The 40,444-nt window shown below is 67.0% G+C and carries 38 protein-coding genes and 2 pseudogenes; 17 read left to right on the forward strand and 23 right to left on the reverse strand.

Annotation, left to right across the window (positions count from 1 at the left end; translation table 11 throughout):
- The 11 genes and pseudogenes from AB0280_RS20715 to AB0280_RS20765 all read right to left on the reverse strand — a co-directional run.
- Nucleotides 1–732: pseudogene (locus AB0280_RS20715) on the reverse strand (HNH endonuclease signature motif containing protein); the annotation flags it as partial.
- A gap of 217 nt (nt 733–949) precedes the next feature.
- Nucleotides 950–1,375: a YtxH domain-containing protein gene (locus AB0280_RS20720; protein WP_159633914.1), complete on the reverse strand. Its 426-nt coding sequence runs from the start codon at nt 1,373–1,375 to the stop codon at nt 950–952.
- A 126-nt stretch (nt 1,376–1,501) separates the two neighbouring features.
- Nucleotides 1,502–1,768 carry a GlsB/YeaQ/YmgE family stress response membrane protein gene (locus AB0280_RS20725; RefSeq protein WP_043451908.1) on the reverse strand — a complete coding sequence of 89 codons (267 nt, stop codon included), beginning with the start codon at nt 1,766–1,768 and terminating at the stop codon, nt 1,502–1,504.
- Between the two features lie 132 nt (nt 1,769–1,900).
- The gene (locus AB0280_RS20730; RefSeq protein ID WP_275182253.1) at nt 1,901–2,734 is read right to left on the reverse strand and encodes an aldo/keto reductase; all 834 of its coding nucleotides are present in this window, start codon (nt 2,732–2,734) and stop codon (nt 1,901–1,903) included.
- A gap of 80 nt (nt 2,735–2,814) precedes the next feature.
- Nucleotides 2,815–4,371 carry a long-chain-fatty-acid--CoA ligase gene (locus tag AB0280_RS20735; protein WP_307487571.1) on the reverse strand — a complete coding sequence of 519 codons (1,557 nt, stop codon included), beginning with the start codon at nt 4,369–4,371 and terminating at the stop codon, nt 2,815–2,817.
- A 24-nt stretch (nt 4,372–4,395) separates the two neighbouring features.
- Entirely contained in the window at nt 4,396–5,592 is a 1,197-nt protein-coding gene (locus tag AB0280_RS20740) for an acetyl-CoA C-acetyltransferase (RefSeq protein WP_307487572.1), read from the reverse strand.
- A gap of 49 nt (nt 5,593–5,641) precedes the next feature.
- Nucleotides 5,642–6,898 carry an acyl-CoA dehydrogenase family protein gene (locus AB0280_RS20745; RefSeq protein WP_307487573.1) on the reverse strand — a complete coding sequence of 419 codons (1,257 nt, stop codon included), beginning with the start codon at nt 6,896–6,898 and terminating at the stop codon, nt 5,642–5,644.
- Between the two features lie 135 nt (nt 6,899–7,033).
- Nucleotides 7,034–7,771 (reverse strand): TetR/AcrR family transcriptional regulator, encoded by a 738-nt coding sequence (locus AB0280_RS20750; RefSeq protein WP_307487574.1) that lies wholly within the window; start codon nt 7,769–7,771, stop codon nt 7,034–7,036.
- Between the two features lie 76 nt (nt 7,772–7,847).
- The gene (locus AB0280_RS20755) at nt 7,848–8,870 is read right to left on the reverse strand and encodes an NAD-dependent epimerase/dehydratase family protein (RefSeq protein ID WP_307487575.1); all 1,023 of its coding nucleotides are present in this window, start codon (nt 8,868–8,870) and stop codon (nt 7,848–7,850) included.
- Nucleotides 8,864–9,835: an aldo/keto reductase gene (locus tag AB0280_RS20760; RefSeq protein WP_307487576.1), complete on the reverse strand. Its 972-nt coding sequence runs from the start codon at nt 9,833–9,835 to the stop codon at nt 8,864–8,866. Before AB0280_RS20760 ends, AB0280_RS20755 begins: the two co-directional genes overlap by 7 nt.
- 54 nt (nt 9,836–9,889) lie before the next feature.
- Nucleotides 9,890–10,711, reverse strand: a complete 822-nt coding sequence (locus AB0280_RS20765) for an aldo/keto reductase (protein WP_307487577.1) — start codon at nt 10,709–10,711, stop codon at nt 9,890–9,892.
- A 214-nt stretch (nt 10,712–10,925) separates the two neighbouring features.
- Between AB0280_RS20765 and AB0280_RS20770 the strand changes: the two genes are divergently transcribed.
- Both AB0280_RS20770 and AB0280_RS20775 read left to right on the forward strand, forming a co-directional pair.
- Nucleotides 10,926–11,825, forward strand: coding sequence for a helix-turn-helix domain-containing protein (locus AB0280_RS20770; RefSeq protein ID WP_224024495.1), 900 nt, complete (start codon nt 10,926–10,928; stop codon nt 11,823–11,825).
- A gap of 152 nt (nt 11,826–11,977) precedes the next feature.
- The gene (locus AB0280_RS20775; protein ID WP_159633882.1) at nt 11,978–12,184 is read left to right on the forward strand and encodes a hypothetical protein; all 207 of its coding nucleotides are present in this window, start codon (nt 11,978–11,980) and stop codon (nt 12,182–12,184) included.
- 76 nt (nt 12,185–12,260) lie between these two features.
- Here AB0280_RS20775 and AB0280_RS20780 read toward each other — a convergent pair whose 3' ends face one another.
- Together AB0280_RS20780 and AB0280_RS20785 are read right to left on the reverse strand one after the other, a co-directional pair.
- Nucleotides 12,261–12,473 carry a dodecin gene (locus AB0280_RS20780; protein WP_159633879.1) on the reverse strand — a complete coding sequence of 71 codons (213 nt, stop codon included), beginning with the start codon at nt 12,471–12,473 and terminating at the stop codon, nt 12,261–12,263.
- A gap of 113 nt (nt 12,474–12,586) precedes the next feature.
- Nucleotides 12,587–13,291, reverse strand: a complete 705-nt coding sequence (locus AB0280_RS20785) for a FadR/GntR family transcriptional regulator (RefSeq protein WP_159633876.1) — start codon at nt 13,289–13,291, stop codon at nt 12,587–12,589.
- Nucleotides 13,292–13,464: 173 nt separating this feature from the next.
- On the opposite strand from AB0280_RS20785, the gene AB0280_RS20790 reads away from it, so the two are divergent.
- From AB0280_RS20790 to AB0280_RS20820, 7 genes are all read left to right on the forward strand, one after another.
- Nucleotides 13,465–14,961, forward strand: coding sequence for a four-carbon acid sugar kinase family protein (locus AB0280_RS20790; RefSeq protein ID WP_307487580.1), 1,497 nt, complete (start codon nt 13,465–13,467; stop codon nt 14,959–14,961).
- A gap of 81 nt (nt 14,962–15,042) precedes the next feature.
- On the forward strand, nt 15,043–15,942 hold the full coding sequence (locus AB0280_RS20795) for an NAD(P)-dependent oxidoreductase (protein ID WP_224024499.1): 900 nt from the start codon (nt 15,043–15,045) through the stop codon (nt 15,940–15,942).
- 168 nt (nt 15,943–16,110) lie between these two features.
- Complete coding sequence (locus AB0280_RS20800; protein ID WP_275182265.1) at nt 16,111–17,577, forward strand: GntP family transporter; 1,467 nt, start codon at nt 16,111–16,113, stop codon at nt 17,575–17,577.
- The gene (locus tag AB0280_RS20805) at nt 17,577–18,452 is read left to right on the forward strand and encodes a class II fructose-bisphosphate aldolase (protein WP_159633864.1); all 876 of its coding nucleotides are present in this window, start codon (nt 17,577–17,579) and stop codon (nt 18,450–18,452) included. The genes AB0280_RS20800 and AB0280_RS20805 overlap by 1 nt, the downstream gene beginning before the upstream one ends.
- 124 nt (nt 18,453–18,576) lie before the next feature.
- Nucleotides 18,577–18,981, forward strand: a complete 405-nt coding sequence (locus AB0280_RS20810) for a DUF1304 domain-containing protein (protein WP_366368611.1) — start codon at nt 18,577–18,579, stop codon at nt 18,979–18,981.
- A gap of 86 nt (nt 18,982–19,067) precedes the next feature.
- The gene (locus AB0280_RS20815; protein ID WP_366368613.1) at nt 19,068–20,387 is read left to right on the forward strand and encodes an acyltransferase family protein; all 1,320 of its coding nucleotides are present in this window, start codon (nt 19,068–19,070) and stop codon (nt 20,385–20,387) included.
- A 15-nt stretch (nt 20,388–20,402) separates the two neighbouring features.
- Nucleotides 20,403–20,732 carry a GNAT family N-acetyltransferase gene (locus AB0280_RS20820; protein WP_159633855.1) on the forward strand — a complete coding sequence of 110 codons (330 nt, stop codon included), beginning with the start codon at nt 20,403–20,405 and terminating at the stop codon, nt 20,730–20,732.
- A 33-nt stretch (nt 20,733–20,765) separates the two neighbouring features.
- Here AB0280_RS20820 and AB0280_RS20825 read toward each other — a convergent pair whose 3' ends face one another.
- Nucleotides 20,766–21,089: a hypothetical protein gene (locus AB0280_RS20825; RefSeq protein WP_307487590.1), complete on the reverse strand. Its 324-nt coding sequence runs from the start codon at nt 21,087–21,089 to the stop codon at nt 20,766–20,768.
- A 192-nt stretch (nt 21,090–21,281) separates the two neighbouring features.
- Here AB0280_RS20825 and AB0280_RS20830 point away from each other — a divergent pair, with 192 nt between their 5' ends.
- Entirely contained in the window at nt 21,282–22,055 is a 774-nt protein-coding gene (locus AB0280_RS20830; RefSeq protein ID WP_159633849.1) for an SDR family NAD(P)-dependent oxidoreductase, read from the forward strand.
- Here AB0280_RS20830 and AB0280_RS20835 read toward each other — a convergent pair.
- On the reverse strand, nt 22,023–23,159 hold the full coding sequence (locus AB0280_RS20835) for an FUSC family protein (RefSeq protein ID WP_366368616.1): 1,137 nt from the start codon (nt 23,157–23,159) through the stop codon (nt 22,023–22,025). The genes AB0280_RS20830 and AB0280_RS20835 overlap by 33 nt on opposite strands.
- Nucleotides 23,160–23,364: 205 nt before the next feature.
- Nucleotides 23,365–24,954 (reverse strand): MFS transporter, encoded by a 1,590-nt coding sequence (locus tag AB0280_RS20840; RefSeq protein ID WP_366368618.1) that lies wholly within the window; start codon nt 24,952–24,954, stop codon nt 23,365–23,367.
- 431 nt (nt 24,955–25,385) lie between these two features.
- Between AB0280_RS20840 and AB0280_RS20845 the strand changes: the two genes are divergently transcribed.
- A complete protein-coding gene (locus tag AB0280_RS20845; RefSeq protein WP_275182271.1) occupies nt 25,386–25,643 on the forward strand; it encodes a hypothetical protein in 258 nt (85 codons plus the stop codon).
- Nucleotides 25,644–25,806: 163 nt separating this feature from the next.
- Here the strand turns inward: AB0280_RS20845 and AB0280_RS20850 are convergent, their stop codons facing one another.
- The gene (locus AB0280_RS20850; protein ID WP_366368620.1) at nt 25,807–28,311 is read right to left on the reverse strand and encodes an ATP-dependent DNA ligase; all 2,505 of its coding nucleotides are present in this window, start codon (nt 28,309–28,311) and stop codon (nt 25,807–25,809) included.
- Between the two features lie 40 nt (nt 28,312–28,351).
- Between AB0280_RS20850 and AB0280_RS20855 the strand changes: the two genes are divergently transcribed.
- The 3 genes from AB0280_RS20855 to AB0280_RS20865 all read left to right on the forward strand — a co-directional run bounded on the left by AB0280_RS20855 (nt 28,352) and on the right by AB0280_RS20865 (nt 30,975).
- A complete protein-coding gene (locus AB0280_RS20855) occupies nt 28,352–29,524 on the forward strand; it encodes a Ku protein (protein WP_366368622.1) in 1,173 nt (390 codons plus the stop codon).
- Nucleotides 29,525–29,698: 174 nt separating this feature from the next.
- Complete coding sequence (locus tag AB0280_RS20860; RefSeq protein ID WP_366368623.1) at nt 29,699–30,547, forward strand: class I SAM-dependent methyltransferase; 849 nt, start codon at nt 29,699–29,701, stop codon at nt 30,545–30,547.
- Nucleotides 30,544–30,975, forward strand: a complete 432-nt coding sequence (locus AB0280_RS20865; protein WP_224024525.1) for an SRPBCC domain-containing protein — start codon at nt 30,544–30,546, stop codon at nt 30,973–30,975. The genes AB0280_RS20860 and AB0280_RS20865 overlap by 4 nt, the downstream gene beginning before the upstream one ends.
- 119 nt (nt 30,976–31,094) lie before the next feature.
- Here AB0280_RS20865 and AB0280_RS20870 read toward each other — a convergent pair whose 3' ends face one another.
- From AB0280_RS20870 to AB0280_RS20890, 5 genes are all read right to left on the reverse strand, one after another.
- The gene (locus AB0280_RS20870; protein WP_015935750.1) at nt 31,095–31,373 is read right to left on the reverse strand and encodes an HPr family phosphocarrier protein; all 279 of its coding nucleotides are present in this window, start codon (nt 31,371–31,373) and stop codon (nt 31,095–31,097) included.
- Nucleotides 31,374–31,438: 65 nt separating this feature from the next.
- Nucleotides 31,439–33,541, reverse strand: a complete 2,103-nt coding sequence (locus AB0280_RS20875; protein ID WP_307487606.1) for a PTS fructose transporter subunit IIABC — start codon at nt 33,539–33,541, stop codon at nt 31,439–31,441.
- Between the two features lie 2 nt (nt 33,542–33,543).
- Nucleotides 33,544–34,524, reverse strand: coding sequence for a 1-phosphofructokinase family hexose kinase (locus AB0280_RS20880; RefSeq protein WP_275182276.1), 981 nt, complete (start codon nt 34,522–34,524; stop codon nt 33,544–33,546).
- The gene (locus tag AB0280_RS20885) at nt 34,521–35,327 is read right to left on the reverse strand and encodes a DeoR/GlpR family DNA-binding transcription regulator (RefSeq protein WP_224024530.1); all 807 of its coding nucleotides are present in this window, start codon (nt 35,325–35,327) and stop codon (nt 34,521–34,523) included. Before AB0280_RS20885 ends, AB0280_RS20880 begins: the two co-directional genes overlap by 4 nt.
- A 265-nt stretch (nt 35,328–35,592) precedes the next feature.
- Nucleotides 35,593–35,850 (reverse strand): DUF6458 family protein, encoded by a 258-nt coding sequence (locus tag AB0280_RS20890; protein WP_159633816.1) that lies wholly within the window; start codon nt 35,848–35,850, stop codon nt 35,593–35,595.
- A 173-nt stretch (nt 35,851–36,023) separates the two neighbouring features.
- Here AB0280_RS20890 and AB0280_RS20895 point away from each other — a divergent pair, with 173 nt between their 5' ends.
- The 3 genes from AB0280_RS20895 to AB0280_RS20905 all read left to right on the forward strand — a co-directional run bounded on the left by AB0280_RS20895 (nt 36,024) and on the right by AB0280_RS20905 (nt 40,064).
- The gene (locus AB0280_RS20895) at nt 36,024–36,641 is read left to right on the forward strand and encodes an alpha/beta hydrolase (RefSeq protein ID WP_224024532.1); all 618 of its coding nucleotides are present in this window, start codon (nt 36,024–36,026) and stop codon (nt 36,639–36,641) included.
- A gap of 202 nt (nt 36,642–36,843) precedes the next feature.
- Nucleotides 36,844–37,581, forward strand: coding sequence for an HAD family hydrolase (locus AB0280_RS20900; protein WP_366368627.1), 738 nt, complete (start codon nt 36,844–36,846; stop codon nt 37,579–37,581).
- Between the two features lie 137 nt (nt 37,582–37,718).
- Nucleotides 37,719–40,064, forward strand: coding sequence for a glycoside hydrolase family 65 protein (locus AB0280_RS20905; RefSeq protein ID WP_366368629.1), 2,346 nt, complete (start codon nt 37,719–37,721; stop codon nt 40,062–40,064).
- A 128-nt stretch (nt 40,065–40,192) separates the two neighbouring features.
- On the opposite strand, the pseudogene AB0280_RS20910 reads toward AB0280_RS20905, so the two are convergent.
- Nucleotides 40,193–40,444 (reverse strand): annotated as a pseudogene (locus tag AB0280_RS20910) (lipoyl synthase); the annotation flags it as partial.

The following is a 40,444-nucleotide window of genomic DNA, read 5'->3' on the forward strand; positions in this document are numbered from 1 at the left end:
GTGCTGGAGCCGGTCGAGGGTTGCCGTGATGATGGCCGCAGCATGCGAGGACACGGCAGGTCCGTGCCCGGCCGGGGACGTGATCCCGGTGTCGGAGTCGGTGTCGGTGGCCCCTGTGGTGGTGGGGGTGATTGCGGCGGCGAGGTGGGGCCGGGCTGGTGGGAGTGGTTCGCCGGTGAGGCTGGTGGCTGGGAGGACCTGGTGGGCGAGGGTGAGGCGGCGGCGGGCTTCGCGGATGGGGATGTGCAGGCGCAGGCGGAGGAACTCTGCGGTGTTCCGGCACCCGTCGTCGGCCGGTGACGTCACGACCGGGTGGCCGGGACCGGCGGGCGGATTGGGCCAGTTGGCGTCGGTCTCAACCACGGCGGCGGACCGGGCGGCACGGGCCGTGGCTGCGGCGTCGGTGATGGCCTGGGCGCGGGTGCGGTCCACCGCCCCGGCGCCCAGGAGCTGCAGGTACTCCACGCTCCGGGCGAGCTCCTCCGCGCGGGCGGCGAACTCGGCGGCTTCGAGATAGGAGGCAGACTCCAGCACATCCGGGGCGGCCAGGGAAACGGCCGCGAGCCGGGCCGCCAACCCAGCCAGGAGGTCCTGGTGGCCAGGACCTGTGGCGCGGTGCTGTGAAGCCTCCCCTGGGACCGCATGAAGGTGGGCCGGGTGCGGCAGCCAGCTGCCGGCGTCGTACGCTTTCCGGCCGTACGCCTCACCAAGATGCTCCCCGATGGCCTCCATAACCCCACTTTGCCAGCCACCCCTGACAACGAAGAGACCCAAAGACCCCTATGTGGAATACGCGCGAACCGTAGTGGATCCACCCTTAAACACTGCCGGCCGCCGCGTCCCCCAAGGATCGCGACGGCCGGCAAGGCGATTCAGTTGTAGCACAACGGCTGGTCATTCCCATGTCATGCGGGGGGACCCGCGTCATGAATGACCGGTGAAGCGTCAACTAGGACTTCGTGCCGTTCCCATCGGACGTACCAAGGTTGGTGGTCTCCGGGTGGGTGCTGTGGGCTGGGATGTGGTCCCCGCCCAGGGCGCCGGCGTCGCCGGTCCCGGACGTGCCGGTGGAAGTACCAGGGGCAGCAGCAGCAGAGGGTCCTGAGGCCTGGCCGCCACCGGAGGCGCCGTCACGGTGCATGGCAGAGCCGATCACAGTGCCTGCCCTGCGTGCGGCTTCCCCAAGCTGGTCTGCCACTTCAGGCGCCTTTTCCTTGATGGTTTCCGTCGCCACGGACACTTTGTCCTGGACCGGCTTGCTGTCCCAGATGCCGGCCGCGCGGGCCTTCAGCTTGTCGTAAGCAGCGCGGCCTGACCGCGAACCGAGGACGTATCCCACGGCAACGCCTACACCCAAAAGAAGCTTGTTTTTCACGATGATCTCCTGCTCTGCGAGAAGGTTGTCAGTCCCGGCCGGGGCAGCGGGCGCCGGTTGCCGGGGAAAACGAAAGCCGGCCCGGGGATGATGTCCCCAGGCCGGCTTCCTGGCTTGCCCGTGCAGTTATCCGCGGGCGCTGCGCTTGGTGACCATGCCGTAAATGGCAAGGACGATCAGCGAGCCGACGATCGCCAGCAGCCACGTCTGGATCGAGAAGAACTCCTGCAGTCCACTGCCGAAGATCATCCCGCCCAGCCAGCCACCGAGCAGTGCGCCAACGACGCCCAGGATCAGAGTGATGACCCAGCCGCCACCCTGCCTGCCCGGGAGGATCGCCTTAGCGATCGCACCAGCAATAAGTCCGAGAATCAGAAATGCAATAAATCCCATTTGAAGCTCTCTTCCTAAGTAAAGGAGGCCTCCAGGTTCCGGAGGCACTTCATCCTTCTGGCTCAATAGTAATCATGCTTACTATCTTTTTGCCAACCCCGTTTTTGGAAAAAAGTGCAGTTGAGGCTGGTTTCAGTGTCCCGTTTGGTCCGAGTCGTTGCCCGCTCCGGGACCCTCGTCAAGGATCGATAATTCCGCTAGATCCTGCGGATCCAGGGCGAAATCGAACACGTCCAGGTTCTCTGCCATCCGCACCGGCGAAGCGGTCTTCGGAATCGTTACCAATCCGTTTTGTATGTGCCACCGAAGGACGAGTTGGCCAGGGGTTTTCCCATGCTTTTCCGCCAGTTGGGAAAGGATGGGAGCGCCCAATAAACCCGCCCCCGAGCCGCCCAACGGACTATAAGACTCAGTAACAATGCCATGCCGGCTATGGAATTCCCGCTCGGCGGACCGCGTGATGGCCGGACTGAGCTGGATTTGGTTTACCGCAGGCACCACGTCAGTCTCCGCCATCAGCCGCTCGAGGTGCGCCGGCTTGAAATTGGACACTCCGATGGACCGGACTTTTCCCTCGGCCTGCAGCCGTTCAAAGGTCTGCCAGGTGGAGATGTACTGATCCCTGCCGGGCAGAGGCCAGTGGATCAGCAGCAGGTCCACGTAATCCAGCCCAAGACGCGCCAGCGACCCCTCCAGGCCTGCTACGGCGCGGTCGTGGCCCTGGAATTCCCCGTCCAGCTTGGTGGTGATAAAGAGCTCGCTGCGGTCCACGCCGCTGGCCCTGATGCCGTTGCCCACACCGCGTTCGTTGCCGTACTTCACGGCGGTGTCGATATGCCGGTACCCGGCTTCCACGGCCTGTACGACGGCGGCGGCCGCCTGTTCGTCGTCCAGCGGCCAGGTGCCAAGCCCCAGCTGCGGAATCCTGTTGCCGTCATTGAGGTCGATGAGCGGTGCAAGTGTCATGCGATCAGTCTGCCCCCTCCTGGCCGTCCCGGCTCCCGGTGCCCGCGATTCGGGACGGCCCGGAGGATACTGCCGGCGGCCTAGGCCGGTTCCTCCGCCAGTTTCCGCTTCAGGATCTTTCCACTGGGTCCCAGCGGGAGCTCGGACAGTATCCTGACCACGCGCGGATACTTGTAGGCCGCGAGCTGGGCGCTGGCGAAGTCCATCAGCTCGGTCTCGGTGACACTGGCCCCCGCGTCCAGCACGATGGCGGCCGCGATTTCCTGGCCGTGGACATCGTGCGGGATGCCGTAAACGGCGGCGCTGACAACTGCAGGGTGTGTCAGCAGGACTTCCTCCACCTCCCGCGGATACACGTTGTAGCCGTTGCGGATGATCATGTCCTTCTTGCGGTCCACGATGGTGAGGTAGCCGTCGTCGTCCTTGGTGCCAAGGTCCCCGCTGCGGAACCAGCCGTCCACCACGGCCTCGGCGGTGGCCTCAGGCCGGTTGAGGTAGCCCTTCATCAGCAGGTGGCCGCGGATCACCAGCTCGCCGAGTTCCCCGTTGGGCAGCAATTCGATCCGCTCCGTCACCTCAGGGCGGGCGATTTCGATAGCAACTCCCCAGATCGGGATACCGATGGTGCCGGGCCGTGGCTGCATGCCCACGTGGTTGAAGGCCGCAACGGGGGATGTCTCGGTAAGGCCGTAGCCCTCATGGATCTCCACGCCGAAGACGTCACGGAACCGGTCCATCACTGCCAGTGGAAGCGAGGCTCCACCGGAGATGCCGTAGCGCAGGGCCGCCGGCCGGTCCGGCACGGTCTTGGCGGCCTCCAGGAGTGCCACGTACATGGTGGGGACGCCCAGGAAGATGTTCACGTCGTGCTTCGCCAGCAGCCTCAAGGCGTCCGGGCCGGTGAACCGGGGCATGAGGACGATGGTGGCCCCGGCGCGAAGGCCCGTGTTCAGCACCACCGTCTGGCCGAAGGTGTGGAAGAGCGGCAGGCCGCCGAACAGGACGTCGCCGGGCCGGAAGTCCATCACGCTGGTCAGCAGGACGCTGGTTTGTTCCACCAGGGCGAAGTGGCTGCCCAGTGCGCCTTTGGGCTTGCCGGTGGTGCCTGAGGTGTACAGGATGGTGGCCGTGTCCGATGGGCGGCAGGGTTCGTACGTCCGGATCAGCTCCGCGGCGGCCGCCTCCGCTTCCAGCCGGGGAAGCCCGCCGTCGTCGGGAGCCATGACCGTCAGCACATCGACCCCGCTGGCTGAAGCACCGGCGGCGCCCTCCGTGAGCAGGGGAGCGGCGCAGATGAGCAGCCTGGCGCCGCTGTCCTGCAGGACGTACTCGATCTCGCGGGCCTTGAGCAGGGCGTGGACCGGGACAACGATGGCGCCCAGCGACAGGATGGCGTAGTACACCCGCGCGAAGTCCGGCACGTTGGGGATCAGGACGGCGACGGCGTCTCCCGGGCCGATTCCCCGCGCCCGCAGTGCACCGGCATAGGCGCGGGTTTGGCTCCACAGGTCGGCGTAGCTGACCTGGTCCTCGCCCACAACGAGGGCGATGCTGTCAGGATTCCTCTTGGCTGATTCTGCCAGGACGGCAGCGACGGAGATGGTGGCGAAGCCGTCAGCGGAGTTGGTGTTGGTCATGGCCTGCTTCTTTGTTGGGATGGGTCACGCTGTGAGGATCAGGGCGTCGCCCTGGCCGCCGCCCCCGCAGAGGGCCACGACCCCGGTGCCTCCGCCGCGGCGTTTCAAGGCCAGCGCCTGGTGCAGCACCAGGCGTGCACCTGAGGCGCCCACGGGGTGGCCCAGTGCGATGGCGCCGCCTTCGGCGTTGACAGTTTCGGTGTCGATGCCGAGATCGTTGGCGGACTGGATGAGGACCGAGGCGAAGGCCTCGTTGATTTCCACCAGGTCCAGCTCCTGCACCGTGAGTCCCTGGTCCTTGAGCGCCCGCTCGATGGCGCGGGCGGGCTGGGAATGCAGGGATCCGTCGGGGCCTGCGGTCTGGCCGTGGGCGCCGATCTCGGCGATCCATTCCAGGCCTGCTGCTTCCGCGGCTGCCTTGCTGGCAATGACCAGCGCCGCTGCGCCGTCGGAAAGGGGCGACGACGACCCTGCCGTGATGGTGGCGGTCTCCGCCTTGGAGAACGCGGGGCGGAGCTGCGCCAGGGATTCGGCGGTGGTGTCCGGACGGATGCCTTCGTCGTGTTCGAGGGTCACGGCAGGTCCCTTGCGCTGCGGTATCCCGATCGGTGCGATTTCCTCCGCCATGATCCCGGCTGCGCGGGCGGCTTCGGCACGCTGGTGGGAGCGGGCCGCGACGGCGTCCTGCTCTTCGCGCGTGATGCCGCGTTCGGCGTTGCCGGCGTCGGTGGCCTCACCCATGAGCTTCTTGCTCACCGGGTCCTGCAGCCCGTCATGGTTCAGGGAGTCCAGCATGGGGGCATCTCCGATGACGACGCCGGCCCGCAGCCCGGGGACCAGGTGCGGCGCGTTGGTCATCGATTCCTGGCCGGCGGCCACAATGAAGTCGGCTTCCCCCGTGCGGATCATCCGGGCAGCGTCGATCACGGCCGTCAGGCCGGACAGGCAGAGCTTGTTGATGGTGATGGTGGGAACGTCCCAGCCGATTCCGGCGGCCAGGCTGGCCTGGCGTGCGGGGCCCTGGCCCGCGCCGGCCTGGATGACCTGGCCGACAATGACGGCGCCGATCTGCTCCGGTGCCACGCCGGTGCGTTCCAGCGCGGCGCGGATGGCGTGGGCGCCCAGTTCGCTGGAGGAAAAGGGCGTGAGTCCGCCGCGGAACCTGCCAAACGGGGTGCGGGCGCCGCCCAGGATGACGGGGATGTTGGCGTTCTGGTTCAAGAACAGTCCTTTCAGGGGATGATGGGCAGCCAAAGCCGAACGGCAGGGCTTAGGCGAAGGCGGAGGTGCCGGTGATGCCGCGTCCGATGATGAGCGCCTGCATGGTTTCGGTGCCTTCGTAGGTGTGGATGGCTTCGATGTCGGCAAGGTGCCTGGCGACGCGGTTTTCCAGCAGGATGCCGTTGCCGCCCAGCAGGTCACGGGCGTTGGAGGCGATGCCGCGTGCGGTCCGGGTGCAGGTGTACTTCACGAGCGATGCCTGCTCGGGCGTGAGGGTTCCGGCTTCATCGAGCCGCGTCATCTGCACCACCATCAGCTGCATGGTGGCCAGTTCACTGAGCATTCGGGCCAGCCGCTCCTGGACGATCTGGGACGCGGCCAGCGGCCGGCCGAACTGCTTGCGCTGCCTGGCGTACTGGACGGCCGTTTCGTAGCAGGCGGTGGCATGGCCGACGGCGGACCAGGCCACGCCCAGCCGGGTCGCCAGCAGCACCCGGGCCGTGTCCTTGAAGCTGCGCGCACCCGGCAGGACGTTCTCTTCGGGGACGAAGACGTCCTCCAGGCGGATGTGGGCCTGCCAGATGGCGCGGAGGGCAAGCTTGCCTTCGATTTTGGTGGCGGTGTAGCCGGGGGAGTCCTGCGGAACCAGGTAGCCGTGGACCTGGCCGTCGTCGCCCCGGGCCCAGACAATGCTGACGCCGCCCACGGAGCCGTTGCCGATCCACTTCTTCTCGCCGTTGAGCAGGAACCCGCCGTCCGTGCGGGTTGCCGTGGTTTCCAGGGCCACCGAGTCGGAGCCATGGGTAGGCTCGGTGAGGGCGAACGCCGCGTATTCCGTGCCCCTGGCAATCGCCGGCAGCCAGCGTTCCTTCTGCGCCGCGGATCCGCATTCAGCCACGGAGCGCAGGGCCAGGCCGCCCTGGACGGCAATCATCGTGGCCACGGATCCATCGCCCCGGCTGATTTCCATGTTCACCAGGCCGGCGGCCATGCTGCTCATGGGTGCGAAGCCCTCCACGGTGATGCCGTCGCGGAGCAGGTCCAGTTCGCCCAGGCGCTGGAGGAGGTGCAGCGGGTACTCGCCGCGTTCCCAGTAGCCGTCAATGACGGGCAGGACCTCGTCCTGGACAAAGCTGCGGGCGCGCTCCCAGTAGGCGCGGTCCTCGTCTCCGACGCCGGCCAGGATGGACGCCGGGTCCGTCCCGAGGGCCTCGGTCAGGACATATTCCGGCTCCACTGTTCCGGCGGGGAAGCCGGCGGGAGCCACGGTGCGGGTGGGCGCGAGGGCGGGCGACGTCGTCGTCATTGAATGCATCCTTTGAATCAGCGGCGGCGGGAGGGCCGGGGCCTTGTGGCCTGGACCACACCAACCAAGGATGCAATGAAACGCAGTTCCACGTCAAGAAACTGGGTACCAGGGCTGGAGGTGGCGCCGCTGGGGCTAGGGGAGCGCGTCCCGGACCGCCTGGGCGATCGCATCCTTGTCGGCAGGGCCGGGAAAAACGGTGACGACGACGGTTGGGGAGGGTTGGGCGGGCGCGGCGGCGTCCGCCGGGCTGCCCAGGAGTGCAGGCCGGAAGGTTTCCGCCAAGGCCTGGAGTTCGGCGGCCAGGGCGGTGGCCCTTTCCCGGTCGCCTGCAGTGGTGTCCCCGGCGCCAGGCGCGGCCCGCAGCCACTCCCGCAGGAAGGCGTTGTGCACGGCCACCACCGCTGCAGCGAAGGCGACGGCTTTGTATTCGCGCCGGTCGTTCCGGGGCAGCTTGTCATTCAGGTAGTGCAGGAAGGCCCGCTCGTACCGGTGCGAGGTTACCAGTTCCCGGTCGCGGAGGGCCGGCACTGCCTGCAACAGCCCGTACCGGGCGCGTGAGGTCTGGGGGTTCCGCAGGTGGTGGTCGAAAACCAGCAGCGCCGCGTCCGCCACCGCGGCCAGCGGCCCGAGCCTGGATCCGGCGAGCCGTTCATTGACCTGGTGCAGGATCTGCTCGTGGTCGGCGAAGACAACGTCCTCCTTGGACCCGAACCTGCGGAAGAATGTGCTGCGGCTCATGCCTGAGGCTTCTGCGAGTTCCTCAACGGATGTTGCGTCGAAACCCTGCTTCGCCAGGAGGCCAATGGCTGCCGCGACAGGCCCACCGGCAGGATGCCCCTCGACGGGGAGGTGGGAAGGGGGCGAAGTCATGCGCCGAAATCTAGCACAGCTGCCCTCCGGCAGGCTGGCCTGCCGCCGGCTGCGGAAGGCCAGCCTGTGGCCGGTTTCAGGCGCCCAGCCGTGCCCAGCCGGTCAGCTTGTCCGAAAGCTGCATGTAGGCCCCGTTGACCTGCTGCAGCTCCGGGTGGCTGTCATACCAGGCCACGATTTCCCGTGCTCCGTCCGCGAACGGGATGGTGGCGGTGTAGTCCGGGACCAAGGCCTTGATCTTGGTGTTGTCGAAGACCACGGAATGGGACCGGTCCCCCAGGAGGTTGGAACCCAGTTCCTGGTCGTGCGCGGCGATGGTTTCGGAGGCCACATGCACCAGTTCCGGTTTCCGGACGCCCGCGGCGCGGGCGAAGAGTCCGTAGATCTGGTTCCAGGGCAGGTACTCGTCGGAGGTGATGGTGTAGCTTTCGCCCACCGCCTGCGGCCGGCCAAGCAGGCCGACGAACGCCTTGGCAAAGTCCTTGCTGTGCGTCAACGTCCACAGCGAGGTGCCGTCACCGTGGACCATGACCGGGAGGCCGCTGCGCATGCGGTGGATGTCCGTCCAGCCGCCCACCATCGCAATCTTGGTGCGGTCATAGGTGTGCGAGGGCCGGACCACCGTCAACGGGAAGTCGTCCTCCCGGTAGGCCCTGAACAGCAGCTCCTCGCACGCGATCTTGTCCCGGGAGTACTGCCAGAACGGATTCTTCAACGGCGTGGACTCTCGGATGGGCAGCCTGGTGGGCGGCTTCTGGTACGCGGAGGCCGAGCTGATGAAGACGTACTGACCCGTCCGCTCCCGGAACAACTCCATGCTGGTTTGGGCCTGGTCCGGAGTGTAGGAAATGAAGTCCGCCACGGCGTCGAACTCCCTTCCGCCCAGCACCTCCCTGACGGAGGCCGCATCGCGGACGTCGGCGTGCAGCACTTCGGTGCCGTCGGGGACAGGCCTGCCGGACTGCCCCCGGTTCAGGATGGTCAGCCGGTGGCCCAGCGCGGCGGCACGTTCTGCCGCCGCCGCGCTGATGACCCCGGTCCCGCCGATGAAAAGGATGCTCCTCGGCGCCACCGTATCTGCGGCGATTGTGCCTACCACGCGTAGTCTTCCGGTGCCGGGCGGTGTCCCGGGAAAATGTCGTCCAGCCTCTTGAGTGCGTCCCCATCCAGGGAGACATCCAGGGCGCGGATTGCGGCGTCCAGCTGTTCCTGGGTCCGGGGGCCCACGATCGGTGCGGTCACGGCAGGCTGGTGGAGGAGCCACGCCAGGGCCACGTCGCCGGGTTCGTGGCCCAGTTCGTCGGCGAAGTCCTCGTACTGGCGGATCTGGTCCTCGTGCTTCTTCAGCGTTTCCGCTGCCCGCCCCTCCGTGCGGCGGACTCCCTGGCGTTCCTTCTTCAGCACGCCGCCCAGCAGCCCGCCCTGCAGCGGCGACCAGGGAATGAGGCCCAGCCCGTACTGCTGTGCTGCCGGGATGACTTCCAGTTCCACCTGCCGCATGAACAGGTTGTAGATGGACTGCTCGCTGACCAGGCCCGTGTAGTTCCGGCGGCGTGCTGCCTCCTGCGCCTGGGCGATGTGCCAGCCGGCGAAGTTGCTGCTGCCCGAGTACAGGATCTTGCCCTGCTGTACGGCCACTTCGATGGCCTGCCAGATCTCGTCCCACGGAGTGTCGCGGTCGATGTGGTGGAACTGGTACACATCGATGTAGTCCGTCTGCAGGCGCTTGAGGCTGGCGTCCAGCGCACGGCGGATGTTCAGGGCCGAGAGCTTGGACTCGTTGGGCCGGTCCGTCATGGTGCCGTAGAGCTTGGTGGCCAGGACGGTGTGCTCCCGGCGCTCGCCGCCCTTGGCGAACCAGCGCCCGATGATTTCCTCGGTCCAGCCGCGGTGGTCGGCGCCGCCGTATACGTTGGCGGTGTCGAAGAAGTTGATGCCGGCTTCGTGCGCGGAATCCATGATGCTGTGGGCGTCCGCCTCCTCCGTCTGCGGCCCAAAGTTCATGGTGCCGAGGCAGAGGCGGGAGACTTTCAGGCCGGAGCGGCCCAGATGGGTGTACTGCATGGAAGATCCTTTCAACGGTAGGCCTGCCAAACCGGTGGGTGGGCCGGCTGGAACCTACATCTGGGTGAAGGAGGCGACGGCGGGATCGGAGCCAATGCGCGCGCCGGACTCCAGTGCGGTGATGGCGGACAGTTCGTCTTCGGACAGCTTGAGGGACGAAGCCGCGAAGTTTTCCCGGATGCGGCCCGGATTCGCGGATTTGGGAATGACGATGTTGCCGTTGGCGAGGTGCCAGGCGAGCACTACCTGGGCGGTAGTGGCGTCGTGGGCGTCGGCGATTGCGGTGACGGCGTTGCCGTTAAGGTCACCGCCCTGCCCCAGTGGGCTGTACGCCTCCACGGCGATGCCCAGGCTGCGGCACTTGGCCGCAAGGTCCGCCTGCTGGTAGCTGGGGTGAAGCTCGATCTGGTTGACGGCGGGCACTGTTTCCGCGGATTCCAGCAGGGCGTCCAGATGGTCGGAGAGGAAGTTGGAGACGCCGATGGCGCGGATCTCCTTGTTTTCGTACAGCCGCTCCATCTCCTTCCATGCCTGGACGAAGAGGCCCTGCGAAGGAACCGGCCAGTGGATGAGGTAGAGGTCGATGAAGTCCAGGCCCAGGGCCTTGCGGCTGTTCTGGAACGCCTCCTGCGCCCGGCCCTGCTCGCCATTGCGGAGCTTGGTGGTCACGAAAATTTCCCCGCGGGGGATCCCTGTGGCTGCGAGGGCCGCCCCTACCCCTGCCTCGTTGCGGTACGCCGCAGCGGTGTCGATGTGGCGGTAGCCCGCTTCCAGCGCGTCCTCCACGGTTCGCTGTGTGTCCTCCGGCGGGACCTGGAAAACGCCGAAGCCAAGCTGCGGAATGGTGACGCCGTTGTTGAGTGTCAGCTCTGACATGGGTGTACTCCTTGGACGTATGGTGCTGGGAACGATGCCGGTTGCTCGACGAGTGGGGAAACACAGTGAGAAATCGGTTTCCACCGGCTCACTCCTGAGCCTATGCACTTTCCGCCATCAAGTCAGCAGCCAAGGCTGATCCTGTTTTTCCTAGGACCGCCAGTCCTACCTTCGTTGTAGAGCAGGCCACGCCAACGCAGGCACAATGGTCTGCATGGGTCAAAGCGCCGAGTTCGGAAAATTCCTCAAAGCCATGCGGTCCCGGCTGAGCCCGGAAGTCGCAGGGACGGGCCCCAGTACGGGCGCCCGCAGGGTTCCGGGCCTGCGGCGTGAGGAAGTGGCGCGCCTGGCCGGGGTCAGCACCGACTACTACGTGCGGCTGGAACAGGGCCGCAATATCCACCCGTCACGCACGGTCCTGGACGCCGTTGCCAGGGCCCTGCGGCTGGACAGCAGCGAGCACGCGCACATGCTGGACCTGCTCGAGAACTGCGCGGGCGCTCCCCGCGAACCGGGTGCCAATGCAGCCCAGGGCGTCCGGCCGGCGCTGCGCCAACTCCTGGACGCGGTGGGGGAGGTGCCCGCGCTGGTGCTGGGCCGCCGCAACGACGTGCTGGCCGGCAACAGGATGGCGTTCCTCTTGTTCGCCGATTTCCCCGCGCTGCCGCCCGCGGAGCGGAACCTCACACGCTGGACCATCCTTGACCCGGCTGCGCGGGAACTGTTCAGGGACTGGAAAACCGTGGCGGCAGAAGCCGCGGGCTCCCTCCGCCTGGACGTGGGCCGGCACCCCAACGACCCCCAGGCGAACCACCTGGTGGGGGAGCTGGCGGTCCACAGCGAACACTTCCGCCAGTGGTGGGCGGGGCACCGGGTTGCCACCCGCGCTGCAGGCACCGTCCGGCTGCACCATCCAGCGGTGGGGGACCTGGAACTGAACTTTGAAAACCTGGTCCTGCCGGAGGACCCCGACCAGACGCTCCGGGTGTACTCCGCCCGGCCGGGATCGCCGTCGTCGGACGCCCTGGCACTGCTGGGAAGCCTCGGGGCAGCCCCGGATGCCGGCCTGGAACGGGACCCTGCCGCGATGGCCGAAAGCGGCGACGCGGGCTGACCGGCCATGCGCGCGCCCACGCCACTGTACATTCGTCCAGCGAAGTGGGGTGATTCTGGCCAGCCGCCCATTGGTGGCGGGCCGGCCCTTTCCTAGGGTGGGAGTACCAGCTTTCCCTGCCCAGTTCTTATCACCCCAGGATGGTCTCAACGATGAAACGCATCGCCCTGCTGAAGGAGCGCCAGGCCTCTGCCGGCGCCGCCTCCACCGCCACCGGTTCCCACTGCCCGGCTTCCGGCCTCTGGAGCCCCGACATCGATCCCCACACGGTCCTGTCCTTCTTCGAGGGCCACGTGTTCCCGGCATTCGACGGCGTGCCCACCGTCTGGCGGCGGCGCAGCCCCGGCACGGCAAACTAGGTCCTGCCTTAAGCGCAACTGACCCGCAGCTAACACCGTCAGGAACGTGTTGGCTGCGGGTCAGCTGTGTTTGGCGTTAGTGATCTTCCAGTCGGAAGCCAATCTTGATGGTGACCTGCCAGTCTGCGACCTTTCCGTCCTCCAGGTGGCCGCGGACCTCCTTGACCTCAAACCAGTCGAGGTTCCGCAGGGTCTGGGATGCCTTGGCAATGCCGTTGCGGACAGCGTCGTCCACGCCCTCGGTGGAGGTGCCGACAATTTCAGAAATGCTGTACGTGTGGTTGGACAACTTCGCTCCTCGTGATCGTCGATGCTCCCGGTTGCGGGCCGTTCCTGAAGCCTAGTAGGACTGCGGGAGCGTTGAACAGGGGCCCGGGGTAATCAGGACCGCGGCACGGGAGGCTACTTGGCGTCCAGCACCAGCTGCTTCAAGTCATCGAGCGTCTGCTGCATGTGCGCGTCCATGGCCTGGCGCGACCGGTCAGGATCACGGGACTCCAGGGCCTCGGCAATGTTCTGGTGATGGCCGATTGCGTGCTCCTGGATCGCAGGGACGGCGGAGGTCTCGGTCCTGCGCTTTTCCAGCACGCGGTGCAGCGGCTCAAACAGGACCGACACGAACACATTCCCGGATGCCCGCAGGATGACGTCGTGGAACGCAAGGTCTGCTTCCACGAAAGCGGCAACATCGTTGATGCTGTGGGCGGCCTTCATCGCGGAAATGTAGTTGAAAAGGGACGTGATGTCTTCCTCGACGATCCGTCCTGCGGCAAGTTCACAGGCGCCCGTTTCGAGCATCCTGCGCAGCTCGATGAGCTGGATGGAGGCATCGGCGTCGTTCTTGCCCTCGGATGCGGCGCGCAGCACGGCTTCGAGGGAGGCCCAGCGGCTCAAGGGATTAACGAAGGTGCCCCGGCCGCGCTCCACGCTGAGGATGCGCTGGGCCTGCAGCGTCTTCATCGCCTCGCGGACCGTCATGCGGCTGACCTCGTGGCGGGCGCTCAGTTCGTGTTCGCCGGGAACGGTGGAGCCGGGCGGAAACTCGCCTTCGATGATGCGGTCCAGCAGCTCATCGGCCACCACGCCCACCAGTGACTTCCTTGCCATGTTGCCCCCGATCGCTCTCTCCGGCCGACGCCTGGCGGATATGTCAGACAAGTGTACTTGCGCGTCCGTATGCTGTGTGCCACACTAATTTTCAAATGCAAGATGTCAGACATCTTACAGTTACCTTTACATCTGGATCCGCGAGCCCGGATCGCTACACAACGGAGTGCACTGTGACGCATGAAGCAGACGTTCTGGCCGCCTATCCGGCAGACCTCGAAATTCCCGCCGGGCTGGTTGCCGGCGCGCTGGCCGCTTCCAACGCGGCGGTTCCCCGCGTCCTGGTAGTGCTCGACGACGACCCCACCGGCACGCAGTCTGTGGCAGACCTGCCCGTGCTCACCCGCTGGGAAGTGGAAGACTTCACCTGGGCTTTCGGCCAGGGCAAGCCCGCTGTGTACGTCCTCACCAACACCCGCAGCCTTGACCCGGCCGAGGCGGCAGCCCGCAACGAGGAAGTGGTCCGCAACGCCCTGGCGGCAGCAGGATCGCAGGACTCCGCCGGTTCCAGTCTTCGCCTGGGCTTCGTTAGCCGCAGCGATTCCACCCTCCGCGGCCACTTCCCCTTGGAACCGGACGTCATCGCAGCCACGGTTGCCGATGTCAGCGGCGAGAAGACCGATGGCGTTGTCCTGGTCCCTGCCTTCCCCGACGCCGGCAGGCTCACCATCGGCGGTGTCCACTACATGCGCGGCACCGGCGACGCCAAGGGAACCCTGGTCCCCGTCTCCGAGACCGAGTTCGCCAAGGACGCCTCCTTCGGCTTCAGCACCTCCGTCATGGCGGACTACGTCGCGGAAAAGTCGCAGGGCAGGTTCCCGGCAGACTCCGTGATTGTCCTGGACCTGAACATCATCCGTGCCGGCTCCGCCGCCCAGGACCCGGCCATCTCGGCCAAGGCCATCGCCGACGCCATCGAACCGGCCTCCGATTCCACGCCCATCGTCGCGGATATCGTCACCGAGAACGACTTCCGCGCGCTGGCTTTGGGCCTGGAAGAAGCCGAGCGCCGCGGCAAGAAGCTGCTGTACCGCGTCGGGCCGCCGTTCGTCCGCGGCCGCATCGGCCAGGACATCCGCAGCGCGCTGACCTCGGAGGAGGCCTACGCGGGCAACACGCCGTCGGAGGCCGGCGGCCTGATCGTGGTGGGCTCGCACGTGGGCGTCACCACGCGCCAGCTCAACGTCCTCACCGCGGAACACAGCTCCGCCCGGATCATCGAGATCGACGTCGAGAAACTCCTCGGCGAGGAAAATGAAGCCAAGGCGCACCTGGACCAGACCGTGGACGCAGTCGTCGAAGCCCTCCACACCGGCGACGTCATTGTGCACACCAGCCGGCTCCTCATCAAGACCGACGACCCCGCCGAAAGCCTGCGGATCGCACGGACCGTTTCCGCCGCCGTCGTGGATGTGGTCAACCGGACCCTGAAGACCTTCCCGCCGCGCTTCGTCATTGCCAAGGGCGGCATCACGTCCTCGGACGTGGCAGCCCACGGGCTGGAAATCCGCCATGCCATTGTCCGCGGCCCCATGCTCCCGGGCATCGTTTCCCTCTGGGAACCCGTGGACGGTCCCGCCAAGGGCATCCCGTACATCGTTTTCGCCGGCAACGTGGGCGATGACGACTCGCTGGCCCAGGTCACCCGCAAGCTCAGCAACACTTTCTAATCCCCACCGGCTCCCAACCCTCGCAGGCTCGGGCCGGGGCCCTCGCCGGCGTGGGCCCAGTAAATTTCAAGGAGAAACACCATGACCAGCAACTACACCGTCACCGTCCTGGGCCTCGGCGCCATGGGCCTGCCCATGGCCACCCGCCTGGCCTCGCAGCTGACCGTCCACGGCTTCGACATCGCCGAACCCCGCCTGGAACTCGCCCGGGAAGCCGGGATCGCCACCTTCAGCACGGCCCGCGAAGCCGCCAAGGGTGCCGACGCCGTCCTCCTGGCCGTCCGCAACGGTGAACAGCTCAACGACGTCCTCTTCGGCGAAAACGGCGTGGCCTCCGTGCTCGAGCCGGGCGCCGTCGTCATCCTCGGCTCCACCGTGGGCACCGATGCCATCCCCGCCACGGTCGCCAAGCTGGCTGAATACGGCGTGGACCTGGTGGACGCGCCGCTGTCCGGCGGCCCCAAGCGCGCCGGCGAAGGCGACCTGCTGATCGTCGTCGGCGCTTCCCCTGAAGCCCGCGAAAAGGCCGCCCCCGCCCTGGACCTGCTCGCCTCCACCCTCACCGTGGTGGGCGACAACCCCGGTGACGGCCAGGCCCTGAAAACGGTCAACCAGCTCCTGTGCGGCGTCCACATCGCCGCCGCCGCCGAGGCCCTGGCCCTGGCCGACGCCCTGGGGCTGGACCAGGCCAAGACCCTCGCTGCCCTGGAAGCAGGCGCGGCAGGTTCCTTCATGCTCTCCAACCGCGGCCCCCGCATCCTGGAGGCCTACAACGAGGAAGGTGCCGAGGTGCTGTCCCGCCTGGACATCTTCGTCAAGGACATGGGCATCGTGGGCAAGGCAACCCGCGCCGCCGGCCTGGCAGCCCCCGTTGCCGCCGCCGCCGAACAGCTCTACCTCCTGGGCCAGGCCCAGGGCCTCGCCGCCGCCGATGACTCCGCCGTCATCAAGGTGGTCGCTCCCGCCAAGCGCACCAAGTAAGCCACTCCTCCTGCCCTTGCGCACAAGACGTACGACGACGGCGGTCCCCCCTCCGCCGTCGTCGTACCTCCCAGCGTTGCCGGCGCAGTCCCGCAACGTTTATCCCCACCCCACCATTCCCTGATGCCGCCCTGCCCGGGACCGGCACGTCAAAGGAGACATCCCCCCGTGAACCACCTGATGAGCCCGCTGATACAGCGGGCGGCCGATGCCCCGGCCATCAAGCCCGCCGTTGAGCTGGGCACCCCGGTACTGCTCACCATCGCAGCGGTGGGCATCGCCATCCTGCTGGTGATGATCATCCGCTTCAAGATCCAGGCCTTCGTGGCCCTGCTCACCGTCAGTATCCTGGTGGCCGTGGCGGCCACCATCCCGCTGCAGGACATCTTCACCGTGGTCTCCAGCGGCGTGGGCAGCACCATGGGCAAGGTTGCCATCCTGATCGCGCTCGGCGCCGTGCTGGGCCGCATGATCGAGGTGTCCGGCGGCGTCCAGTCGCTCGCGGATCATTTCACCCGCAAGCTCGGAGCCAAGCGCGTTGCCGTGGCGCTGACCGCCGTCGGCTTCCTCGTGGCCATCCCCGTCTTCTTCGAGGTGGGCATCATCGTGCTGGTGCCCATCGTGTACGCCTTCGCCAAGATCGCCAAGGTCCACCCCGTGAAGTTCGGCCTCCCCATGGCCGGCATCATGCTCGCCATCCACGTCGCGGTACCGCCGCACCCCGGAATCGTGGCCGGCGCCGGCGTGCTCGGTGCCGACATCGGGCTCATCGCCCTGATCTCGCTGCTGATCTGCGTGCCCCTGGGCTTCCTGTCCTACTGGGTTGCGTCCATCATGAACCGCAAGGACTACGAGCTGCTGCCGGCCGTGAAGGCCCAGGTGGAGGAGTTCGGCTCCAAATCATTGGTCAAGGTGGGCCACGACGGTCCCGGAGCCGCCGCCATCGCACCCCCGCGCCCGGGCCTGATCATCTTCCTGATCGCAGCGCCCATCGTGCAGATCCTGCTCGGTACCGTTGGCACCCTGGTGCTTCCCAAGTCCGATCCGCTGTACGGCCTCGCTGCCTTCATCGGCAACCCCTTCCTGGCCCTGCTGGTGGCCGTGGCGCTGTCCTTCTTCCTGCTGGCTGTCCGCCGCGGCTGGTCCTTCAAGGAAACCGGCGAGATCTTCGAAGGCTCCCTGCCGCCCATCGCCTCCATCCTGATGGTGGTGGCCGCCGGAGGCGTGTTCGGCAACGTACTCCAGGTCTCCGGCATTGGATCGGCGCTGTCCAAGACCCTGGACACCCTCGGCGTCCCGCTGCTGCTGCTCGGCTTCATCATCTCGCTGGCCCTGCGCGCCGCCCAGGGTTCGGCCACCGTGGCCATCGTGACCACCACCGGCCTGCTGTCCGCAGCAGTCAGCGGCGGCGGCTACAGCCCGGCACAGATCGCCGTGATCGTCATTGCCATCGGCTTCGGCGCCCTGGGCCTGTCGCACGTAACCGACGCCGGCTTCTGGGTGGTGGTGCGCTACTACGGCCTCACCGTCTCCGACGGCCTGAAGACCTGGACCGTCCTGACCACCATCCTGGGCGTGGCCGGCTTCCTGCTGACCTTCGTCGCCTGGATCCTGGTGGGAGGGCTGGGCGCCTGATGCAAACCCGTCTGGACCACCTGGTCACCTCCGCCCTGCAGCAGGGTTCTGCAGTGCCGGCCTTCACCTGCTACGACTTCACCACCGCGCTGGCCGTGGTGGGCGCCGCCGAGGAATCCGGCAGGGGCGTGATCCTGCTGGTGGCACCCAAGACCGCCGCCACCGCGAACGGCCTCCGGCTGATCTCCGCGCTGCGTGGCCTGGCTGACGCCGCCGCCGTCCCCGTCGCTGTGCAGCTTGACCACGCCTCCGACCTCCAGGTGATGGCCGACGCCGTCACGGCAGGGGCGGATTCCGTCCTCGCCGACGGTTCGTCCCTTCCGTACGAAGACAACATTGCGCTGGTCCAGGCTGCCCGTGCCCTGCTGGGCTCCGACGTGGTGCTTGAGGCGGAACTCGGCGGCCTGGCAGGAGACGAGGACCGTGCCTTCGGCGTGGATCCACTGGATGCCGCGGGGGCCGGCCAGTCCGTCGCCGAGGTGGCAGGCCTGACCGACTCAGCGCAGGTGGAGGACTTCGTGTCCCGCACCGGGGCGGAACTGCTGGCCGTCGCAGTGGGCAACGTCCACGGCAAGTACAAGGGCGAGCCGCGGCTGCGCTGGGACGTGCTGCAGGACATTGCGGCGCGGATCCATATTCCGCTGGTGCTGCACGGTGCGTCCGGCATTCCCGCTGAAGAGCTGGTCAAGGCCGCGGCCATGAACGTTGGCAAGGTCAACTTCAACACCGAACTGCGGACCGGCGTCCTGGCCACCCTCCAGGACCAGCTTCCCGCACACCGTGCCGACGGTGAGAACCTGCAGGGCCTGCTGGCTTTGTGGAACACGTCGGCGAAGGGCTTCGCTGCCACCACGCTGGCGACGCTGGCACGGTAGAGGGAACGGAATCTTCCACGAACGGGAGGCCAGGATCAAGCAGCCGGTCCTGGCCTCCTCCTTTTCGCTTTCATCCCGCCTGCCAGGCGGGAGGAAGGTTTCGCCGGGAGGCTAGGATCAAGCAATGATCCTGGCCTCCCTTCTCTTTGCCTTCCTTGCCGCCGCACTGCACGTCTTCATCTTCACCATGGAGTCGCTTACCTGGACCCGGCCCGCCACCTGGAAGCGCTTTGGGGTTGCCTCCCAACAGGACGCTGAGACCACCAAATCCCTTGCGTACAACCAGGGCTTCTACAACCTGTTCCTGGCCGTCGGGGCGTTCGTTGGAGTGGGGCTCGTGGTGTTTGGCGGGGCGGGATCGGTGCAGGACGTGGCAGGCTGGACCTTGATCTTCAGCTGCTGCGGTTCCATGCTGCTGGCGGCCGCCGTCCTGGCGTTCACCGGACGCAAGTACCTCCGCGCCGCGGCAACCCAGGGCACCACGCCGCTGCTCGCCGTCGTGCTCGGACTGCTTGCCGTGCTGCAATAGGGGCAGAAGGGGCGTAAGTCCTTAAACCCGCGCAGGCAACGGGGGCACAATAGTGCCGTGGGCAGCGTCGAGCCGTTGTAGGTCCCATGCGCAGCACCGTGGGGCGGGGGACAGGAACCGGGGCGGACACGGCGGACCGTGATCCGGTCATCGACCTTGTCCGGTTCATCTGCCTGGCGCTGGTGGTGGTGGGGCACTCCATGATGGTCAGCCCGGTCCTGCACCCGGACGGAACCGTGACCACCGAGAACACCCTGGCCCAGCAGGACTGGTTCGAGCCCATCATCTGGATCTTCATGGTCATGCCCCTGTTCTTCGTCACCGGCGGCGTGACCGGACTGCAGTCCTGGCGCCGGCTCAAGGCAAGCGGAGGCACCGCGGCCCAGTTCATCCGCGCCCGGCTCCTGCGCCTCCTCCGCCCGGCCACCCCTTTGCTGGCAACGATGGTGGTGGGTTTGTCCGTGGCGGCGGCGCTCGGCGTGGACCGGCAGGTGGTCCAGCTCATGGCAGCCGGGGCGGGCATGCCCCTGTGGTTCCTGGCCGCCTACCTCGCGGCGCAGCTGAACATCCCGGCCCTGGCGGCACTGCATGCGCGGGCGCCCTGGCTTGGCTTCTGCCTGCTCACCGGGCTCGTGGTTGCTGTGGACTGCCTGCGGGGCGTCCTGCCGGACCTCGCCAACGCCAACCTGGTGTTCGTGTGGTGCGCGGTCCAGCAACTGGGTTTCCTGGCCGCCGACGGCCACTTTTCCCGCCTGTCCCGTTCCGAGCTGCTGGGCATTGCCGTGGCCGGACACCTGCTGCTGGGACTCGTGACCGGGCTGGGGCTGTACCGCGGAAATATGCTGGTGAACCTCAACCCGCCCAACCTGACCCTGGTGATCCTGGCCGTCCCGCAGCTGGCCACCATGGAACTGGCGCGTCCGGTCCTGGCGCCGCTGGCCGGGGTGGGCTGGGTCGGCCGGCTGCTGGTGCTGGTTGGCGGCAGATCCCTCACGGTGTACCTGTGGCACCTGCCGCTGCTGGTGGGCATGTCCGGGCTGCTGCTCCTGGCGCCGATCCCCAAGCCCGGCGCCGGCACCGCTGCATGGTGGTGGTCGCGGCCCCTGGTGGTCCTGGCGCTGCTCATTCTGCTCCTGCCGGTGGCCGCCGCGTTTGGCCATCTGGAGGAACGGACGACGACGGCCGTCACCCTGCGCTGCCGGCCCGCCACGGCGGGGGCCGCCGTCGTCGTGGTCTTCATCCCCGTGGCGGACGCCGCGCTCAGCGGACTGTCACTGGGACTGCTGGCCGCCGGCACGGTGTGTTTCTCGGTGGCGATCGTTTTGCTGGGCGGTTTTCCGCTGCGGCGCCGGCAACCATACCGGCGCCGCCATGGCCGAAGGACCATTGCCAGCGGACTGAAGTAGTGCCAGTGTCGAACCATGACCGAGAACACCACGTCCGCTGAGGACAAGTTCACCGCAAATGTCTCGCTGCGGCGCAATGACGCACAGCACCGGTACGAACTCCTGGTGGACGGCAGGCTGGCTGTCCAGGCCTTTTTCCACGATCTTCCCGGGCACATCGATTTCACCCACACCGAGACCGGCGAGGATTTCGAGGGACAAGGCCTGGGCAAGGTCCTTGCACACTTTGCCCTGGATGACGTGGTGGCCACCGGCAAGCGGATCATTCCGCACTGCCCGTTCATTTCCAGCTACCTGCGAAAGCACGAAGGCTACGAACAATTCGTCGATTGGCCGGAGCGCTGATCCCGGGCCGCCGGCATTAGTGCCGGCGGCGGGTCAGCTGGCCAGCGCCTGGTCGGTGATCCCCATGGCGGTGCCCGGATCATCGATAGTGAAGCCGCAGGCGCAGCGGTAAGTGACGATGCTGTCCGGGACGGACCCGGGACGCAGTGAAACTACGGTGTCCCCGTCAACATATACGGGCTGCCGGACCGGAAGCTCGTCATGGTCGACGCGCTGCATTGGCGTGCGGCAGTGCATGCGCGAATTCAGGGTCATCAGCAACCCTGCGTCCACGGGTACGGTTGTGGACAAGAGCTGCCCAGCTGCCTCGGTGCGCGCCCCAAGCGCCGTCAGCTGGTGTTCCATTGCGGTGGTCATTATGTTCTTCCTTGGGCTTCTTCACGGAACCGCCGGCATTGGCAGCCCCGCCGCGAACTGCTTGCGGAGGTTCATCTATCACCGTAAGCAAAGCATGCTTACTATTTGTTGCACAAGTTACGGCTGGGAATCGGCCCCGCAGCCAGCAGCCACAACAGCCCACACAGCCGTCTCTCTGGCTAGGCTGGCAGCATGACGCCAACCACCACCCGAACCACAGCACTCGTTACTGGCGCCAGCGCCGGCCTGGGCCATGAATTTGCCGAGCAGCTCGCTGCCCAGGGGCATGATCTGGTCCTGGTGGCGCGCAACGCGTCCCGGCTTGCAGAAACAGCGGAAGACTTCCGGCGGCGGTACGGCGTCACGGCGGAGGTGCTTCCCGCCGACCTGACGCAGGACGACGACGTCGCGGCCGTCGTCGAACGCCTTGAAGACGCCACGCGGCCGGTGGGGATCCTGGTGAACAACGCCGGGATCGGCCTGCTGCACAACTTTGAGGACAACCACGCAGCGGAGGAGAGGCGCCACCTGAAGCTGCACGCGGAAACGTCCATGGTGCTCACCCATGCGGCACTCAGGGGGATGCTGGAGCGCGGGGAGGGCCGGATCATCAATGTGGCCAGCGTGGCTGCGTTCCTGCCGCGCGGCACTTACTCGGCGGCGAAGGCGTGGCTGGTGAGCTTCAGCCGGTGGGCAAACCTGGCCTATCGCAAGCGGGGCATCAAGGTCACAGCCGTCTGCCCGGGCTTCACCCACACGGAGTTCCACGACCGGATGGGGATGGACAAGTCGGTGGCCCCGTCCTGGACGTGGCTGCGCGCGGAGCGGGTGGTCAGGGAAGGCCTGGCGGACAACGAACGCGGCAAGGCGGTGTCCATCCCCTCCAAGAGGTACAAAGTGGTTGCCGCCGTGGCCAAGGTGGCGCCGGCGCGGCTAATGGCCGGGCCGGCGCGGAAACCGAAGTAGGCCGGGGCGCCTGGCCGGCAGCCCGGGAAGGGCCTTCCGCGGCCGGGCACCGGACCTGCGGACGGCCAGCACCACCAGGATCCCCAGCAGCGCGCCCACCAACGTCTCCACGGCCCGCTCAAGGATCAGGACCCGGGGTTCGGTGGGGGAGGCCAGCTGGGTTATCAGCAGGATGACCGGGGTGAACCAGACCATGGCCAGGCCATAGTGCCTGGTCATGAACAGTTCCGTGGCGAACTGGAAGAGGATCACCAGCAGCGCCAGCACCACCGCCCGGTGTACCGGCTCCTGAAGCGCCGGGTACAGCGCCGCCAGGGTCCAGGGTCCCGGGATGATGACGACGGCGGTGACCGCCAGTCCCAGGAACGTCCCGACAATGCGGTGGACGCCCCGCCGGACGCTGCTGGGCAGGTCTGCTCCGGCCAGGGGTACGGCGGCCGCGGCCATGGCCCAGTGCGGGTGGCCGCTGCCGCTGATGACGCCCACGGTCCCGGCGGCACCCACCGCCAGGACGTACCGGGCGGCGTGGACTGACAACTCCCGGCGCCCCGCCGCCGAACGGCGCGGGACGCTCCGGGTGGCCCCTGGCTCCCACGACCGCCGCCGAACCCAGCCGCTGAAGCCAATCAGGATGGAGAACACCGAGGATGCCACCGCGATGAGCATGGCGGTGTACCAGGGGACTGCGGTGGGAACGGAAGCGCAGGCGCCCAGGGCGAGGATTCCAAAAAAGGGCCCGTTGGGTTTCAGCCGGACCCTGTCCGCGTACACCGACCCCACTCCGGCCAGGGTCGCTTCCACTGCCACGAGCCACCAGGAGTGGATGTGGTTGATGGAGAGCGTTACTCCCACCACCACGCCGGTGAGCAGCACAAGGGCGCCCTGGCCCTGGTGGCGGAGCCGGAGCTGGTGCGGTTCCGAGCGGCCGTACATGCCGGTGAGCGCGCCGAACACGGCGTAGATGATGAGGTCGGTACGGCCGGCGGCCAGCAGGAGCAGCGACGGTACCGCCACGCTGAGGGCCACGCGGAGCGCGGCAAGGTGGTCGCCGTTGGCAGGTTCCAACCGGTGGAGCGCGCGTACCTGCTCCACAACGCGCTTCATGTCCCGACCTGTCCTGTTTCTATGGATCTACTGCAGCCCGAGGGCCCTTGCGACCGTATCACCGCGCCCCATGCAGAGCCACATGCCGGCAGTCACGGGAGGACATCGGGCAGGCGCGCAAAGGCCCGCCCAGCGTGCTTCCCCCAAGGAAGCACGCGGGACGGGCCTGTGAGCGTGGGCTACAAGAGTGCCCGGGAGGCTGGGCCTATGCCCCGGCCGGAACCCCGCGGTGTGCGTGGGGGTCGGTGCCGTCCTGGGTGTCGAACGGCAGTTCGTCCAGGTTGATCAGCGGGTTCTCGTCCTGGGTCGCCACCAGTTCCTTGGCCTCTGCCTGGGTGTCAACGCTGGGCATCGATCCCGGGAGCGGCCGGTTGGCGGATTCCTTCAGGAAGTAGATGGCCACGGCGCCCACCAGGGAGGTGGCCATCAGGTAGTACGCCGGCATCATGTCGTTGCCGGTGGCCCCGATCAGCGCGGCCACGATGAACGGGGTGGTTCCGCCGAAGATGGCTACGGCGAAGTTGTAGGCAATGCCCATCGCTCCGTACCGGCTGGAGGTGGGGAACTGGGCCGGCAGTGCCGATGCCAAGTTGGCCACGTAGAAGGTCACAGGGAAGGCGATCAGCGCCAGGCCGGCGAGGGTGGACCAGATCTGCCCAATGCCAATCAGCATGAACGCCGGGATGGCCAGGGCGATAGTACTGACAGCGCCGATCCAGAGCACAGGACGGCGGCCAATCCGGTCGGAGAGCTTGCCGGTCAGCGGGATGCAGAGGCTCATGACCACCAGGACGGGAATCGTCAGCAGCGTGCCGTGCACCTCGTCGTAGCCCTTGGACTCGGTCAGGTACGTGGGCATGTAGGACGTCAGCGCGTAGCCGGCAGTGTTGGCAGCGGCCACAACAACCATGGCCACAATGATGGGGCGCCAGTAGGCCTTGACGATACCGACGGGTCCCTTGGCCGTGGCGGTGTCCCCGGCGGAGGCGTTCTTGGCGTTTTCTTCCTGGGCGTCAAGGGTGGCCTGGAACTGCGGCGATTCCTCGATCTTGCTCCGGAAGTACACGGCGATCAGGCCCAGCGGCCCGGCAACCAGGAACGGGATGCGCCAGCCCCAGTCCTCCATGGTGCCCTGGCCCAGGGTCAGCTGCAGGACAGAGACCAAGGCAGCGCCGATGGCGAAGCCGAGGTAGCTGCCCAGGTCCAGGAAGCTGGCGAAGAAGCCGCGGCGCTTGTCAGCGGCGTACTCGCTGACGAACGTGGTGGCGCCGGCGTACTCGCCGCCGGTGGAGAAGCCCTGGATGACCTTGAGAAGCACCAGGAGCGCTGCAGCCCAGAGGCCGATCTGGGCGTATCCGGGCAGGAGGCCGACGGCGAACGTGCTGGCCGCCATGATCATCAGCGTGGTGGCCAGGATCTTCTGGCGGCCCATCTTGTCGCCCAGCCAGCCGAAGATCACGCCGCCCAGAGGACGGGCGATGAAGGTGGCGGCAAAGGTTCCCAGCAGGAACAGCGTTTGGGTGGTGGGATCGGATTCAGGGAGGAACACCGGGCCCATGGTGGTGATGAGGTAGCCGAAAACGCCTACGTCGTACCACTCCATGGTGTTGCCAACGATCGTGCCGCCCAGTGCTTTTTTGAGCATGGGCTGGTCCACCACGTTGACATCGGATTCCTTGAGCTGGCGGCGTGGCAGCAGCCTGGGCTTCTTGGCAGCCGTGGGGGCTGCAGGGTCGGTTCCGCGGGCGCTCCTGGCGCCTGCTGAAGAGTCGGTCATGCTTCGGTCTGTGGGCATTTGGGCAACTCCTGTGGAGGTCATTTGCTTGCGACTTGTAGCTGCCCCGCTCCGGGCAGGCCTTCAATTTTACGGGATTCCTCTAGCGTCCGGGCAGTTTGATGACGTAGCATGCTCCCTTTTGGGCCCGATATGGGGCCGGTTCCGGAAATTTTTCCCCCGGCTTTTCCCGCGTGATCACTGGGAAGCAGGCTGATGAACGGCGCCGTTACCAAAATTTTTCCAAGTTGCTCCGTTTCAAGCCCGCTCCCGCGGGAAACCGGCCGCAAAAAGTGACCGCTGCCACGGTCCCCGGAGGGGTTCCCAGCAGCCCCGGACGTGCCTATGGTAGAGCGATGAACACACTTCTTTCCGGGCAGTAGTCCGCGTGCCCGGGCGCTTTCGTCGGCATTCGTTTCAAGGAAGAACGAAGGAAAGAAGGGAAGAACCACATGGGTGAAGAATCCAACCAGTTCCATATCAGGCCTGAGGTGGCGGACCACCTTGCCGCAGCCATGGATGCGCCTGTTACGCCCGGCCCCGCGGCAACGGGTGGCGTTCCATTGGCAGGGCAGGGCGGGTGGCCGGACGGCATGGGAAAGCGCAGGCACCCGAAGGACCGCGGCGCCGGCCACGGCCGGATGGGGCACGAGGCCGCCGTGGTGGCGGTCCACCGCACCGGCCGGCCGCAGATGCCGCACTCCTCATAGCTGCCTGCAGCGCGCGGATCCAGCATGGCGACGCGCGCTGTCCATATCGACACGGAAGTTACCTGGCGCCCCCGACATAGGGGGGACGCCAGGTAATTTGCGCGCCGCGGACCCGCAAGCGCGCCGAAAAGCGTGCGCCCCGCCGGGAGTCATCGCGCCGGGCTCACCCTTCGCGGACCACGTCAGAGGGGTCCTTGTCCAGGCGCCAGCCCCGCCACCGTGGATGCCTGAGCCTGCCCGGGCCCGTCCACTCGCTGTAGGTCACCTCGCCTACAAGCTCCGGTGATACCCAGTGGGCGTCGGCGGAATCCGGCCGGGGGACGTCGTGGAAGGGTGAGGTCTTCCGGCCCAGGCGTTCCACCGTCTGGCGGAGTTCCGTGAGCTCCCGGCTGCTGAAACCGGACCCGACCCGGCCCACGTACTGCAACTTGCCGCCGTCGGGAATGCCTACCAGCAGCGATCCCACGGTGTCCTGCCGCCCGCCCTTCCCCGGCCGCCAGCCGCCCACCACCACTTCCTGCGTCTGCTCCGTCTTGAGTTTGATCCAGGTCCTGGTCCGCTGCCCGCTCACGTAGCGGCTGTCCGTCCTCTTGGCCATCACCCCTTCAAGGCCGAGCTCCCGGGCGCTGTCGAGGAGGAGGTCCACGGATTCCTCAAGCACCATGGACAGGTCCACCGGGCAGCCGGAGGGACGGAAGAATTCCTCCAGCCGCTGCCGCCGTGTGCTGAGCGGCAGGCGCCGGAGGTCCTTGCCGTCGTCGAAGAGGAGGTCGAACAGCATCAGCTGGACCGGGATCGAGGTGCGGGCTTTGGCGACGTCGGCGGCCCGGGTGAGTTTCATCCGCCCCTGCAGCAGGCCAAAGTCAGGCCTTCCACCGGGCCCGACGGCGATGATCTCACCATCCGCCACGAACGGCTGCTCCGGCCAGCAGGCCCGGTCCGTGAACTCGGGGTAGGTCTTGGTGACGTCGTTGCCGTTGCGGGAGAAGATCCGGACCTTTTCGCTGTCCGCCACCAGCAGCGCCCGAACGCCGTCCCACTTGAGCTCGTACTGCCACGTGCTGCCGTGCAGGTCGGCGGTGCTTCCCGAGGTTGCCATCATGGGCGCGTACTCCAGCGGGTCGGCGGGAGCGGCGTGCGTTGCTGCGGGAGCCTCGGACGCCTCTTCGCCGCCGGCGTCCTGCGAAGGTTCCGGCACTGCCCGGGCCGGCTGCCGTCGTCGTCCGCCTTGCTGCTCCTGGTCCATCAGGTGGATGAGCCATTGGTTTTCGGCGTCCTTGCCCTGCCCGCGTCCGGTGTGGATGAGGGCCACCTTCCTGCTGCCGCCCAGGCCGCCGCTTTCCGAGCCCGTCAGGGTGACGATGACTTCCTTGCCGTTGATCCACTTGTGCAGTTCGTAGGTGCCGGTGTCCCAAATCGTCATCTCGCCCGCGCCGTACTGCCCCTTGGGGATGGTGCCGTGGAAGGTGAGGTAGTCCATGGGATGGTCCTCGGTCTGGACGGCCAGATGGTTCCTGCCACCGGATTCCGGGATGCCCTTGGGCAGGGCCCATGACGCCAGGACCCCCTCGTGTTCCAGCCGCAGGTCCCAGTGCAGGCGGCTGGCGTGGTGCTCCTGGATGACAAAACTGTTGCCGCCGGCCGGGATGCCTGCGAACGGTTCGGGGGTCGCCTTGGGGTCGCGCATGGAACGGTACCTGCCCAGCCGGGCGTCGGCGTCGTGGTGTGCGTCCCCCTGGTCCGGGTTGCCGGTTGTTCCACCCGCCTCCGCGCCTGCCGCGGCGTTCACGACGGCGGCGAACGGGTCCTTGCCGTCCCGCACCCGGCGCAGCACCTCCTGGTAGTCCAGGTGCTTAAGTGCGGGAGACTGGATTTCCCGCCATGTCCGCGGGGCGGCCACCATGGGCGTGGGCCTGCCGCGCAGCGAGTAGGGGACCACCGTGGTTTTTGCCGCGTTGTTCTGGCTCCAGTCCACCAGCACCTTGCCCGTGCGCAGGGATTTCTTCATGTCGCTGACGGCAAGGTCCGGGTGGTCGGCCTCGAGTGCCCGGGCCAGTTCACGGGCGAAAGCGGAGATCTGTTCCGAGGTCTGGCTGCCGTCCAGCGCCGCGTACAGGTGGATGCCCTTGCTGCCGCTGGTCACCGGGACCGGGTCAAGGCCCACGTCCTGCAGGATGGTCCGGGCCAGGAGGGCCACCTCCCGGCATTCCGGCAGCCCGGCACCCTCGCCCGGGTCCAGGTCCAGCACCAGCCGGTCCGGATTGAGCTGGTGGCCGTGCGGATCCACCCGCCACTGCGGCACGTGGATTTCGAGGGAGTTGATCTGGCCGAACCAGGCCAGCGTGGCGGCGTCGTTGACCAGGGGGTAGTGGATGGTCCGGTCCTTGTGGGTGATCGCGGCCCGGGGCAGCCAGCCGGGCGCTGAGTCCTCCAGGTCCTTCTGGAAAAACACCTCTCCCGGTTTGTCCGCGGTGCCTACTCCGTTGACCCACCGCTTCCGCGTGGCCGGGCGGTTGGCGGCCGCCGGTATCAGGACGTGTGCCACTGCGGCGTAGTAGGCCAGCACATCCGCCTTGGTGGTGCCGGTCTCCGGGTAGATGATCTTGTCCAGGTTGGTCAGCGTCAGTTCGCGCCCCGCCACCCGGACACGTTCCCGGCTACCTGCCATGGGGCTTCACCTCCGGCCCGCTCTGATGTTGACTGTATGAATGAGAGCCATCTGGAAAGGTGCCATCGCGTTCGGCCTGGTCAACGTGCCCGTGAAGGTCTACAGCGCCACTGAGGATCATGACATCAGTCTGCACCAGGTTCACAATGCCGATGGCGGCAGGATCCGCTACCAGCGCCGGTGCGAGGTCTGCAGCGAGGTGGTGGACTACTCGGACATCGAGAAGGCCTTCGAGGAGGATGGCCGCACGGTAGTGCTGTCCAAGGATGAGCTCAAGTCCATTCCCGCCGAGAACAGCCACGAGATCGAAGTGGTGCAGTTCGTGCCGTCGGAGCAGCTCGAACCCATGATGTTCGAGAAGAGCTATTACCTGGAGCCGGATTCCAAGTCGCCCAAGGCCTACGTTCTGCTGCGCCGCGCGCTGGAGGACACGGACCGGGTGGCCATCGTCCAGTTCGCGCTGCGCGAGAAGACCCGGCTGGGTGCCCTGCGGATCAAGGACGACGTCCTGGTGCTGCAGTCCCTGCTCTGGCCCGACGAGGTGCGCGAGGCGAGCTTCCCGTCCCTGGAGGCGGACATCAGGATCTCCGCCCAGGAACGGGACATGTCAGCGGCGTTGGTGGAGTCCATGGCCGCCGACTTCGAACCAGACTCCTTCACCGACGAGTACCAGGTGCAGCTCCGCCAGCTGATCGACGCCAAGCTGGAACAGGGCGAATCGCTGGACACGGAGGAAACCTTTGGCGTGGAAGCCGGCGAGGGCGGCAAGGGCGAGGTTATTGACCTCATGGAGGCCCTCAAGCGGAGCCTGGACCGGAAGCGCGGCGGCGGGGAAGCCGCCTCCGCCGGCGGGGAATCCGACGCCGAAGCGGACGCAGGGGACGAGGACACCGAAACTGCCAATCCGGCACGCCGGACCTCCGGCACCAAGGCGGCCGCGTCCAGGACCGCGGCAGCGAAGACCGGCACGGACGATGCCAAGCCAGCCACCAGGTCATCAGCGAAGTCCACACCGGCTTCCGCCAAGTCCACGGCGTCCAAGTCGACGCCAGCCAAATCCACTGCCGCCAAATCCACTGCCGCCAAGTCCGCTGCAGCTAAAACAAGCGCGTCCAAGTCCTCCGGCACGGGCACGGCGGACACCAAGGCGTCCGGCACAAAGGCCGCGGCAAAGCCGGCCGCCAAGACCACCAGGGCGCGCAAGCCGGCCTGACCGGCACTCGCGACGGCACTCCGGAAGGGCCTGGCCGGCCGGTCCGGCGCGCTTTCGGGAAACCCTGCCTTTACAGCGGCCTCCAACGCGCCCACAATGAGTCGCATCGCAGCCTCCGCTGTGCCAACAGCGTGCTGTCACCCATGTGGACCTGACACGTAGAGGGGCACGGACATGAGCCAGCAGACCGATGCAGTGGAGGCGGACCGGGAGCTGAAGAGAAAGCACCGGGCCATGTGGGCGTCAGGGGATTACCCCGCCCTCGCGGACGAGATGCTCCTGGAACTGGGTGCCGTCCTGGTGGAGGCCTGCGGCATCAGGTCACGCCAACGGGTCCTGGACGTTGCGGCCGGAACCGGCAACGCGGCCATTCCAGCGGCCATGATGGGTGCCAAGGTGGTGGCCAGCGACCTTACACCTGAACTTTTTGAGGCAGGGCGCAAAGAGGCAGCCAACCGTGGCGTCAGCCTGGAGTGGCAGGAGGGCGACGCGGAAGCCCTGCCGTTCGGCGATGGGGAGTTCGACGCAGTGATGTCCTGCATCGGGGTGATGTTCGCCCCGCACCACCAGGCGGCCGCCGACGAGCTGCTCCGGGTCTGCAAGCCGGGCGGCTCCGTCGGGCTGCTCAGCTGGACGCCGGAAGGATTCGTCGGGCAGATGCTGGCCGCCCTGAAGCCGTTTGCCCCGCCGCCCCCGCCCGGCGCGCAGCCGGCCCCGCTCTGGGGGAGCGAGGAGCATGTCCGCGAACTGCTGGGGGACCGGATCACCGACGTTCACACCCGCAAGCAGAACCTGGCCGTCAGGAGCTTCCACCAGCCCGCGGACTTCGTCCGGTATTTCAAGTCCCACTACGGCCCCATCATCGCCGTCTACAAATTCCTGGGCGAGGACCAGGAAAAGGTCAAGGCCCTGGACAAGGCCCTTACCGACCTTGCCGATTCCTTCGGTGATGCGCACGGCGATTCCCCGTTCCAGATGGAGTGGGAGTACCTGCTCTTCACGGCAAGAAAGGCTGCAGCATGACCGAAAACCATGTAGCAACGTCCGTCACCATGATCGACGCCGGGCCGGAACGCGTGTGGGAGGTGATTACCGACCCCGCCGCCGTGAAGGAGTTCATGTTCGGGGCAACCCTGCAGACCGACTGGAGGGTCGGCAGCCCCATTACGTGGCAGGGGGAGTGGGAGGGAAAGCCCTTCCAGGACAAGGGCCGGATCCTCGAGGTCGAACCAGGCCGGAAACTGGTGTACACCCACTTCAGCCCGTTGTCCGGCCAAGAGGACAAGCCGGAGAACTACCACACGCTCGAATGGACGCTGGAGGACCAGGACGGCGCCACGAAGCTTTCGCTGTCGCAGGACAACAACCCCAGCGAGGAAGCTGCAGCGCACTCCAAAGGCATGTGGGACAAGCTCGTGGCGGACGTCAAGGCGCTCGCCGAGCGCGGCTGACTGCTCCCCGCCCGGGTGGGCTGGGGGTTAAAACCAGGCGGCCGCCGTCGGACGTTTCCCTTTCGGAGGAAAGCCCGACGGCGGCCGCCGGCGTTGTGCTGCCTGGGGCAGCGCAGCTGCTACTCGGCGTCGTGATCCGTTTCGAGGATCTGCACCAGGCGCTCCAGCGCATCGTCTGCGCCGGCACCTTCGGCGCGGAGGACCACCACGTCGCCGTGTGAGGCGCCCAGGCTCATGAGGGACAGGATGCTGGCGGCATCCATGGCCTCGTCTGCCGGCTCGCCTTCACGGGCGATGGTGATGTCCAGGTCGAACTCTCCGGCTGCCTCGGCAAAGATAGCGGCGGGGCGGGCGTGCAGGCCCACGCGGCTGGCGACTGTTGCGGTGCGTTCTGGCATTTTTGCTCCTTTGTCTTTCGGCGTGCTGATGGTCCAGCGCCGGGAAGGTCTGTGGCTAAACCGGCTCAGACGGTTACGGGAACCGGTTCAACCGTATCAACGGTCTTCTTGACTGCCCAGCGCTTGAGGGCGATGACCGACAGGGCGGTAACCACCACGCCGACGATGATCGAAACAACGAACATCAGGAAGTTGTCGATGGCGAAGAAGACGAAGATTCCGCCGTGGGGTGCCTTGGATCCGACGCCCGCAGCCATCGAGATGGCACCGGTCACCGCACCGCCCAGCATGCTGGCGGGGATAACGCGCAGCGGATCGGCCGCGGCGAACGGGATGGCACCTTCGGAGATGAAGGACGCACCCAGCAGCCATGCTGCCTTGCCGTTTTCCTGCTCCGCCAGGCTGAAAAGCTTCTTGTTCAGGACGGTGGAGGCCAGGGCCATGGCCAGCGGCGGAACCATGCCGGACGCCATGACGGCGGCCATGATCTGCCACGGAGCCTGGTTGTCGATGGTGGCGGCACCAAGGCCGGCGACGGCGAAGGAGTAGGCAACCTTGTTGACCGGGCCGCCGAGGTCGAAGCACATCATCAGGCCCAGGATCACGCCCAGGGCGATGGCACCGGCACCGGTGAGGCCGGACAGCCAGGAGTTCAGGCCGTTGGTGATGGCGACGATGGGGCCGCCCAGGATCACGAACATCAGGCCCGAAGCCACCAGCGAGGCCAGCAGCGGGATGATCACCACGGGCATCAGGCCGCGCAGCCACCGTGCCACCTGCAGGCGCCCCACCACGTGGGCGATGTAGCCCGCCAGCAGGCCGCCAACGATGCCGCCCAGGAAGCCGGCACCCATGAACCCGGCAACTGCACCGGCGACGAAGCCGGGCGCGATGCCCGGACGGTCAGCGATGGCGTAGGCGATGTAGCCTGCCAGTGCCGGAACCAGGAACCCGAGCGACAAAGCGCCGATCTTGAACAGGACCGCGCCGAGGTAGGCGCCCAGCGGACCCCAGGCGTTTTCGGGGAATTCGGTGGGCAGGTTGAACAGGCTGTTCTGGACCACGATCGTGTCCGCGTACTTGGTGATCAGGTAGCCGCCCATGAGGAAGCCGAGGGCGATCAGCAGGCCGCCGCCGGCCACGAACGGAATCATGTAGCTGACACCGGTGAGCAGGGCCTTCTTGAGCTTCTGGCCGATGTGCTCGCCCTTTTCCTCAGCTTCGTGCTCGGCCTGTTCCTCCGCGCCGAAGTGCGGAACACGGCGGGCGTTGGGGTTCTCTGCCGCGGCGAGTGCTTCCTGGACCATCTTGTCCGGTTCGTCGATGCCGCGCTTTACGGGGGCATTGATGACCGGCTTGCCGGCGAAGCGCTCCTTGCCGCGCACGTCCACGTCCACGGCGAAGATGACGGCGTCTGCTGCGGCGATGACCGCGGGGTCCAGTGCCTTGGCGCCGGAGGAACCCTGGGTTTCCACCTGCAGGTCTACGCCCACTTCCTTGGCAGCTGCCACGAGGGAGTCGGCCGCCATGTAGGTGTGGGCGATGCCGGTGGGGCACGCGGTGACGGCTACCAGGCGCTTGGGTCCGCGGGCGGCGGAACCGGTGGAAGCCCCTGCGGGGGCACCCATGGCACTGGCACCAGCTGCTCCGGCTGCGCCGACTCCGGCGCCGACCGGAACTGCATCTGCCGGAGCCGCTGCGGCGTGGGCTGCGGGCTTGTCCGCCAGGGCGCCGTCCACGAGTTCCACGATCTCCGCCTCGGAGGAGGCGTTGCGGAGTGCCGCGGTGAAGTCCTTTTTGATGAGCGACCGGGCCAGCTTGGAGAGCAGCTTCAGGTGCTCCTGGTCCGCTCCGTCCGGAGCAGCGATGAAGAACACGAGGTCAGCGGGGCCGTCCTTGGCGCCGAAGTCCACTTTGGGGTTCAGGCGGGCCATGGCCAGGGTGGGCACGGTGACGGCGGCGGAGCGGCAGTGCGGGATGGCGATGCCGCCGGGGATTCCCGTGGCGGTCTTCTGCTCGCGGGCGAAGGCGTCCGCGAAGAGTCCTTCGACTTCTGATGCGCGTCCGGTGGCAGCTACCTTGCTTGCCAGATGCCGGATCACCGTCTCGGGGGCGTTGCCCAGGTTCTGGTCGAGCTCGACCAGGTCCGTGGTGATGAGCTGGGTCACTGTCAATCCTTTCGAAGGGCCGTGATGGTTACGGCATCCGGGGTGGTTTGGTTTACTGCCGGAACGGTGGAACCCGGCAGCGAGGCAGCGGCGGCACCATGGGCCACCGCCTGACGAAGGCAGTCGGCCGGGGCGGCGCCCCGGCCATGGGCAAGCAGGTAGCCGGCAAGTGCGGAGTCGCCCGCACCCACCGTGCTGACCGCGGCGACCGGCGGGTGCGTGGCCAGCCACGCGCCGTCGGCCGTAACGAGGACAGCTCCCTTGGAACCGAGAGTTGCCAGCACAGCACCCACACCGGAACGGACGACGGCGGCTGCGGCGGCAGCGGCAGCAGCCGGATCCGCTTCCAGTTCGTCACCGGATGCCGGGGGGAAACCGGCAGCTGCGGCCAGCTCCGCCAGTTCCTCGGCGTTGGGCTTCAGGAGGTCGGGCATGCCTTCCGGGCCGCCGGTGAGGGCAGCCGCGAGTGGCAGGCCGGACGAGTCGACTGCGATCCGCGGGGCGGTGCCGTCGGCGGAAGAACGCAGGCGGCGGGCAGCCGTTGCGTAGAAGTCAGAGGGGAATCCCGGCGGCAGCGAGCCGGCCAGGACCACCCAGGTGGCGCCGCGCGAGCTTTCGACCAGCAGCTTGATCAGGGCTTCCTGCTGGTTCTCATCCAGTGCGGGGCCCGGTTCGTTGATCTTGGTGGTCACGCCGCCAGGTTCGGTGAGCGCTACGTTGGTGCGCAGCGGCTCGTCGATGGGAAGCGAAACGAAGGGCACTGCGTGCTCGCGCAGCCCGGCCAGGACGGGATCGCTGTCCGCGCCGGGGAGGACGGCAAGGGACTCCAGTCCCGAGGCCACCAGGGCGCGGGAGACGTTGACGCCCTTGCCGCCGGATTCCTGGCGGACGGAGACGGCGCGCTGTACCTCGCCACGCTCCAGAGGGCCGGGAAGGGCGACGGTCCGGTCAAGGCTGGGGTTGGCCGTGAAGGTGACGATCATGCGACCACCACATCAACGCCGGCCTCTTCCAGGGCGGCTGCGAGTTCAGGTCCGGGTTCACTGTCTGTGATCAAGGTGTCCAGATCTTTCAGGGAGGCGAACTGGACCAGGGTTTCCGTGTCCAGCTTGGAGGAGTCGGCCAGCACCACAATGCGGCGTGCCGACTGGACGAAGGCTGCCTTGACGGCGGCTTCTTCAGGATCGGGAGTACTGACGCCAAAGGTGGCGTGGATGCCGTTGGTTCCGATGAACGCGATGTCAGGGCGGATCCGGGCGGCAGCGTTCACCGTTGCCTGCCCCACGGCCACCTGGGTGAGGCCGCGAACCCGGCCGCCCAGGATCTGCAGGGCAACGCCGGGGACGTTGGAGAGTTTGCTGGCAATGGGTACTGCGTGGGTGATGACCACCAGTTCGTGCTGGGGGCCCGTTCCGTCGGAAGGTTCGACGGCGGCGCGGCGGGCCAGCATGTCGGCAAGCACCTCGGTGGTGGTGCCTCCGTCCATCAGGACGCTGGCGGGCGAGTTCCGGGGGATCAGGGCAAGGGCGGCTTCGGCGATCCGGATCTTTTGGTCCGGCCGCTGGATGGCCCGTTCAGTGACGCTTTCCTCGGTGGTGCTGAAGCGGTCTGCCGCAACGGCGCCGCCATGGACACGGCGGACCGTGCCGGCGTTTTCGAGGGCTGCAAGGTCCCTGCGCACCGTCTCAGTGGTGATGCGGAAGCGCTCAGCCAGCAGGGTCACGCTGACCCGGCCGCTGCCGGCTACAAGCTCGGCAATTTGCTGCTGGCGCTCTTCGGCGAACACATACCCTCCGTTGCGTAGGTCCTGCTGTGAGTTTGTGCGCCTGGCCGTCTTCCCGGTCCTGCGTGACTGGCATCACATTGATGTTGAGTTACTTGACTTTATCTTTGGTTCTGTTGGTTTGTCAATGGAAACCAACATGAAACAAGATCGAGCTTTTCAGGCCCGGGCGCAGGCGCGAAAAAGCCGGGCTGGACACGTGGTGGTCCAGCCCGGCTTTTCGGGTTCATCGGTGGTGGCCCGGATCCCGTCCCCGGTGTCGGCCCGGCTAGATGCCGCCGTCCCGGCTTTCGTGGCGGGTGATGCGCTCGCCGGTGGTGGGATCGATGACCGAGCGGGACTCGCTGACCCGGCGGCTGCGGCCGGGGGAAGCGAGGATGAGTGAGGCGATCAGCCCGATTACGCCTACCGCCATGAGGATGTAGCCCACCAATTGCTGGTCCACGAACGGGATGAGTCCGGGCGCCACGGCCCAGGCAAGGATGGCGCCGAGGGCGATGAGGAAGATTGACGATCCGATTCTCATGACTTGCTCCTTTTGGCCGCGGGCTGCGCGGCGCTGGTAGGGCGATACGGGAGGGTGGTGCGTACACTGCCAAAAGCCAAGCCTGCTGTCTATCAAGCGTCACGCTACCTCCCGGTGATTGCGGATTCAATGATCCGGGCGGGGCGTCGTGCTTCCGTAGTTAGGCTTGACCAGTGGAAACAGTTGTGTGGTCCAAGCCGGAGGACCAGCGCGCAGGCACCCCCCTGCTGGTGATGATGCACGGTTACGGTACGGACGAGTCCCGGATGGTGCGCCTCTTCGAGTACCTGCCTCCCGAGTTCACGTTTGCCGCCCTGCGGGCTCCGATGCCCATCGGGGACCACTGGGGCTGGTTCCTGCTCGACTACTTCCTGGCGAACGACTTCGCGGATGTCATCTCCGCCGCCAACTCAGTGCGGGCCTGGATCAGTTCCGTCAGGGACCAGCACAGCAGCGTCACCCTGATGGGGTACTCGCAGGGCATGGCCATGGCCAGTACGCTCCTGCGGCTGCACCCGGATGACTACAAGGCCGTTGTGGGACTGTCCGGCTTTGTGCTCAACAACGAGCTCCTCTCGGTGACGGACTCCTTTGACGTCAGGCCGCCCTTTTTCTGGGGGCGGGACAAGGCGGACCTGGTGATCAACGAGGACGCCGTTGCCTACACCGCGGAGTGGCTGGAAAAGAACACGCTGCTGACGGCCCGGACGTACCCGGGAATGGGGCACGCGATGTCCAAGACCGAGATGGTGGACGTCAGCGCCTTTCTGCGCCACTACGTGCTGCGCTGACTGTGTAGCTGCCCCATCGGTGGGTACGAAAAAACAGTTGCCAGCGAAATTTGCAAGCGCTTACACTCGTCTACGGCCATGATCGGTCCTGCAGTGGGCGGACAAGGAAGTGATGCTGCGTGCATGAGGCGCAGCAGTATCCTCCTTCAGGCTGTCCCGGCAGGGCCGGCTGTCCACGAACCGAAAGGACACCGCACTGCCGATGACACTCGAAACTGCAGCTGGGACCGCCGGCTGGACCGGCGCCGCAGCAATCCTCTTTGACCTGGACGGCGTTCTGACGCCCACCGCCACCGTGCACGAGCGCGCCTGGCAGGAACTGTTCGATGGCTACCTGGCCTCGCATCCGGAGGTCCCCGGGTACCGGGAAAGCGACTACTTCGACCACATCGACGGCAAGCCCCGCTTTGACGGTGTGCGCGACTTCCTGGCTTCGCGGGGGATCACGCTCCCGGAAGGCCCGCTGGATGACGACCCTGCCCACGAAACCGTCCAGGGCCTGGGCAACCGGAAGAACGCGATCTTCAATGACATCGTGAACGCCGGCGTCGAACCGTTCCAAGGCTCGGTCCGCTTCCTCGAAGCCGCCCTGGAACGCGGACTCAAGGTCGCCGTCGTCTCTTCCTCCCGCAATGCCCCTGCCGTCCTGAAAGCCGCCGGACTCAGCCACTATTTCCCCGTGGTGGTGGACGGTGTGGTGGCCGCGGAACAGGGCCTGCCCGGAAAACCAAGCCCGGCCACCTACGAATACGCGGCCAAACTCCTGGACCTCTCCAGTCCGGAGTGCGTAGTGGTCGAGGACGCTGTGTCAGGGGTTCAGGCCGGACACGCGGGATCGTTCCACTCCGTGATCGGCGTGGACCGTGGCGCCGGGCGGCAGACGCTCTTGGACGCCGGAGCCACCCTGGTGGTCAACGACCTCCAGGAACTCGTCCCCTAAACCCAGGCCTCAAACCCCGTTGCCTGCCCCGGGCAACCCTGCTGCTCCCCGGCAGCACCCATCCGAGTATTGCCCTTCCCCCGAATATTCCGTGCCGGCCAGTCCGGCACCACAGCAAGGCCAAAAGGACCCCGACCATGGCATTGATCTCCGCGGACCGCGAACGGTTCCCCGATACCCCCTGGCAGCTCGTCGAAACGCGCTACGGAACCGATGGCGCCGGAACCCTGGAGGCCCTGTTCGCCCTGGGCAACGGCCATCTGGGCATCCGGGGTGCCCATTGGGCGGCGGCCGACGCAGAGCTGCCAGGCAGCTTCATCAACGGCCTGCACGAAATCTGGGACATCAAGCACGCCGAAAATGCCTTTGGCTTCGCCCGGACGGGCCAGCGAATCCTCTACATCCCGGACGCCAACAACTTCACCGTGGTGGTGGACGGCGAAAACCTCAGCCTTGCCGAATCAGAGGTCCTGGACTACCGCCGGAGCGTCGACTTCTCCACCGGGATCTACGAGTGCCGCATCACCTGGCAGTGCCGTTCCGGCGCCACGGTGACCACCACGGAACGGCGGGCGGTGGGCTACGAATCCCGCGGCTGCCTGGGCATTTCCCTGGAGGTGGATGCGGACCGGCAAATCTCCCTGGATGTCACCTCCGCGGTGATCAACCGCCAGGACCAGCCGGTGGAAGACCACTCCGTCCACGATCCCCGCCGGGCGGGACGGCACGCCGGGCGGGTGCTGCTCCCCGTGCGGCTGGACGGCGGCGACGGCTCGCTGCGGTTGTCCTGGGAGGCAGGCGAGTCCAAGCAGCGGGTGGGGATCGCGGTGGACCACTGGACCTCCGCCGGCCACCAGCCGTTCGAAACGGTGGTGGACCAGGACGACAGCACCGTCCGGTACGTCCTTGCAGTGGACGCCGGTGACCCGTTCCGGCTGGAAAAGACCGTCAGCTACGCGGCCGGCCCCACCGTCCAGGACCCGGACGTGGATGCGTCCGCAGTGGCTGAGGAGGCCCTCCGCCCGGTGGACAGCATTTTTGCCGAAAGCATGGCCCACTACCGCGGCTACTGGGCCACCTCGGACATCGTGGTTGAGGGCGGCCGGCCCGGGCTGCAGCAGGCCATCCGCTGGAACCTGTTCCAGCTGGCCCAGGCCACGGCGCGTGCCGATGTTGCCGGCATCCCCGCCAAAGGCGTGACGGGCTCGGGCTACGAGGGGCACTACTTCTGGGACCAGGAGGTGTACCTGCTGCCGTACCTTACCTACACCAACCCCGACGGCGCCCGGCAGGTCCTCGAGTTCCGCCACGGCATGCTTCCCGAGGCCAGGATCCGGGCGAAGGAGCTGAGCGTGGACGGCGCCCTCTTCCCGTGGCGCACCATCAACGGGCTCGAGGCCAGCGCCTATTACGCGGCCGGTACCGCACAGTTCCATATCGCCGCCGCGATTGCCTTCGCCACCAACAGGTACCTCTGGGCAACCGGGGATGCCGGATTCCGGGATGGCATGGGCGCTGAACTGCTGATCGAGACGGCCCGGATGTGGATCTCCCTGGGCTTCTTTGGCAAGGACGGGCTCTTCCACATCCACGGCGTCACCGGCCCTGATGAGTACACGGCAGTGGTGAATGACAACCTGTACACGAACGTGATGGCCCGCTTCAACCTGCGTGCCGCCGCCGCGCTTGGGCACGCAGGCATCACCCACGAGGAGCGCCAGCTGTGGGAGGCGGCCGCCAACCGCATGCAGTTGCCCTTCGATGACCGGATGCAGGTCCACTCCCAGGACAACGACTTCATGACCCTGGAGGCCTGGGACTGGACCACGCCGCGGTCCAAGTATCCGCTGCTGCTGCACTTCCACCCGCTGGTCATCTACCGGCACCAGGTCCTGAAGCAGGCCGATACGGTCCTGGCCATGTTCCTGCAGTGGCAGGACTTCACGGCTGAGGAGAAGCAGCGGGCCTTCGACTTCTACGATCCCATCACCACCGGCGATTCCACGCTGTCCGCCTGCGTCCAGGGGATCATGGCGGCCGAGGTGGGCTATTCGAGGGAGGCCCTGGACCACTTCACCAATGCCGCCTTCATTGACCTTGACAACACGCACGGCAACACGATCGACGGCGTGCACATCGCCTCCACCGGCGGAGTCTGGAGTTCGCTGGTGTGCGGTTTCGCCGGCATGCGCGACCAAGGCCCGGTCCCGTACTTCGATCCCCGCCTTCCCGCGGAGTGGGAGGGGCTGACCTTCCACCTGAAGATCAGGGGCCGCCTGCTGCTGGTCCAGCTCGCCGCCGGCTTTATCACGCTGACGGTCCAGGACGGCGGTCCGCTGGAAGTTGACGTCCGTGGCCAGCGGCTGACGGTGGGCAACGAGCCGGTGCGGGTTCCACTGGAACCGGTCGCGGAACCGGAACCCACGGTGTTCCCCAGCGGATTGCCGACGGCGAGCATCCCGGTGGTGCGCGGCAACAGCTGAGCGGGTTGCCGGGCTGGGCGGACGCGCCGGGGGAGGCCCGGCGGCTTCCCTTGCCGGCCTCCCCAGTCTCCTGTTGTCTTCCGGCCTGGTGCCCCCCAAAACAGCACCAGGCCGGAGCGCGCAGTGGCCTAACCGGCGAGGAGGGTGGCGGCTTCCTGGCGGGTGGTGCCGGAGTCCTGGATGCCTTCGGCGATGTGGGCGAGTTCGGCGGGGATGCCGCGGCCTTTTTTGCGCATGGCGGTGGCCCAGAGGCGGCCGGCGCGGTAGGAGGAGCGGACCAGGGGGCCGGACATGACGCCGAGGAAGCCGATTTCTTCGGCTTCGTGCTGGAGGTCCACGAATTCCTGGGGTTTGACCCAGCGGTCCACGGGCAGGTGCCG

Origin of the sequence: Pseudarthrobacter sp. 902506025 (assembly GCF_040702325.1) — a bacterium.
Taxonomy (GTDB): Bacteria; Actinomycetota; Actinomycetes; order Actinomycetales; family Micrococcaceae; genus Arthrobacter.

Coding starts and splice junctions, on each gene's coding strand:
- AB0280_RS20725 (WP_043451908.1), bottom strand. CDS start 1,768: ATGGGATTTATTGCATTTCTGATTCTCGGACTTATTGCTGGTGCGATC.
- AB0280_RS20730 (WP_275182253.1), bottom strand. CDS start 2,734: ATGACACTTGCACCGCTCATCGACCTCAATGACGGCAACAGGATTCCG.
- AB0280_RS20735 (WP_307487571.1), bottom strand. CDS start 4,371: ATGACCAACACCAACTCCGCTGACGGCTTCGCCACCATCTCCGTCGCT.
- AB0280_RS20745 (WP_307487573.1), bottom strand. CDS start 6,898: ATGACGACGACGTCGCCCGCCCTCGCGCCCACCCGCACCGTGGCTCCC.
- AB0280_RS20750 (WP_307487574.1), bottom strand. CDS start 7,771: ATGACTTCGCCCCCTTCCCACCTCCCCGTCGAGGGGCATCCTGCCGGT.
- AB0280_RS20760 (WP_307487576.1), bottom strand. CDS start 9,835: ATGCAGTACACCCATCTGGGCCGCTCCGGCCTGAAAGTCTCCCGCCTC.
- AB0280_RS20765 (WP_307487577.1), bottom strand. CDS start 10,711: ATGTCAGAGCTGACACTCAACAACGGCGTCACCATTCCGCAGCTTGGC.
- AB0280_RS20770 (WP_224024495.1), top strand. CDS start 10,926: ATGGGTCAAAGCGCCGAGTTCGGAAAATTCCTCAAAGCCATGCGGTCC.
- AB0280_RS20775 (WP_159633882.1), top strand. CDS start 11,978: ATGAAACGCATCGCCCTGCTGAAGGAGCGCCAGGCCTCTGCCGGCGCC.
- AB0280_RS20785 (WP_159633876.1), bottom strand. CDS start 13,291: ATGGCAAGGAAGTCACTGGTGGGCGTGGTGGCCGATGAGCTGCTGGAC.
- AB0280_RS20795 (WP_224024499.1), top strand. CDS start 15,043: ATGACCAGCAACTACACCGTCACCGTCCTGGGCCTCGGCGCCATGGGC.
- AB0280_RS20805 (WP_159633864.1), top strand. CDS start 17,577: ATGCAAACCCGTCTGGACCACCTGGTCACCTCCGCCCTGCAGCAGGGT.
- AB0280_RS20810 (WP_366368611.1), top strand. CDS start 18,577: ATGATCCTGGCCTCCCTTCTCTTTGCCTTCCTTGCCGCCGCACTGCAC.
- AB0280_RS20815 (WP_366368613.1), top strand. CDS start 19,068: ATGCGCAGCACCGTGGGGCGGGGGACAGGAACCGGGGCGGACACGGCG.
- AB0280_RS20820 (WP_159633855.1), top strand. CDS start 20,403: ATGACCGAGAACACCACGTCCGCTGAGGACAAGTTCACCGCAAATGTC.
- AB0280_RS20825 (WP_307487590.1), bottom strand. CDS start 21,089: ATGACCACCGCAATGGAACACCAGCTGACGGCGCTTGGGGCGCGCACC.
- AB0280_RS20830 (WP_159633849.1), top strand. CDS start 21,282: ATGACGCCAACCACCACCCGAACCACAGCACTCGTTACTGGCGCCAGC.
- AB0280_RS20835 (WP_366368616.1), bottom strand. CDS start 23,159: ATGAAGCGCGTTGTGGAGCAGGTACGCGCGCTCCACCGGTTGGAACCT.
- AB0280_RS20840 (WP_366368618.1), bottom strand. CDS start 24,954: ATGCCCACAGACCGAAGCATGACCGACTCTTCAGCAGGCGCCAGGAGC.
- AB0280_RS20845 (WP_275182271.1), top strand. CDS start 25,386: ATGGGTGAAGAATCCAACCAGTTCCATATCAGGCCTGAGGTGGCGGAC.
- AB0280_RS20850 (WP_366368620.1), bottom strand. CDS start 28,311: ATGGCAGGTAGCCGGGAACGTGTCCGGGTGGCGGGGCGCGAACTGACG.
- AB0280_RS20855 (WP_366368622.1), top strand. CDS start 28,352: ATGAGAGCCATCTGGAAAGGTGCCATCGCGTTCGGCCTGGTCAACGTG.
- AB0280_RS20860 (WP_366368623.1), top strand. CDS start 29,699: ATGAGCCAGCAGACCGATGCAGTGGAGGCGGACCGGGAGCTGAAGAGA.
- AB0280_RS20865 (WP_224024525.1), top strand. CDS start 30,544: ATGACCGAAAACCATGTAGCAACGTCCGTCACCATGATCGACGCCGGG.
- AB0280_RS20870 (WP_015935750.1), bottom strand. CDS start 31,373: ATGCCAGAACGCACCGCAACAGTCGCCAGCCGCGTGGGCCTGCACGCC.
- AB0280_RS20880 (WP_275182276.1), bottom strand. CDS start 34,524: ATGATCGTCACCTTCACGGCCAACCCCAGCCTTGACCGGACCGTCGCC.
- AB0280_RS20890 (WP_159633816.1), bottom strand. CDS start 35,850: ATGAGAATCGGATCGTCAATCTTCCTCATCGCCCTCGGCGCCATCCTT.
- AB0280_RS20900 (WP_366368627.1), top strand. CDS start 36,844: ATGACACTCGAAACTGCAGCTGGGACCGCCGGCTGGACCGGCGCCGCA.
- AB0280_RS20905 (WP_366368629.1), top strand. CDS start 37,719: ATGGCATTGATCTCCGCGGACCGCGAACGGTTCCCCGATACCCCCTGG.